Consider the following 51,672-nt stretch of genomic DNA (forward strand, 5'->3'; position numbering starts at 1 on the left):
TTGCGGTGCTGGATCTGTTCGAGATCGGCCGACTCGATTTCGAGCAGCCCGACGAAGAGCGCTTTCCCTGTCTGCGCCTGGCGCGAGAAGCGGCCCAGGCGGGTGGTTGCATGCCGGCGACGCTCAATGCGGCCAACGAGGTCGCCGTCGACGCCTTTCTCGAAGGCCGACTGGGCTTCACCGAGATTCCGCTGCTGATCGAGTCGGTACTCAAGGCTGTCGAGCCCTGTGCGGCCACCGATCTCGATGCGGTCTTCGCGGCCGACAGTACCGCTCGGCAGCTGGCTCGGGAGTGGCTGTCGAGACGCTGATCCCGCGCCTCGACACCCGGCCTGCGAGTCCGCAGAATCTGCACACTGAGGTAGCGGAGGCAGCCAATGTCCATCCTTTATACGATTATGGGAACCCTGATCGCCCTGGGCGTCCTGGTGACCATCCACGAGTATGGCCATTTCTGGACGGCGCGCCGTTGCGGCGTCAAGGTCCTGCGTTTTTCCGTAGGCTTCGGCAAGCCGCTGCTGCGCTGGCACGATCGCCAGGGCACCGAATTCGTGGTGGCCGCGATCCCGCTGGGCGGCTATGTGAAGATGCTGGACGAGCGCGAAGCGCCAGTGGCGCCCGCAGAGCAGCAGGCAGCCTTCAATCGCAAGACGGTCCGCCAGCGTATCGCCATCGTCGCTGCCGGACCGATCGCCAATTTCCTGCTCGCCATCCTGTTCTTCTGGCTGCTGGCCATGCTTGGTTCCCAACAGCCGCGCCCGGTCGTGGGAGCGATCACGCCCGATACTCCGGCCGCCACTGCGGGCATTCCCATCGGCGCAGAGCTGACCGCGGTCGATGATGCGGCGGTAGACAGCTGGTCGGCGGTCAATCTGCGGCTGGTCGATCGCCTGGGTGAAAGTGGTTCGCTGCGCCTGGGTTACCGGGTGCCGGGTACCACCGCCGAGCAGAGCAGCGTCATCCAGCTCGATGCCTGGCTGCGCGGTGCGGAAGATCCGGATCCGATCCAGGCCCTGGGCCTGAAACCCTGGCGACCGCAGATCCCGGCGGTCTTCGCCGAGCTTGATCCGGCCGGCCCGGCGAAAGCGGCCGGCCTGCAGGCGGGAGACCGCCTGATCGCTCTGAACAATACGCCCATCGGCGACTGGCAGCAGGCCGTGGACTGGGTGCGGGCGCACCCTGGTCAACAGGTCAGGCTGACCTATGAGCGCGAGGGCCAGCAGCGGGATCTGACCCTGCGGCTGGGCGCGCGGCGCATCGATTCCAGCGAGACCGGTTACCTCGGTGCAGGTGTGGCCCCGGTCAAGTGGCCAGCGGAAATGGTTCGCGAAATCAGCTATGGACCCGTGGCTGCCGTAGGCGAAGGTATCAGCCGAACCTGGCAGATGAGCGTGCTGACGCTGGTTTCCCTGAAGAAGATGCTCTTGGGAGAGCTGTCGGTAAAAAACTTGAGCGGGCCGATAACCATTGCTAAAGTGGCGGGCGCTTCAGCTCAGTCAGGCCTGGGGGATTTCCTCAATTTTCTGGCGTACCTGAGCATAAGCCTGGGGGTTCTGAATCTGTTGCCTATCCCTGTGCTCGACGGTGGTCATCTGGTCTTCTACTTCGTCGAGTGGATTCGCGGGCGGCCCTTGTCCGAGCGTGTACAGACATGGGGCATGCAGATCGGTATTAGCCTCGTCGTGGGTGTGATGCTGCTGGCCTTGGTCAATGACCTCGGTCGCCTCTGACACTCTGCTGATTGCCGAATCTGCCGCCCAGTGCGGCAGATTCTTTATTTGCCAGTTGGAATAAAAGGGACTCATGAAACGCCTGCTGCTACCTGCGGTAATAGCCGCGCTGATGATCGGCGAGGTACACGCCGAGTCCTTCACCATCTCCGATATTCGCGTCAACGGACTGCAACGAGTATCGTCCGGCAGCGTCTTCGGTGCCCTGCCGCTCAACGTCGGCGAGTCCGTTGACGACAACAAGTTGGCCGAGGCCTCGCGCTCGCTCTTCCGTACCGGATTCTTCCAGGACATCCAGCTGGGTCGTGACGGTAACGTCCTGGTCGTGAACCTGGTCGAGCGTCCCTCCATTTCCAGCATCACCCTGGAAGGCAACAAGGCGATCTCCAGCGACGACCTGATGAAGGGTCTCAAGCAGGCCGGTCTTGCCGAAGGCGAGATCTTCCAGCGTGCGACGCTGGAAGGCGTGCGCAACGAATTGCTGCGCCAGTACGTCGCCCAGGGCCGCTATTCCGCCAGCATCGATGCCGAGGTGGTGCCCCAGCCCCGTAACCGGGTGCAGCTGAAGATCAACATCAACGAGGGCGAGGTCGCGACCATCTCCCACGTCAACGTGGTGGGCAACACGGTCTTCGCCGAGGACGACCTGACCTCGCTGTTCGAGCTCAAGCCGAGCAACTGGTTGTCGTTCTTCCGTAACGATGACAAGTACTCCCGGGAAAAGTTGTCAGGTGACCTCGAGCGCCTGCGCTCCTATTACCTGGACCGTGGTTACATCAACATGGACATCACCTCGACCCAGGTGTCCATCACGCCCGACAAGAAGCACGTCTACATCACGGTCAACGTCAACGAAGGGCAGAAGTACACCGTTCGTGAAGTGAAGCTGTCCGGCGACCTCAAGGTGCCGGAGGAAGAGCTGCGCAAACTGATGCTGGTCCAGCCGGGCCAGGTCTTCTCGCGCAAGGTGATGACCAGCACCTCGGATCTGATCACCCGCCGACTGGGCAACGAAGGCTATACCTTCGCCAACGTCAACGGTCTGCCCGAGCCCCATGACGACGACCACAGCGTGTCCCTGACCTATGTGGTCGATCCGGGCAAGCGTGCCTACGTCAATCGCATCAACTTCCGCGGCAACACCAAGACCGAGGACGAGGTGCTGCGTCGCGAGATGCGTCAGATGGAAGGCGGTTGGGCGTCCACCTATCTCATCGACCAGTCCAAGACCCGCCTCGAGCGGCTGGGCTACTTCAAGGAAGTCAAGGTCGAGACGCCCCAGGTACCGGGTACCGACGACATGGTCGACGTCAACTACAACGTCGAAGAGCAGCCGTCGGGCTCCATCACCGCCAGCATCGGCTTCGCCCAGAGCGCCGGTCTGATCCTGGGTGGTTCCATCAGCCAGAACAACTTCCTGGGCACCGGCAACCAGGTCAGCATCGGTCTGACCCGTTCCCAATACCAGAGCCGCTACAACTTCAGCTTCACCGATCCCTACTTCACGCCGGACGGCGTGAGCCTGGGCTACAACATCTTCTATCGCAGCACCGACTACAGCAAGCTGTACGACAGTGACGTCTCCTACTATTCGATCAACAGCCTGGGGACCGGTGTCACCCTGGGCTATCCGATCAGCGAGACCTCGCGCCTGACCTATGGTCTGAGCGTGCAGAACGACGAGATCAATCCCGGTACCTACAGTGCCGACGAGATCTACGATTTCGTAGATCGCGAAGGTAAGGATTTCACTAACTTCAAGGCCAGCATCGGCTGGTCGAGTTCGACGCTGAACCGTGGCGTCCTGCCGACCCGGGGTGCCTCCCAGAGCATGACTGGCCAGATCACCATTCCGGGCAGCGACCTGAGCTTCTACAAGCTCGACTACCGCGGCCAGCTGTTCACCCCGCTGACCGACACCACCGCGCTGCGCTTCCACACCGAGCTGGGCTATGGCGACAGCTATGGCAGCACCGACGGCCTGCCGTTCTATGAGAACTACTACGCCGGTGGCTTCAACTCGGTGCGGGGCTTCGAGGACAGCAGCCTGGGTCCGAGAACTACGCCACCGCAGATAAACCAGGCCACTGGTCAGACCAACTACGCGTCTAAAGGCCAGGGCTACCGCGATCGCGACAAGTCTGAGGCCTTCGGTGGCAATGTGCTCATCACAGGCGGTGTGGAGTACCTCTTCCCGCTGCCCTTCGTGAAGGATCAGAAATCCCTGCGTACCGTGTTGTTCTGGGACGTGGGTAACGTGTTCTCGACGGGTAATTGCTACAAGACGCCTGATGGTCAAGATGGAACCAAGAATTGCGGAGACATCAGCTTCTCCAACATGGCCAGTTCCGTCGGCGTCGGCGTGACCTGGGTCACCGCCCTGGGTCCGCTGAGCTTCAGCCTGGGCGTCCCGGTCAAGAAGCCGACCAACTCCGATCCGCAGGTCTTCCAGTTCTCGCTGGGTCAGACGTTCTGACCCAGGCAACACCTTTGCGCTTTACGCAGGAGTCAACTGTGCACAAGTACACTCGCTACGCTCTGTTCGCTGCCGTTCTCGTTGCCGCTCCGGTTTTCGCCGATACCAAGATTGCTGTCCTGAACTACCAGATGGCCCTGCTGGAATCCGATGCCGCCAAGAAGTACGCCGTGGATTCCGAGAAGAAGTTCGGTCCCCAGCTGAACAAGCTCAAGGGTCTGGAAGGCTCCGCCAAGGACATCCAGGACAAGCTCAACAAGGGTGGTGACAAGATGGCCCAGGCCGAGCGCACCCGCCTGGAGAACGACTTCCGCCAGAAGGCCCGTGACTTCCAGTTCCAGTCCAAGGAACTCAACGACGCCAAGGCCGCCTCGGATCGCGACATGCTCAAGCTGCTCAAGCCGCGCCTGGACAAGGCCGTGGAAGAGGTGCTGAAGAAGGGTGATTACGATCTGGTGCTCGAGCGTGGCGCCGTGGTTGACGTGAAGCCGCAATACGACATCACGCGCCAGGTCATCGAGCGCATGAACGCGGGTCGTTGATGAGTCATAGCACCTTTACGCTGGGCGAACTGGCGCAGTGGCTGGAAAGCCGCCAGTTGACCGTGGAATTACGCGGTTCGTCCGAGCGCCGGGTCACCGGTCTGGCTACCCTGCCCGAGGCCGGCCCCGACCAGTTGAGTTTTCTCGCCAATCCGCAATACCGCCGTTACCTGGCCGATACCCAGGCCGGGGCCGTGCTGCTGACGGAAAAGGACGCCGACGGCTATGCCGGCGATGCCCTGATCCTGGCGAATCCCTACCTGGCCTATGCGCGGCTTTCCCACCTGTTTGATCGCAAGCCGCGCAGCGCCGCTGGTATCCATCCGACCGCGCTGGTCGCGGCGGATGCTGAGGTCGATCCGACCGCGGCCATCGGCCCCTATGTGGTGATCGAGGCGCAGGCTTGCATCGGCGCTGGTGTCAGTCTCGGCGCTCACTGCGTGGTGGGTGCACGCAGCGTCATCGGCGTCGATAGCTGGCTGGCACCGCGGGTCACGCTCTACCACGACGTGACCATCGGCGCGCGCGCCGTCGTGCAATCCGGAGCCGTGATCGGCGCCGAGGGCTTCGGCTTCGCCAACGAGCGTGGCCAGTGGCAGAAGATCGCCCAGCTGGGTGGCGTGCTGATCGGCGACGACGTCGAGATCGGTGCCAATACCACCATCGACCGCGGCGCTTTGGCGAACACGGTCATCAGCAATGGCGTCAAGCTCGACAACCAGATCATGATCGCGCACAACGTCCAGGTCGGTGAGCACACCGCCATGGCCGCCTGCGTCGGCATCTCTGGCAGTACCAAGATCGGCAAACACTGCACCATCGCCGGCGGCGTGGGCATGGTCGGTCATATCGAGGTGTGCGACCACGTGTTCGTCACCGGTATGACCATGGTGACCCGCTCGATTACCGAGCCCGGCGCCTATTCCTCCGGTACGGCCATGCAGCCGGCCGGTGAGTGGAAGAAGAGCGCCGCGCGGATTCGTCACCTCGACGACATGGCCCGCCGTCTGCAACATCTGGAAAAAATCGTTGCTACCGTGACCTCGCGGGATGACGCTGCTTCTGATGCTTGATTCTGCATTGGATGTTCCCCCTTTCTTAACAGGCCTTCCCCGACCATGATGGACATCAACGAGATCCGTGAATATCTCCCGCATCGCTATCCCTTTCTGTTGGTGGATCGCGTGCTGGAGCTGGATATCGAAGCCAAGCGCATTCGTGCCTACAAGAACGTCAGCATCAACGAACCGTTCTTCACCGGCCATTTTCCCCAGCACCCGATCATGCCGGGCGTGCTGATCGTCGAGGCCATGGCGCAGGCCGCCGGTGTACTCGGCTTCAAGATGATGAATTCATCGCCGGCCGATGGCACCCTGTACTACTTCGTCGGATCGGATAAGCTGCGTTTTCGCCAACCGGTGACGCCGGGTGACCAACTGATGCTCGACGCTCGCTTCATCAGCACCAAGCGCGGCATCTGGAAATTCGAATGCCACGCCAGTGTGGACGACAAGCCGGTCTGCTCGGCTGAAATCATCTGTGCGGAACGCAAGCTATGACGTTGATTGACCCCAGGGCTATCGTCGACCCCCAGGCACGGCTCGCTGCCGATGTCCAGGTCGGCCCCTGGTCGATCATCGGGCCCGATGTCGAGCTTGGCGAGGGGACCGTCGTCGGTCCTCACGTCATCCTCAAGGGGCCGACCGTGATCGGGCGTCACAATCGTATCTTCCAGTTCTCGTCCATCGGCGAGGACACCCCTGATCTCAAGTATCAGGGCGAACCGACCCGGCTGCGGATCGGCGATCACAACACCATCCGCGAAGGGGTCACCATCCACCGCGGTACCGTGCAGGATCGGGAAGAGACGACCATTGGCGATCACAATCTGCTGATGGCCTATGTGCACATCGGGCATGACAGCGTGATCGGCAATCACTGCATCCTGGTCAACAACACGGCCCTTGCCGGGCACGTGCATGTCGATGACTGGGCGATCCTGTCCGGCTATACCCTGGTGCATCAGTTCTGCCGCATCGGCGCCCACAGCTTTTCCGGCATGGGCACGGCCATCGGCAAGGATGTACCGGCCTATGTCACGGTGTTCGGCAATCCGGCCGAAGCCCGTAGCATGAACTTCGAAGGCATGCGGCGGCGGGGCTTCTCGGCCGAAGCCATCAAGGAATTGCGCCGCGCCTACAAGGTGGTCTACCGCCAGGGGCTGACCGTCGATGACGCCCTGCGCGAGCTGGAACCTGTGGCTCAGCAATTTCCCGAGGTGGCGGTGTTCCGCGATTCCATCCTGAGTGCGACGCGTGGCATCACCCGCTGAGTTCGCCCAGCGCCCGCTGCGCGTGGCGCTGGTGGCAGGGGAGGCGTCGGGTGATCTGCTGGGCGCCGGCCTGATGCAGGCGCTGCGTGAGCAACACCCGAATATTTCCTTCATGGGGGTGGGTGGTCCGCGGATGGAAGCCGAGGACCTGGTGTCCGCGTTTCCCATGGAACGCCTGGCGGTCATGGGGCTGGTCGAGGTACTCGGCCGCCTGCGGGAACTCCTTGGGCGGCGCAAGGCGCTGATCGCTCAGCTGCTCGACGCCCGTCCCGATGTCTTCATCGGTATCGACGCCCCGGATTTCGTCCTCGAGATCGAAGCCCAGCTGCATCGCGCGGGCATTCCCGCCGTGCATTACGTCAGCCCCTCGGTCTGGGCCTGGCGGCAGAAGCGCGTATTGAAGATCCGCGATGGCTGCGACCTGATGCTGACCCTGTTCCCCTTCGAGGCGCGCTTCTACGAAGAGCAGCAGGTGCCGGTGCGCTTCGTCGGCCATCCGCTGGCCGACACCATCGCGCTGGACAACGACCGCCTGGCGGCCCGCCAGGCCCTGGGTCTGCCGCAAGACGGCCAGGTCGTCGCCCTGCTGCCCGGCAGTCGCGGTGGCGAAGTAGGGCGTCTGGGGGCGCTGTTCCTTGACGCTGCCGCTCAGTTGCTGGCCGTGCGTCCCGACATGCGCTTCGTGTTGCCCTGTGCCAATGCCGCGCGGCGGGCGCAGGTGGAGCAGCTGCTGGAAGGGCGGCCGCCCTTGCCGCTGCTGCTGACCGATGGCCGTTCCCATGAGGTGCTGGCCGCCTGTGATGGCGTGCTGATCGCCTCGGGCACCGCCACCCTGGAGACGCTGCTGTTCAAGCGACCCATGGTGGTGGCCTATCGGGTGGCGCCCCTGACCTATCTGATTCTCAAGCAGCTGGTGAAGAGTCCCTACATTTCGCTGCCGAACCTGCTGGCCGGGCGCAAGCTGGTGCCCGAGCTGATCCAGCACGAGGCGACACCGGAGCGGCTGGTGGCCGAACTGCTGCCGTTGCTGGAGCGGCCTGAGCAGCAGACCGACAGCTTCGCGGCCATCCATCACAGCCTGAGGCGCGATGCCTCGGTGCAGGCGGCGGCTGCCGTGCTGGATCTCCTGCGGTCGCGCAGCTGATGCAACTGGGCCTGGATTTCAACCTGGTCGAGGCACTGGTCGCCGGGGTGGATGAAGTCGGCCGCGGTCCGCTGTGCGGCGCCGTGGTCACGGCCGCGGTGATCCTCGATCCGGGCAAACCCATCCTCGGGCTGAACGATTCGAAGAAGCTGTCGCTGGCGCGCCGCGAAGCCCTGTTCGACGAGATCCAGGAAAAGGCCCTGGCCTGGTGCGTGGCCCGTGCCGAAGTCGCCGAGATCGACAAGCTGAACATCCTGCACGCCACCATGCTGGCCATGCAGCGGGCGGTGGAAGGCCTGCAGGTGCAGCCGCGGCTGGCCCTGATCGATGGCAATCGTTGTCCCAAGCTGGCGGTGCCCAGTTCACCGGTGGTGAAGGGCGACAGCCAGGTCCCGGCGATCGCCGCGGCCTCCATCCTGGCCAAGGTGACCCGCGATCGCGAGATGCAGGTGCTGGATGCCCTCTATCCGGGCTATGGCCTGGCCGGGCACAAGGGCTATCCCACCGCCGAGCACCTGGACGCGCTCAGGCGCCTGGGGCCCACACCGATCCACCGACGCTCCTTCGCGCCGGTGCGTGACGCCTGGCACGCCCTCGAGACCCAGGCGTCCACCCAGATCATCGCGACCTACTGACGGCCGTCGCGGCGGTCTGACCCCGGGTCGACAATCCAGTACAATCTCGCGCCTCATGCATCAAGGGGTCTCTGCCATGTCCGCATCCTTCGTCCACCTGCGTCTACACACGGAATACTCCCTGGTCGACGGGATCGTGCGGGTGAAGGGGCTGGTCAAGGCCGCCGAAGCGGCCGGGATGCCGGCGGTGGCGGTGACCGACCAGGGTAACCTCTGTTCCCTGGTCAAGTTCTACAAGGCCGCCATGGGCGCCGGGATCAAGCCCATCGCCGGCGCCGATATCTGGCTGGCCGGTCGCGACGGGGACGCTCCCTTGAGCCGCATGACGCTGCTGGTCATGAATGCCAAGGGCTATCGCAACCTTACGGAGCTCCTGTCGCGGGGTTTCCAGGAAGGTCAGCAGGATGGCCAGATCGTCATCCAGCGCGACTGGGTCAAGGAAGCCAGCGAAGGCCTGATCGCCCTGTCCGGTTCCAAGGAGGGTGAGATCGGCCTGGCGCTGCTCGAAGGCGACCTGGCCCTGGCCGATCAACTGTTCGCGGAATGGCAGCAGGTCTTCCAGGAGCGCTTCTATCTGGAGGTGCAACGCACCGAAAGGGTCGGCGACGAAGAACACCTGCATGCCGCCGTGGCCCTGGCCGATCGCTGTGGTGGCGCCCTGGTGGCGACCAACGACGTGCGCTTTCTCAAGGCGGAGGACTTCGAGGCCCACGAGACCCGCGTCTGCATCGGCGAGGGCCGCCCGCTGGACGATCCCCGTCGCGAGCGCAAGTACAGCGACCAGCAGTACCTGAAGTCGGCGGCCGAGATGGCCGAGCTGTTCAGCGACCTGCCGGAGGCGCTGGAAAACACCGTCGAGATCGCCAAGCGCTGCAACATCGAGATCCAGCTGGGCAAGTACTTCCTGCCCAACTTCCCGATTCCCAACGGGATGACCATCAACGACTACCTGCGCCATGTGTCCTTCGAGGGCCTTGAAGAGCGCCTGGCCGTGCTCTGGCCGCGCGAGACCACGCCGAACTACGAAGAGAAGCGCCAGGAGTATGTCGACCGACTCAACTTCGAGCTCGACATCATCATCCAGATGGGCTTCCCCGGTTACTTCCTCATCGTGATGGACTTCATCAAGTGGGCGAAGAACAACGGCGTGCCGGTCGGCCCCGGCCGGGGCTCGGGTGCCGGCTCCCTGGTGGCCTATGTGCTGAAGATCACCGACCTCGATCCGCTGGCCTACGACCTGCTGTTCGAGCGCTTCCTCAACCCCGAACGGATCTCCATGCCCGACTTCGACGTCGACTTCTGCATGGACGGTCGCGACCGGGTGATCGAGTACGTGGCCGACCTGTACGGCCGCGAGGCGGTGAGCCAGATCATCACCTTCGGCACCATGGCGGCCAAGGCGGTGGTGCGCGACGTGGCGCGGGTGCAGGGCAAGTCCTATGGCCTGGCCGATCGCCTGTCGAAGATGATCCCCTTCGAAGTGGGCATGACCCTGCAGAAGGCCTTCGAGCAGGAAGAGGTGCTGCGCGACTTCCTGGCGACCGACGAGGACGCCAAGGAAATCTGGGACATGGCCCTCAAGCTCGAGGGCATCACCCGCGGCACCGGCAAGCACGCCGGGGGCGTGGTGATCGCGCCGACCAAGCTGACCGACTTCTCGCCCATCGCCTGCGACGAGGACGGCAACGGCCTGGTGACCCAGTTCGACAAGGACGACGTCGAGCAGGCCGGCCTGGTCAAGTTCGACTTCCTCGGTCTGCGTACCCTGACCATCATCAAGTGGGCGCTGGAGACCATCAACCGCACGGAAGTAGAGGAGGGGCGCGAGCCGCTCAATATCGACTTCATCCCGCTGGACGACAAGCCGACCTACGCCCTGCTGCAGAAGGCCGAGACCACCGCCGTCTTCCAGCTGGAATCCCGCGGCATGAAGGAGCTGATCAAGAAGCTCAAGCCGGACTGCCTGGAAGACCTCATCGCCCTGGTGGCGCTGTTCCGCCCCGGTCCGCTGCAGTCGGGCATGGTGGACGACTTCATCAACCGCAAGCACGGCCGCGCCGAGCTGGCCTATCCGCATCCGGACTACCAGTACGACGGCCTGCAGCCGGTGCTGGCGCCCACCTACGGCATCATCCTCTACCAGGAACAGGTGATGCAGATCGCCCAGGTCATGGGTGGCTACACCCTGGGCCAGGCGGACATGCTGCGCCGGGCCATGGGCAAGAAGAAGCCCGAGGAGATGGCCAAGCAGCGCGGCGGCTTCATCGAGGGCTGCGCCAATAACGGCATCGATGGCGAGCTGGCGGGCAACATCTTCGACCTGGTGGAGAAGTTCGCTGGTTACGGCTTCAACAAGTCGCACTCGGCCGCCTACGGCCTGGTTTCCTACCAGACCGCCTGGTTGAAGACCCACTATCCGGCGCCCTTCATGGCCGCGGTGCTGTCGGCGGACATGCACAACACCGACAAGGTGGTGATCCTCATCGAGGAATGCCGCCACATGAAGCTGCGCATCGACACGCCGGACGTGAACATTTCCGAGTTCAAGTTCACCGTGAACGAAGGCGGGCGCATCGTCTACGGCCTGGGCGCCATCAAGGGCGTGGGCGAGGGCCCGGTGGAGGCCATCGTCGAGGCGCGTGCCGAGGGGCCCTTCAAGGATCTCTTCGACTTCTGCGCGCGGGTGGATCTCAAGCGCATCAACAAGCGCACCCTGGAAGCCCTGATCCGCTCCGGTGCCCTGGACCGCCTGGGGCCGCATTACCACGATGAACTCAAGGCCTATCAGGCGACCATCGACCAGAATCGCGCCGTGCTGCTGGCCGCCATGGAAGAGGCCATCGCCTCGGCCGAGCAGACCGCCCGCAGTCACAACAGCGGTCACGTGGATCTCTTCGGTGGCGTCTTCGCCGAACCCGAGGCCGACGTCTATGCCAACCACCGCCGCGCCCGCGAGCTCAATCTCAAGGAGCGCCTGCGCGGGGAAAAGGAAACCCTGGGGCTGTACCTGACCGGTCACCCCATCGAGGAGTACGAAGGCGAGGTCCGGCGGCTGGCGCGTCAGCGCATCGTCGACCTCAAGCCCTCGCGCGAAACCCAGACCGTGGCCGGGCTGATCGTCAACCTGCGGGTGATGAAGAACAAGCGCGGCGACAAGATGGGCTTCGTCACCCTGGACGATCGCTCCGGGCGCATCGAAGCCTCGCTGTTCGCCGAAGCCTTCAATGCCGCCCAGGCGCTGTTGCAGACCGATGCCCTGGTGATCGTCGAGGGCGAGGTCAGCCAGGACGACTTCTCCGGTGGCCTGCGCCTGCGCGCCAAGCGGGTGCTGGGGCTGGAGGAAGCCCGCACCGCCCTGGCGGAAAGCCTCAGGATCGCCGTGCGCAGCGAGGCGCTGGCCGGCGATCGGCTGCGCTGGCTGGGCGAGTTGTGCGGTCGCCATCGGGGCGCCTGTCCGGTCACCATCGACTACCAGGGCCCCACCGCGCGGGCGCTGCTGCAGTTCGGCGAGAACTACCGGATCGACCCGGCCGATGGCCTGATTCAAACCCTGCGTGACCAGTTCGGCAGGGAGAACGTCTTTCTGAACTATCGTTAAGTCCGAGCGCCTCGTGCGCTCCGTCCCAACCCTCGCCAGCGGCGGGTGCCGGTGACGTGGCAGGAGTCTCGACCTGTCCCGTCCGATCCCTTAAGGTAGGCGCCCCGGCCCCTGGCTCTAGATTGTAATAACGGATGCCCATGAACCCGAACTATCTCGATTTCGAACAGCCCATCGCCGATCTCCAGGCCAAGATCGAGGAACTTCGACTGGTCGGTAACGACAATGCGCTGAACATCAGTGACGAGATCGCCCGGTTGCAGGAGAAGAGTCAGGCGCTCACCAAGAGCATCTTCAGCGACCTGTCCAGCTGGCAGGTGGCCCGTCTGGCCCGGCATCCGCTGCGTCCCTACACCCTCGACTACATCAGCTACCTGTTCAGCGATTTCGAAGAGCTGCACGGTGACCGCCACTTCGCCGACGATCCGGCCATCGTCGGTGGCATCGCCCGCCTGGAAGGTCGTCCGGTAATGATCATCGGTCACCAGAAGGGCCGCGAAGTGCGCGAGAAGGTCCGCCGCAACTTCGGCATGCCGCGTCCGGAAGGCTATCGCAAGGCCTGCCGCCTGATGGAAATGGCCGAGCGCTTCAAGATGCCGATCCTGACCTTCATCGACACCCCCGGCGCCTACCCGGGCATCGATGCCGAAGAGCGCGGTCAGAGCGAGGCCATCGCCTGGAACCTGCGGGTCATGGCGCGCCTGAAGACCCCCATCATCGCCACGGTGATCGGCGAGGGTGGTTCCGGTGGCGCCCTGGCCATCGGCGTCTGCGACCAGCTCAACATGCTGCAGCACTCCACCTACTCGGTGATCTCGCCGGAAGGTTGCGCCTCCATTCTGTGGAAGACCGCCGAGAAGGCCCCCGATGCCGCCGAGGCCATGGGCATCACCGCCGAGCGGTTGAAGAGCCTGAACATCGTCGACCAGGTGATCGACGAGCCCCTGGGCGGTGCCCACCGCGATCCCCAGGCCATGGCCAACAGCCTGCGCAGCGCACTGCTGGAGCAGCTGGATGAACTCAAGGGCTACGACCTGCCGGCGCTGCTGGACCGTCGTTACAAGCGCCTGATGAGCTACGGCATTTCCTGATAGCGCGGCCATGAGTCTGCTGGGCCGGCTGCACGCCCGCCTGGAGCGGCAGCCGCCTACCCGTCACTGGCGGGTGGGCTTCTCCGGCGGACTCGACTCCACCGTTCTCCTGCACCTCTGCGCGCGACTGCGCGCGCGCGGTCTGCTGGTCGACCTGCAGGCGGTGCATGTGCACCACGGCCTGCAGGCCGCGGCGGATGCCTGGGTCGCGCATTGCAACCGGGTCTGCCAAGGGCTGGCCATTCCGCTCGCTGTCCTGCGCGTCCGCACCGATGGCGCCGCCAGTCTCGAGCGAGCCGCCCGCGAAGCGCGCTATGCCGCCTTCGCCCGGGTGCTGCCGGAGGATGGCTGCCTAATGCTGGGCCAGCATCGCGACGATCAGCTGGAGACCCTGTTGCAGCGGCTGGTACGCGGCGCGGGTGCGAAGGGCCTGGCCGGCATGCCGGAGACCCGATCGCTAGCGTCCGGTCGCCTCTGGCGCCCGCTGCTGGACGAACCCCGCGCCGCCCTGCTGGCCTATGCCGAAGCCGAAGGGCTGGACTGGATCGAAGATCCCAGCAATGCCGATACCGGACTGGATCGCAATTACCTGAGGCACGAGGTGCTGCCACGGCTGCGCCAGCGCTGGCCAGGGGTCGATCAGGTCATGGCGCGCAGTGCCCGTCACCTGGCCGAAGCCGACGAACTGCTCGGCGAACTGGCCAGCCTGGATCTGCAGCAAGCGCGGCTCGGCGCACAGCCTTTCCCCTGGATTCCCTTGCCCAGTCTGGCCCTGGCGCCCTTGCAGAGCCTGAGCGAGGCCCGCCAGCGCAATGCCCTGCGCGCCTGGCTGGATGCGCTGACGCGCCAGCCCGACAGCGTCCATTGGGCCGGCTGGCAGGCGGTGCGCGAGGCGGGCGCGGCCAGCGATCCCGTCTGGCGCCTCGAAGGCGGCAGTCTGCGCCGTGGGGCGGGACGGATCTGGTGGGTGCCGGACGCCTGGCAGGTCATGCCGTTTCCCCAGGCGGTCGCCGCTCAGGCCAGCACCCTGGAGCTGAGGGGCAATGGCCGCCTGATCTTTACTGGGCAGGGCGCCGAAGCCGGCTGGCGGATCGGCTATCGCCAGGGTGGCGAGCGGCTGGTCGTGGCCGGTCGCGGTAGTCGCGATCTCAAGCGCCTGCTCAACGAGCGGGAGGTCCCGCCTTTTCTGCGCGGCCGTTTGCCGCTGCTCTGGCGAGGCGACGAACTGCTGGCCGTGGCCAATCTGCCCGGCCTGAGTGCTCTGCCAGGGGGAGGGCGGCTTGAGTGGCAGCCCGCAGACGGCATGGGTGGGTTTGAGCTGGGATGACCTTTAGGCTAGACTACGCTCCCGTCTTATACCGCATTTTCCGCTCGCCCCGAGTGGACGGTGTGCATTGGTCCGGCGCCAGGCCGACCGCTCTCGCTTTCATCGGCGGCTCTCCGCCTCAACGCAGATTCTAGGAATTTTCATGACGCGCTTTATTTTCGTCACGGGCGGTGTTGTTTCTTCTTTGGGGAAAGGCATCGCCTCGGCCTCCCTGGGCGCCATTCTGGAAGCGAGAGGGCTGAAGGTCACCATGCTCAAGCTGGATCCCTACATCAACGTGGATCCCGGCACCATGAGTCCCTTCCAGCACGGCGAGGTGTTCGTCACCCATGACGGCGCCGAGACCGACCTGGACCTGGGTCACTACGAGCGGTTCATCCGCACCACCGTGACCCAGAACAACAACTTCACCACCGGTCGCATCTACATGGACGTGCTGCGCAAGGAGCGCCGCGGCGACTACCTGGGCGCCACCGTGCAGGTGATCCCGCACATCACCGACGAGATCAAGCGACGCATCATCAAGGGCGCCGGCGATGCCGACGTGGCCCTGGTGGAGATCGGCGGTACCGTCGGCGACATCGAGTCGCAGCCCTTCCTCGAGGCCATCCGCCAGCTGCGGGTGGAGATCGGGGCGCGCCGCGCCATGCTGATGCACCTGACCCTGGTGCCCTACATCGCCACCGCCGGTGAGACCAAGACCAAGCCGACCCAGCATTCGGTCAAGGAACTGCGCTCCATCGGCCTGCAGCCCGATGTGCTGATCTGCCGTTCCGACCACACCGTCGACAGCTCCTCCCGCCGCAAGATCGCGCTCTTCACCAACGTCGAAGAGCGCGCGGTCATCTCCCTGGAAGACGTCGACACCATCTACCGCATTCCCTCCGTGCTGCATGCCCAGGGCCTGGACGAGTTCGTCGTCGAGCGCTTTGGCCTGGAATGCAAGCCGGCTGATCTGTCCGAGTGGGATCGCGTGGTGGACGCCAAGCTCAACCCCGCGCAGGAAGTCACCATCGCCATGGTCGGCAAGTACATGGAACTGCTCGACGCCTACAAGTCGCTGATCGAGGCCATGACCCACGCCGGCATCCAGAGCCGCACCAAGGTCAACCTGCGCTATATCGACTCCGAGCACATCGAGCAGCAGGGAACCCACCTGCTCAAGGGCGTGGACGCCATCCTGGTGCCCGGCGGCTTCGGCCTGCGCGGCGTGGAAGGCAAGATCGCCACCGTGCAGTACGCCCGCGAGAACAAGATTCCCTACCTGGGCATCTGCCTGGGCATGCAGGTGGCGGTGATCGAATTCGCCCGTAACGTGCTGGGCTGGAAAGACGCCAACTCCACCGAATTCGACAAGGCCAGCGGGCACCCGGTGGTTGGCCTGATCACCGAGTGGCAGGATTCCACCGGCGCCACCGAGATCCGCACCGAAGGCTCCGACCTGGGTGGCACCATGCGCCTGGGCGCCCAGGAGTGCCAGCTGAGCGAAGGCACCCTGGTGCACGACTGCTACGGCCAGGACGTCATCGTCGAGCGCCATCGTCACCGCTACGAGGTCAACAACAACCTGCTGCCGCAGATCCAGGCCGCCGGCCTGAAGATCTCCGGTCGCTCGGGCGACGGCGCCCTGGTGGAAGTGGTGGAAGCCCCGGACCATCCCTGGTTCGTCGCCTGCCAGTTCCACCCGGAGTTCACCTCCACCCCGCGTGACGGCCATCCGCTGTTCAGCGGCTTCGTCAACGCCGCCCTGCGTTACGCCAAGAAGGATTGAGCATGACCGTGCAGAAGATCGTCCGCGTCGGCAACATCGAGATCGCCAACGACAAGCCCTTCGTGCTGTTCGGCGGCATGAACGTGCTGGAATCCCGTGACCTGGCCATGCAGGTGTGCGAGCAATACGTCAAGGTGACCGAGAAGCTGGGCATCCCCTATGTCTTCAAGGCCAGCTTCGACAAGGCCAACCGCTCCTCGGTGACCAGCTATCGCGGTCCGGGCATGGAAGCCGGGCTGCGCATCTTCGAAGAGCTCAAGGCCACCTTCGGCATGCCGGTGATCACCGACGTCCACGAGCCCTACCAGGCGGCTCCGGTGGCGGCGGTGTGCGACATCATCCAGCTGCCGGCCTTTCTCTCGCGGCAGACCGACCTGGTGGTGGCCATGGCCAAGACCGACGCCGTGATCAACATCAAGAAGGCGCAGTTCCTCGCGCCCCAGGAGATGAAGCACATCCTCGCCAAGTGCGAAGAAGCCGGCAACGACCAGCTGATCCTCTGCGAGCGGGGCTCCTCCTTCGGCTACAACAACCTGGTGGTCGACATGCTCGGCTTCGGCATCATGAAGAGCTTCGGCTATCCGGTGTTCTTCGACGTGACCCACGCCCTGCAGATGCCGGGCGGTCGCGCCGATTCCGCCGGCGGCCGCCGCGCCCAGGTCACCGACCTGGCCAAGGCCGGCATGAGCCAGGGCCTGGCCGGTCTGTTCCTCGAAGCCCATCCGGATCCCGAACATGCCAAGTGCGACGGCCCTTGTGCCCTGCGCCTGGAGAAGCTGGAGCCCTTCCTGGCCCAGCTCAAGGCGCTGGACGAGCTGGTGAAGTCGTTCACGCCGATCGAAACTGCCTAAGCGGCGGCTGAACCAAAAGGCCCAGGCGCAGCCGAAGGCTGATCCGTCAATGACCGGTAACATGGAGATCGATACAAAAATGGCTAACATCGTCGACATCAAGGGACGTGAAGTCCTGGATTCCCGCGGCAACCCCACCGTTGAAGCGGACGTGATCCTGGACAATGGTATCGTCGGTCGCGCCACCGCGCCGTCCGGCGCGTCCACCGGTTCGCGCGAGGCACTGGAGCTGCGCGACGGCGACAAGAGCCGCTACCTGGGCAAGGGTGTACTGAAGGCCGTGGGCAACATCAACGGCCCGATCCGCGACCTGCTGCTGGGCAAGGATCCGAGCGACCAGAAGGCCCTGGACCACGCCATGATCGAGCTGGACGGTACCGACAACAAGGCCAAGCTGGGCGCCAACGCCATCCTGGCCGTGTCCCTGGCGGCCGCCAAGGCCGCTGCCGAAGACCAGGACCTGCCGCTCTACGCCCACATCGCCAACCTGAACGGCACCCCCGGTCAGTACTCCATGCCGGTGCCGATGATGAACATCATCAACGGCGGCGAGCATGCCGATAACAACGTCGACATCCAGGAATTCATGGTCCAGCCGGTCGGCGCCAAGAGCTTTGCCGACGCTCTGCGCGTGGGTGCCGAGATCTTCCATCACCTCAAGGCCGTGCTCAAGGCCCGTGGTCTGAGCACTTCCGTGGGTGACGAAGGCGGCTTCGCGCCGAACCTGGCTTCCAACGCCGACGCCCTGGCCGCCATCGCCGAAGCGGTGAAGAACGCCGGCTACGCGCTGGGCACCGACGTGACCCTGGCCCTGGACTGCGCCTCCAGCGAATTCTACAAGGACGGCCAGTACGACCTGTCCGGCGAAGGCAAGGCCTTCGACGCCAACGGTTTCGCCGACTACCTGGCCGGGCTGACCGAGCAATTCCCGATCATCTCCATCGAAGACGGCATGGACGAGTCCGACTGGGCGGGCTGGAAGGCCCTGACCGACAAGATCGGCAGCAAGGTGCAGCTGGTGGGCGACGACCTGTTCGTCACCAACACCAAGATCCTCAAGGAAGGCATCGAGAAGGGCATCGGTAACTCGATCCTGATCAAGTTCAACCAGATCGGCTCCCTGACCGAGACCCTGGAAGCCATCCAGATGGCCAAGGCCGCCGGCTACACCGCGGTGATCTCCCACCGCAGCGGCGAGACCGAAGACTCCACCATCGCCGACCTGGCCGTGGGCACCGCCGCTGGTCAGATCAAGACCGGTTCGCTGTGCCGCTCCGATCGCGTCTCCAAGTACAACCAGCTGCTGCGCATCGAAGAGCAGCTGGGTGCCAAGGCGCCTTACCGCGGCCGTGCCGAGTTCCGCAGCTAAGGGCTGTGCGACCGGGGAGGCGCTGACTCGCGTCAGCGCCTCCCGCCACGTCCGACGGACCACAGGATAGATGCCCAGTTTACAAGCGTAGAGCTGGGCTTCTATCCTGTTTTCGTCTTTGCCGCCGCCTTTGCGGCATCCGCCGTCCGCGAATCCGTTATCTCCCATGCGAAGTCCCTACTGGCTGTTCCCCTTCCTGCTCCTGCTGCTCGGCGGTCTTCAGTATCGCCTGTGGGTCGGTGACGGCAGCTTCGCCCAGGTGCGCGAACTCAAGCAGCAGATCGCCGACCAGAATGGTGAGAACAAGCGCCTGCTGGAGCGCAACGAGATCCTCGAAGCCGAGGTCGTCGAGCTCAAGAAAGGCATGGAGACCGTCGAGGAGCGTGCCCGCCACGAACTCGGCATGGTCAAACAAGGCGAAACCCTCTTCCTGCAATCCAAATAATGTCCCTCCTGCCTTCCTTCTGGGCGGTCATCCCCGCCGCGGGCGTGGGTACGCGGATGCGTGCCGACCGACCCAAGCAATACCTCGATCTGTGCGGCCGCAGCCTGCTGGAGCGCACCCTCGACTGTTTTCTCGACCACCCGCGCCTGCGTGGCCTGGCGGTGAGCCTGGCGCCGGAAGATCCCTGGTGGCCCACGCTGGCCTGCGCCCGCGATGCTCGCATCCTGCGCGCACCGGGCGGTCGCGAGCGCGCCGACTCGGTGCTCGGTGGCCTGCTGGTGCTGAGCGAGCAGGGCGCCACCGACGGCGACTGGGTGCTGGTGCACGATGCCGCGCGACCCAATCTCCGTCGCGAGGATCTGGACCGGCTGCTGGCCGAACTGGCCCAGGACCCGGTAGGTGGCCTCCTGGGCGTGCCGGCACGGGATACCCTCAAGCGCGTCGGCCGCGATGGCCGGGTGAGCGAAACCGTGGATCGCAGCCAGGTCTGGCTGGCCTATACGCCACAGATGTTTCGCCTCGGTGCCCTGCGTGACGCCCTGAGCGCCGGCCTGGCCGCGGGCGCCGCCATCACCGACGAGGCCTCGGCCATGGAGTGGGCCGGCCATGCGCCGCGTCTGGTCGAGGGCCGGGCGGACAACATCAAGGTCACCACCCCCGAAGACCTGCAGCGGCTGCAGGTCGTCTTCGCCGAGGCCTAGGATCCAGGCCCGCAGCGGCCCATCGCTGAAAGGACGCGCTCGCTGCGCTCAACCTGCCGGGTGGCGAGCCCCTGGGCGCGGGGTGCCCAGGCCCTGCTTGAGGTGCTCCACCAGCAGGCGAATCTTCGGCGAGAGAAAGCGCCGCTGCGGATAGAGCGCCCAGACCGCGCTATTGGGCGGCTGACGATTGTCCAGCAGGGCGCGCAGCTCGCCGCGGGCCAGATGCGGCTGCACGTAGTAATCCGGCAGCTGGCACAGGCCGAAGCCGCGCAGGGCGGCGTCGAGCACCGCCTGGCCGCTGTTGCAGCGCCAGGAACCCTGGACCCGGTGCAGCACCTCGCGCTCGTTTTCGCGAAAGCTCCAGATATCGCTGGTACCCACCAGGCAACGATGGCGACTCAGCTCGGACAGGGTATGGGGCGCGCCGAAGCGTTCCAGATAGCTCGGCGCGGCGCACAGATAGAGCTCCCGCGGCGCCAGGCGCGTCGCCACCAGGCGCGAGTCGGCCAGGCGGCCCAGGCGGATGGCCAGGTCGTAGCCCTCGTGCAGCAGGTCGACGGTGCGGTTGGTCAGGTCCAGCTCCAGACTCACCTCGGCATGGCGGGCGAGGAAATCGTTGACCAGGGGTACGACGAAGCGCTCGCCATAGGTCACGGCGCAGGTCATGCGGATCAGCCCCTTGGGCTGGCTGGAGAGATCGCTGACCTCGCGCAGGGCTTCGTCGCGCGCCTCCTGCAGACGGCGGCAGTGCTGCAGAAAGGTGTGGCCGGCTTCGGTGAGGGCGACGCTGCGGGTGCTGCGATAGAGCAGGCGCGCCTGCAGGCGCTCCTCCAGCCGTGCCACCTGACGGCTGACGTGAGACGTGGAGGTGCCCAGGCGATCGGCGGCCTGGCCGAAGTGCAGGGTGTTCGCCACCGCGACGAACTCGTCGATGCCCTCCCAACCCATGATTGTTTCCCTGTGGCAAAAATGAATTCCAGTATGCCCGATTGTTCCAGGATTTCTGGCGTCTAAACTGATCACCTCGTTTTTTCGTCCTACTGGAGTCGAGCATGATCAAGTCCCGCGCCGCCGTAGCCTTCGCGCCCAATGAGCCCCTGAAGATCGTGGAAGTGGACGTCGAGCCGCCCAAGGCCGGCGAGGTGCTGATCCGCATCGTCGCCACCGGCGTCTGCCACACCGACGCCTACACCCTGTCCGGCCAGGACTCCGAGGGGGTCTTTCCCTGCATCCTCGGGCACGAAGGCGGCGGCATCGTCGAAGCGGTGGGTGAGGGCGTGACCTCGGTCGCCGTGGGCGATCACGTCATCCCGCTGTACACCGCCGAATGCGGCCAGTGCAAATTCTGCAAATCCGGCAAGACCAACCTCTGCAGCTCGGTGCGCGCGACCCAGGGCAAGGGCCTGATGCCCGACGGTACCACCCGCTTCTCCTACAACGGCGAGCCGATCTACCACTACATGGGCTGCTCGACCTTCTCCGAGTACACGGTGCTGCCGGAGGTTTCGGTTGCGAAGATCCCCGCCGAGGCCCCCCTGGAAAAGGTCTGCCTGCTGGGTTGTGGCGTCACCACCGGCATCGGCGCCGTGCTCAACACCGCCAAGGTGGAAGAGGGCGCCACCGTTGCGGTCTTCGGCCTGGGTGGCATCGGTCTGGCGGCCATCATCGGCGCCAAGATGGCCAAGGCCAGCCGCATCATCGCCATCGACATCAACCCCTCCAAGTTCGACATCGCCCGCGAACTGGGCGCCACCGACTTCGTCAATCCCAAGGATCACCAGAAGCCGATTCAGGAGGTCATCGTCGAGCTGACCGACGGCGGCGTCGACTACAGCTTCGAGTGCGTCGGCAACGTCAACCTGATGCGTGCGGCCCTGGAGTGCTGCCACAAGGGCTGGGGCGAGTCGGTGATCATCGGCGTGGCCGGTGCCGGCCAGGAGATCAGCACCCGGCCCTTCCAGCTGGTGACCGGTCGCGTCTGGCGCGGCAGCGCCTTCGGCGGCGTCAAGGGCCGCAGCGAGCTGCCCGGCTATGTGCGCAAGGCGCAGAGCGGCGAGATCCCACTGGACACCTTCATCACCCACACCATGGGCCTGGAGCAGATCAACGAGGCCTTCGAGCTGATGCACGAAGGCAAGAGCATCCGCACCGTCGTCCATTACTGATCACCAGGAGGGCGCCCCTGGGCGCCCTCCTGTCCGGGAGATGACCATGAGTCTCGAACTGCTCTCCAGCAACAAGAGTTTCGGCGGCTGGCACAAGCGCTATCGCCATCGCGCGCGCAGTCTCGACTGCGACATGACCTTCGCCGTCTACCTGCCACCCCAGGCGGAGGCCCGCAGCGATCTGCCGGTGCTCTACTGGCTGTCGGGGCTGACCTGTACCGACGAGAACTTCATGCAGAAGGCCGGCGCCCAGCGCCTGGCGGCCGAACTGGGCCTGGTGCTGGTGGCACCGGACACCAGCCCGCGCGGCGAAGGCGTACCGGACGATCCCGAGAAGGCCTGGGACTTCGGCCTGGGCGCCGGCTTCTACATCAATGCCACCCAGCAGCCTTGGGCCAAGCACTACCGCATGCACGACTACGTGGTGGAGGAGCTGCCGGGGCTGATCGAGGCCAACTTCCCGGTCTCGGATCGCCGCGGCGTCAGCGGTCATTCCATGGGGGGCCATGGGGCCCTGATCTGCGCCCTGCGCCATCCGGGGCGCTACCGTTCCGTGTCGGCCTTTTCGCCCATCGTCAATCCGCTGGATTGTCCCTGGGGGCACAAGGCGTTCTCCAACTACCTGGGTGACGACCGCAGCAGCTGGGCGGAGTGGGATGCCTGCGCGCTGCTGGCCAAGGCCGAGGAGCGCCTGCCGCTGCTGGTCGACCAGGGCGAGCAGGACAGCTTCCTCGCCGAACAGCTCAAGCCCCAGGCCCTGCAGCGGGCGGCGGAAGCCGCGGGTCATCCGCTGGAACTGCGTCTGCAGCCAGGCTATGACCACAGCTATTTCTTCGTCGCCAGCTTCATCGACGACCACCTGCGGCATCACGCGGCGGCCCTGTCGAGCCCGTAAGGGCGACGGCGCCTGTCCACAGCCGGTAGAATCGACGCCCTGTCATTTTCCAGGGCGTCTCTCTTCATGCGCATAGGTCACGGTTTCGACGTTCACGCCTTTGGCGAGGGCGATTTCATTACCCTCGGTGGCATTCGTATTCCCCACCACCTTGGCCTGGTCGCCCACTCCGACGGCGACGTGCTGTTGCACGCCCTGGCCGATGCCCTGCTGGGTGCGGCCGCCCTGGGCGACATCGGCAAGCATTTCCCCGATACCGATCCGCGCTTCAAGGGCGCCGACAGCCGGGTGCTCCTGCGCCATGTGGTTGGGCTGGTCCGTGAACAGGGCTGGAAGGTCGGCAACGTCGACGGCACCATCGCCGCCCAGGCGCCCAAGATGGCACCGCACATCGAGGCCATGCGCCAGGCCATCGCCGAGGACCTGCAGGTCGAGCTGGGCCAGGTCAACGTCAAGGCCACCACCACCGAGCGCCTGGGTTTCGTCGGGCGCGAAGAGGGCATCGCCGTGCACGCCGTGGCCCTGCTGCTGCCACTATGACCGAAGACCAGCTGCTCGGGCCGCGTGCCCATGGCGAGCCCTGCGGCCAGGCGATCCTCAAGGCCAGTGCCGAGGACTTTCAGGTGGACGAGGTGCTGGACATCCCGCTCAGCGGTGATGGCGAGCACCTCTGGCTATGGGTCGAGAAGCGCGGCCTCAACACCGAGGAGGCCGTACGCCGCCTGGCGCGTGCCGCCGGGGTGCCGCAGCGGGCGATCAGCTACGCCGGTCTCAAGGATCGCCAGGCCTTGACCCGCCAGTGGTTCAGCCTGCACCTGCCCGGCAAGGCCGATCCGGACCTGGCAGCCGCCTGCGACGAGACGCTGGTGATCCTCCAGCAGGGTCGGCACCGGCGCAAGCTGCAGCGGGGCGCCCATGCCGCCAATGGCTTCCGCCTGCGCCTGACCGGGCTCCAGGCCGATGCCGCGGTGCTGGAGGCGCGGCTGCAGGCCATCGCCATCGGTGGCGTACCCAACTATTTCGGCCCGCAGCGCTTCGGCTACCAGGGCGGCAATCTGGCTGACGCCCAGGCGTGTGCCCGCGAGCAACGGCTGCCCGAACAGCGCAACCGGCGTTCGCGGAGCCTGTCCGCCGCGCGCAGCTGGCTGTTCAATCAGGTGCTGGCCGGTCGCATCGCCGACGGCTCCTGGAATCAAGCGCAGGAGGGCGATCTGCTGGCCTTTACCGACAGCCGCAGCCACTTTCCGGCGACCGCCGCCGATCTGGCGGATCCGCGCCTGGCGGCGCTCGATCTGCACCCCACCGGGCCGCTGTGGGGCGCCGGTGAATCCCCGGTGCAGGGTCCGGCCGCGGCCCTGGAACAGGAGGTGGCCAAGGCCGCCGGAGAGCTGCCCGCCTGGCTGGCCGGTGCCGGCCTCTCGCATGAACGGCGCATCCTGCGCCTCCCCATCGGCGGCCTGACGTGGCATTATCCCGCTCCTGACATTCTGCAACTCGAATTCGTCCTGCCGGCCGGCTGTTTTGCCACCGCAGTGGTTCGCGAGCTGGTAACGCTTGGCGAGGCAGGGCAGACGGAACATCCATGCGACTTCTGATCGCCAACGACGATGGGGTGCTGGCCCCCGGTATCGCCGCGCTGCATGCCGCGCTCTCCGCCCGTGCGGACTACGAGTGCCAGGTAGTCGCGCCGCTCTATGACATGAGCGGCGTGAGCAGTGCCCTGACGCTGGACCGCCCCCTGCATCCGCAGCGCCTGCCCAATGGCTTCCTGGGCGTCAACGGCACGCCTACCGATTGCGTTCACCTTGGCCTCAATGGCCTGCTGGAAGAGACGCCGGACATGGTGGTGGCCGGGATCAACCTGGGCGCCAATCTCGGCGACGACGTCCTCTATTCCGGTACCGTGGCCGCGGCCATGGAAGGGCGTTTCCTCAACCGCCCGGCGCTGGCCTTCTCGCTGGTGTCGCGCAGTGCCGACAACATGGCGGTCGCGGCCGAGATCGCCGCCCGCATCGTGGCCCTGCACGAGCGCTTCGATCTGCCGCCGCGCACCGTCCTCAACGTCAACATCCCGGATCTACCGCTTGCGCAGATCAAGGGGCTGCAGCTGACCCGCCTGGGTCACCGCGCCCAGGCCAAGCCGCCGGTACGCGAGGTCAATCCGCGTGGCAAGGCGGGCTACTGGATCTCGGTTTCCGGCGATGCGGTGGATGGCGGACCGGGCACCGACTTCCATGCCGTGCTGGAAGGCTATGTCTCGGTCACGCCGCTGCAGTTCGATCGCACCTTCCGCGAGGGCTTCGCCGGCCTGCAGGCACTGACGGAGCTGCTGGCATGACTCAGGGGCAAGAGCATATGCAAAGACACGGCATCGGCATGACCTCCCAGCGCACCCGGGAGCGCCTCATCCAGCGCCTCTACGAAGAGGGGCTGTCCAACGCCCAGGTGCTGGAGGTGATCCGCCGTACGCCGCGTCACCTGTTCGTCGACGAGGCCCTGGCCCATCGCGCCTACGAAGACACGGCGCTGCCCATCGGCCACAACCAGACCATCTCCCAGCCGTTCATGGTGGCGCGCATGACCGAGCTGCTGCTCGCCGGCGGTCCGCTGGACAAGGTCATGGAGATCGGCACCGGCTCCGGCTACCAGACCGCCATCCTCGCGCAGACCGTGGAGCGGGTGTTTTCCGTGGAGCGCATCCAGTCGCTGCAGGACCGAGCCAAGGAGCGCCTGCTCGAACTCAATCTGCGCAACGTGGTGTTTCGCTGGGGCGATGGCTGGGAAGGCTGGCCGGCGCTGGCGCCCTACAACGGCATCATCGTCACTGCCGCGGCGCGGGAAGTGCCCCAGGCGCTGCTCGACCAGCTGGCACCAGGCGGTCGCCTGGTGATCCCGGTAGGCGTCGACGAGGAGCAGAAGCTCCTGCTGATCGTGCGCGAAGACGAAGGCTTCGTCCGCCACGAACTCAATGCCGTCCGTTTCGTGCCGCTGCTCAATGGACCCCTGGCCCAGTGAGCGACAGGGAACGTTACCCCGGTACCGCGCTCCAAGGCTGCCTGGCGGCTGCGGCCGCTTGAGGCCGGCGGGATGGCCGGACGGTAGATGATCAGACTCTGCGGGAGGAACGGGTGAAGGCCCGAGCGCAAGGATTTCCAGGACGAGGGCGTTCAGGCTGGCTGGCGGGGGTGCTCGTGGCCCTGCTGCTGGCGGGCTGTTCGAGCAACGGTTCGCGAGCGCCGGTGGTCGACCGCGGCGATGGCCGCAGCAGCGTACCCCAGGTCACTTCCGGGCAGTATCGCGTCAAGCGCGGTGACACCCTGTTCTCCATCGCCTCGCGCAACGGCTGGGAATGGCGTGCCCTGGCGGCCCAGAACGGCCTCGGGGCGCCCTATGTCATCCATGTCGGCCAGGTCATCCGTTTCGGCAGCGGTTCCAGCGCCAGTGGTTCCAGTCGCATCATCCGCCGACCGGCCACGGTAGCTTCCGGTCCGGCGCCCGGCACTCCGGTGGCGACACCGGTGCCCATCCCGCCACCCGTCACCTCCAGTCCCACTGCCGCCACCCCGGTGGTAACCCCCAATCTGCCCGCCGCGCCCCCGCCGACGCCGGTGACGCCCGCGCAGACGCCGACCCGTGACGTCCCCCAATCCGCATCCGGTTGGGCCTGGCCGACGAAAGGTACGCTGATCAGCCGCTTCTCGGCCAGCAGCAGCCTAAACAAGGGAATAGACATCGCCGGGCAGGAAGGTCAGCCCGTGATGGCCGCTGCCGACGGCACTGTGGTCTATGCGGGAAATGGTCTACGCGGTTATGGTGAACTGGTTATCGTCAAACACAGCGAAACCTACGTCAGTGCCTACGGTCACAATCGTAGGTTGCTGGTTCGGGAAGGTGAGCGTGTCAAGATAGGGCAGACGATTGCCGAGATGGGTTCGACCGGGACTGATCGGGTCAAGCTCCATTTCGAGATTCGCCGTCAGGGCAAGCCGGTGGATCCCTTGCAGTTTTTGCCCAATCGCTGATTCGCTAGGCGCCGACTCGATCCCGCAGCTTTTTGGGGGCGAGTCATGGCGCATCGGCAACGTATCGATACGCCCTGGCTCGAAGCGCAGACGAGCAAGGGTTACTCAAGATGATCCAGAACAAACAAGAAACCGGGTACGACCTCGGCGATGATGTCCTGCTTCTAGATTCCAATCCCTTCGGTGAGGAATCCGCCGATTCAGCCATGACTAAGGCGCTCTCCGGGCGCGGCAACCAGGTCTTGCGGGGGGCGAAGCTGGCCGACTACGGCCGAGCGCTCGACGCCACTCAGCTCTATCTCAACGAAATCGGCTTTTCGCCGCTGCTGTCACCGGCGGAGGAAGTGCATTTCGCCCGTCTTGCCCAGCGCGGCGATCCCGCCGGTCGCAAGCGCATGATCGAAAGCAACCTGCGCCTGGTGGTGAAGATCGCCCGGCGCTATATCAACCGCGGGCTGTCGCTGCTCGATCTGATCGAGGAGGGCAATCTCGGCCTGATTCGCGCCGTGGAGAAATTCGATCCCGAGCGAGGTTTCAGATTCTCCACCTATGCCACCTGGTGGATCCGGCAGACCATCGAGCGGGCGATCATGAATCAGACCCGCACCATTCGCCTGCCGATCCATGTGGTCAAGGAACTCAACCTGCACCTGCGCGCTGCGCGCGAACTGACCCAGAAGCTCGACCACGAGCCTTCACCCGAGGAAATCGCGGCCCTGCTGGAAAAGCCGGTGGCAGACGTCAAGCGGGTGATGGGCCTCAACGAGCGGATCAGCTCGGTGGACATGGTCCTCGGCCCCGATTCCGACAAGACCCTGCTCGATACCCTGACCGACGACCGCCCCACCGATCCCTGCGAATTGCTGCAGGATTCGGATCTCAACCAGAGCATCGACCAGTGGCTGCTGGAGCTGCCGGAAAAGCAGCGCGAGGTGGTCGTGCGTCGCTTCGGCCTGCGTGGTCATGAAGCCTGCACCCTGGAAGAGGTCGGGCAGGAGATAGGGCTCACCCGCGAGCGGGTCCGGCAGATCCAGGTCGAGGCGCTGAAGCGGTTGCGCGAGATCTTCGAGCGCAATGGCCTGTCCAGTGACTCGCTGTTCTGAACATGCCTAGCTGAATGTCAGCCAAACGGAGCCCGGATTTATCCGGGCTTTTTTCTGCGTGTTGTTGTAAGCCACGGCTTACAGTCGGCGTAAGCATGCATCGCTTCAGGCTGCCGGAAAGCACCGCTTGAGCAACCCGACTAAGAGCCAAGTGCTTGATGTGTAACGTTTTCTTGTTTCGAAGGGGGTGTTGAGCGAGTTCGCCGTGACGGATTGTGGCAGATTGCCAGCCTTCGGGAGAAGCGTACTATCGGCGCTGTGTCTGGGACGACACGGATCGGCAGGAAGCGGATCGGGAACACCTCAGGACGAGGTTCACCAGGACGGTGACAGGATTACAGGGACAGGGACGAAGGGGGCGGAGCGATCCGCCCCCTTTTTTTATGGCCTGGATTTTCCAGGCGCGGCCTAGCGTTCGAGCTGGGCGAGCTTGCCGGTCTTGCCATCCCATTCGGCCGCGTCGGGCAGGGCTTCCTTCTTCTCGGTGATGTTCGGCCAGATGTTGGCCAGCTCACTGTTGAGTTCGATGAAGGCTTCCTGGCCGGCCGGTACCTCGTCTTCCGAGAAGATCGCCTGGGCCGGGCACTCGGGTTCGCACAGGGCGCAATCGATGCACTCGTCCGGGTGAATCACCAGGAAGTTGGGACCCTCGTAGAAGCAGTCCACCGGGCAGACTTCCACGCAGTCGGTATATTTGCATTTGATGCAGTTGTCAGTGACGACGAAGGTCATCTGCTCGTTCTCCTCAGGCTAAGGCGGCGGATTCTAGCAGCATTGCCGGAACCCTCGTATCCGTTAACTCAGATACGCTTTTTCCATTCGTAGATAAGCTCCAGGGCCCGTCTGGGTGTGATGTCGTCCGGCTGCAGGCGTTCCAGTTCCTCGATAAGAGGATGGCTAGCGCTGGCGAACAGATCGGCCTGCAAGGGGCGGCCCTTGGCCGGCGCGCTCACCGGCAGTGGTACACCCACCTCACCGTTGAAACTGGCCGCCTCCAGGCGGGCGAGGTGTTCGCGTGCGCGCAGGATGACATCCTCCGGCACCCCAGCCAGTTGGGCCACGGCCAGGCCGTAGCTCTGGCTGGCCGGGCCGGGCAGCACATGGTGCAGGAAGACGATGCGGTCGTTGTGCTCGGTGGCGTTGAGGTGGACGTTGGCCACGCTTGGCTGGCCTTCCGGTAGCACGGTCAGCTCGAAGTAGTGGGTGGCGAACAGCGTCCAGGCGCGCAGGCGCGCCAGTTGCTCGGCGGCGGCCCAGGCCAGGGACAGGCCGTCGAAGGTACTGGTGCCGCGGCCGACCTCGTCCATCAGCACCAGGCTGTGTTCGCTGGCGTTGTGCAGGATATTGGCGGTCTCGCTCATCTCCACCATGAAGGTGGAGCGGCCACCGGCCAGGTCGTCGCTGGAGCCGATGCGGGTGAAGATGCGATCCACCAGCGACAATTCGCAACTCGCCGCCGGGACGAAGCTGCCGACATGGGCCAGCAGCACGATCAGCGCGGTCTGGCGCATGTAGGTGGACTTGCCGCCCATGTTCGGACCGGTGATCACCAGCATGCGGGTGTCGTTGTCGAGGGTAACGTCGTTGGCGACGAAGGGCGTTTCCAGCACCTGCTCCACCACCGGATGACGTCCCTGGCCGATCTTCAGGCAGGGCTCCGCGACGAAGCGCGGCTTGTTCAGGTCCAGGTTGAGGGCGCGCTCGGCGAAATTGGCCAGGACGTCCAGCTCGGCCAGGGCCGCGGCGCTGTCCTGCAGCGACGCCAGGTGACCGATCAGTTCTTCCAGCAGCGCTTCGTAGAGGGCCTTTTCCCGCGCCAGGGCGCGACTCTGGGCCGACAGCGCCTTGTCTTCGAAGGCCTTGAGCTCCGGGGTGATGAAGCGCTCGGCGCCCTTGAGGGTCTGGCGGCGGATATAGTCGGCCGGTGCCGACTCGGCCTGGCGGCTGGGGATCTCGATGAAATAGCCGTGGACGCGGTTGTAGCCGACCTTGAGCCCTTGCAGGCCGGTGCGGGCCTTTTCCCGGGCCTCCAGGTCCATGAGGAACTGGCCGGCGTTCTCGCTCAGGGTCTGCAGCTCGTCCAGCTCGCTGTCGTAGCCGCGCTTGATGACGCCGCCGTCGCGGATCACCGCCGGCGGATTGTCGATGATGGCGCGGGCCAGGGTGGTGGCCAGTTCCGGATAGGTCTGGATGCTCCTGGCCAGGTCGAGCAGGTGCGGGGCGATCATCTGCGTCAGCCCGTCCTGCAGCGCCGGCAGCGCGGCCAGGGCGTCTCTCAGGCGCGCGAGGTCGCGCGGGCGGGCGTTGCGCAGGCCGATACGGGCGAGGATGCGTTCCAGGTCGCCGATATCCTTGAGCTGCGGCTGCAGCGTCTCGAAGCGATAGCCCTCCAGCAGGCAGGTGATGGCGTCCTGGCGGGCCTCGATGATGGCGCGATTGCGCAGCGGGCGATTCAGCCAGCGGGTCAGCAGACGACTGCCCATGGCGGTCTGGCAGCGGTCCACCACCGACTGCAGGGTGTTGTCGCGGCCGCCGGCCAGGTTGACGTCCAGCTCCAGGTTGCGGCGGCTGGCCCCGTCGAGGATGACGGTGTCGTCCAGGCGCTCGTGCCTGAGGCTGCGCAGGTGCGGCAGGGCGGTGCGCTGGGTCTCCTTGGCATAGGTAAGCAGGCAGCCGGCGGCGCCGATGGCCAGGCCCAGCTTGTCGCAGCCGAAGCCCTTGAGGTCGCCGGTACCGAATTGCTGGCAGAGACTCTTGAGCGCCGAGTCGCAGTCGAAGTCCCAGGGCGCCCGGCGGCGTACGCCGCGACGCTTCTCGGCGGGCAGGCCGGCGGGCCAGTCGTCGGGGATCAGCAGTTCCGCGGGGTTGAGACGATCCAGCTCGGCCAGCAAGGTCTCCCAGCCGGCCAGTTCCTGCACGGTGAAGCGGCCGCTGGCGATGTCCAGCACGGCCAGGCCGAACAGGCGCTCGTCGCCCAGCACGGCGGTCAGCAGGTTGTCGCGGCGCTCGTCCAGCAGCGCTTCGTCACTGACGGTGCCGGGGGTGATGATGCGCACCACCTGGCGTTCCACCGGGCCCTTGCTGGTGGCGGGGTCGCCGATCTGCTCGCAGATCACCACGGATTCGCCGAGCTTGACCAGCTTGGCCAGGTAGCCTTCGGCGGAATGGAAGGGAATGCCGGCCATGGGGATGGACTTGCCGGCCGAGGCGCCGCGGGCGGTCAGGGTGATGTCGAGCAACTTGGCGGCACGCCGGGCGTCGTCATAGAACAGCTCGTAGAAATCGCCCATGCGATAGAACAGCAGCTGTTCGGGGTGCTGATGCTTGATCCTGAGGTACTGCTGCATCATCGGGGTGTGTGCGGAAAGATCGGTCATTGCTAGCTTTCTGGAAGGGGCGTCTATTTGACAATGCCCCATTGTCTAATACTTAGGCGCCCTTTGTCGGCATCCGAGGCGGTTCAGCGACGTCGATTTCACGGTTGCGGATGTACCGAGCGGTCATCTTGGCGTCGGTGTGGCCACCCAGCTTCTGGGCGTCGTTGCCCTGGCGCTTGGTGTCGGTCAGCGCCTTGGCGCGGAGGTCGTGAAGGGTGGCATCAGCCACGCCGGCGCGATCGCAGGCGATCTGGTACATCTGCTTGACGGTCTGGTAGTTCACCGGCCGTCCACCCCGGGCCGTGCAGAAGAGAGTCAGCCCGCGCACCGGCCGCGGCAGCGCCTTGGCACGATCGATCACCGCCTGCAGGTCGGGCGTCATCCGCACCACCAGGCGCGCGCCGGTCTTCTGCTGCTTGAAGGCGATCCCCTCCGGCGAGATGTCGGCCAGGCGGATGGCCAGGACGTCGCTGATGCGCTGGCCGGTCAGGTAGCACATCTCGTAGATCACACGCATGTTCGGCCCGGCTGCGGCCAGGATGCGGTGGAACTCCTCGTCGCTGACATAGCGCTCGCGCTTCTTCTCGGCGTGGCGCTTGATCCCTACGCACGGGTTCGAGTCCACTAGCTGCCACTCCAGGGCGTGCTGGAAGACCACGCGCAGGAACGAGAGGATCCGGTTGCACATGTTCGGCGTGTCGGCCATGTGCATCTTCAGCAGGGCGACGTGCTTCGGCAGCACCTGGCGAGGTTCGAACTCGGCGAAGGTCTCCTTCAGCTTCGCCGCGGCGATCTGGTACTGCTTGATCGTGTTCAGTGCCAGGCGCGGGGTCATGTGCTCCAGCACCTTGTCGATGAGCGCGGGCATCCCGCCCTGGCTCTTCGGGTCCATCGCCTTGGCGTAGGCGATCAGGGCCTCCTGGTAGTCCACGCCGAGCCGCGTCCATACGTTCTTGCGCACCAGGTAGTAGGCCCCGTGCTTCTGGTACATGCACGCCGGCAGGTGCCGGTCCTTCATGCGTCGGCGCATTCGCCTATCCCCTCATGCCAGCCGCAACTGCGGCTCCTTCCGTTTCGACGACACAGACCCAAGGCGCGCCAGGACAACCTCGCGCAGCACCTTGGGCCGGCCGTTCCCGTCTATCACAAAGCCGAAGCGCTCGCGCTCCAGCCAGCGCACCTGATCCCGAGCTCGCTTGTAGCCGGTGAGCTCGGCCACCTCTTCTTCAGTCAGGAACATGGCTACCTCCGGTGCTTTCGATTGCGTGCCTTCTCGCCCTTGCTGCGATTGGCCGGCTGATAGTGGTCGCCGTCCTGGCGATGGATCACGACCTGCTGGCGCGCGAGTGCGGCCGCCCAGTGGTGGCAGGTGCCGTCGATGACCAGGCGCATGGTCACGCTGCCGTTGTGCAGAAATGGCTCATCAGGTGAGCCGATTGTGTGTTCGATTCGGCTCATGGCATGGACCTGCCGATCTCGGCGGCGGCGCGGACGATTGCGCGGCGACAAGCTGCGAACTTATCGCCTCCATTTTCCTCCGTGCTTTCCTGGCATGCGTAGCGGCGAGATTCCGCCTCTACCTGGAGATCATCTCCACATGCGTCGTACCGATACATGACGACTTCTATCTCAAGCGCCACCGCCAGCCGCAGCGCATCACCGTCGTCGGTAAGCGGGTTCCACTCGTACTCAGCGCTATCAAGGATCGGATCGAAGAATGACAAGCGGTCACCTATCCACCCCTTCACCTGGAAGCCGTTGGCCTTCGCCGCCAGCTCCAGCAGTTCGCGGTCTGTGCTCATGGGGTCACCTCCAGTAGGGCGGTCGGCACGCTTACGGTATCGCCGAGCCTGTGAGCTACGATGGTCCGGCAGGCAGCGATCAGCGGGGTGGGCCCGTCTAGCATTGGCGTGCCTTCTTCCCAGCTCTCGGCCACCCAGTATTCCGGCGGCCCGCCAAGCTCGGTCGAGTAGGACTGCAGGCCGATTGCGAACTTCTCAATGAGGGGCCCGCCACAGATCCAGCTAGTAGACGGCGAGTACGAAAATCGCTTAGTGCTATCGGGCTTGTGTGTCCCGACCAGGATGACAAGGCCATTGCTCTTCAGCTGGCCATCCTGCGCCCGATCCGGCTGCCAGCCCTCGACGATTGCTACCGCCCAGTCAAGCGCCCGACCTTCGAGGCTGGCCGTCTCCACGTTTACGAACTCGGTCATGGCTGCTGCTCCTTGGCCAATGCCAGATCAATGGCTGCGCTCAGCATCTCGCCGCCGTTTGCGAAGTCGCCCGGGATGGCATCCATGTCCTCGATCACGATCAGCTCGCGTCGTGACAAGGCCACAGTGCAGGCGCCGTCTCGGAGGTAGCGGTACCGCTCGGCGTCGCGCCGCAGCTCCGCGTTCTCCGCCTTGAGCTGGCGATACTCGGCCACCGCTGCCTTGTCGCGCCGTAGCAGCTCGGATGTCTCGACCGCGCCGATGAGTTCCTTCACCATGCTCAGCCATCTGGCAGAGGCTTCGCCACCTGTGGGCGTCGAGTAGCCTAGGTAACTCAGGACATGACAGAGCCGCTCGACATCCGCGTAGTCGGGACAGTCGCAAAGGAGCGCATCGACGTCGACCTTGAGCCGGTCCCGCTCGACGCAGACGCTCTGCATGTGAGCGACGGCGTTCTCGTGATTGGCGTTCGCTGCGTCCACCTCATCCAGCAGGGCCAGGATGGCGGCGGGGTTTGCCAGTTCAGTGAAGCGCTCTACGGTAGCCGGCCAGCAGTTCTCGCCCTCGGCGATCAGGCGTTCGGTGGCTTCGCGTAGTTGCTGCTGTACGAGGATGGTCATGCCGCACCGCCTTCGACCTTGCGGTAGCCGGCGTCGTAGATGGCTGCTGGGCCGCCCTCGGCGTAGAGAGCTTCAATCTCGGAAAGAACCAGATCTACCCCGCGCTCTTGATCCGTGCGCACCGGCCTGAAGCAGGAGCCCTGGACGCTGCCAGTCCCCACATGCTCTTCGTACTGGAACACGGCATGGTCTTCGCCATTGATCTTGGTGTGCGCGAGGATCTGCACCTCGATCCATTCTGATTCCTCCTCGCCGTGGCTCAACATCTCGCAGACCGTACCAACCGGCGGCAGACTATTGCCGGCCCAGGCAGGGCGCCGCACAAGATGCGGGTCATCTTGCTCTGTCGCCGCCACGGCCCAGCCGCTTCCGACCAAATAGAGCAGCCCCTCAGCACCGTCTGCCTTGTAGAAGTCGACGCCGTTCGGCCCTCCTTCATCGCCCCAGGGCCGCGCGAACTCTGCATCTTTAGGAGCCTTGCTCCAGTCGATATTTTTCGTAGACATGACAGTCCTCATCCCGCGCCAGGGCGCAGGTTCAATGGGGTAGGGGTAGGGGGATCAGGCGGACTTGCGAGGCCGGGAACCCGGCACCCAGTCGTCCAGGTCGCGCTCGATGCTCTTGCAGATGCGGCGCCGGGTCGGCTTACGGAGCTTGTCGCCGCGCCATCCGCGGTGGTAGCGGGTGCTCAGGACGTTTCGCGGAATTCCGGTCTCGCGAGATATCTGGTCCAGCAGCTGAAGCTCCTCCGTGCTCAGCCGTGAACGTGGTGGCGCGTACAGGTCACTGCCCGCCGCTCGCCGCTTTTGCACGCCGTTGTAGGACAAGCCGGTGGCCTTGCAGGCGTCGATTATTTCCGTGGTCGCCTTGCGCAGCGGCTTGATGAGATCTTCACCTTCCAGGCACTGAGCGTAGTAGCGGTCATGGATGGCGCGATAGGGGATGCCGTAGCGTTCGGCGATCTCGCGCAGGGTCAGAAGCTCGCCGCGGACTTCAAGCCGGCGGCGGGGCGGGGCTCCTCGGGGCATAGGTCACCTCAGCGGTGATTGTGAGCGTGCATCTGCTGGCGGATCTTCGAGCAGCGGTCATGCCGCTCGGGCCGCAGAGTCCGTGTAGTTTTCGTAGCGCGCTACCAGGGCGGCAGCGACGCGTGGGTCGGTCTGCTGAGCGGCTAGAATGCGAGCCTGGGAAAGCTTGTATTCGAGCCAGGCCGCATGGGCTGCCTCCGGTGTCTTGAACAGGCCAAGAGTCACCTTGCGATGACTGGTCACGTTGAAGCAGCTGGCAATGAAACCCTTAGACGATCTGCTGTAGCAGACGCCAATAGGCCACTGGCCTCGAGCCGACGTCTTCTCTGTCATGAAGTAATTCACGCTTGGTTCGAGAAAGACGCACGTATCAGGCCCGTAGACTTTATTGCCCGGAAAGAGCACATCCTTATCTAGCTGCTTGCCCTGCCAGTCCTGCTCGCTCATCCATTTGCGGAACTGCATGAAGCACAGCCACTCAGGAACGACAGTGCAGCCTTTGTACGTGGGATTCCTAGCCTGATATCCATCGCAATAGCACCGCTTCAGCATGTCCTTCCAGCGCGAGTAGAAGGGGCAGGAGCTGACCAGCCTGGGTTTCGCACCTAAGTAGTCGTACACCTTGAGCTGATAGTCGGCATCGTTCACGCCAGCGCCATACACAAGCCGCTTTCCGATAGTCCGGTTTCTCATGCTAGTCACCTTCGCCCTGGGCTCGCATGGCGGCGTCAATGACGCTATCTAGGGAAGGCTTCCCATCCGCGACATACACTTCGCCGCCGAGGATTCGTTCAAGGGCACAAGGCAGCTTCGTCACGCCGAATTGCTCGCACAGCCACTGATACCGCTCCGCATCCTTCCGCACTGCCTCATCCCCATGCGCGGCGGCAGGCGGGGCGGCAAACAACCAACGAATCTCCATGCCCGATGCAACAAGCTCTGCTCTGTCGTCCTTGTGATAGTTTTCCCAGCGGCAGCCCGGCATACGAGCTTGCATAGCCACCGGCTCCCCAGCAGCCACAGGAGCGGCGGCAGACGGGGCGGACCATGCCACCTGGATAGTCTCGCCACCCTGCGCCGGCTCAGTACCGGGACGTGGCGCTCCATCGATCCAATCCGTCAGCGGAGTCCCGTCATCGGCCAGCTCACGCCACGCCACCGGCTCACCAGCGGCGGGCCGCACGTCACGCCCGCGATTCCGATCTAGGTCGCGCCAGATCGGTGTCCAGCGTTCCAGGTTCTGCTTGGCGTGATGGCGATCGACCACGCTTTCGGACGATTCCAGGAGCTGGCAGCTGACCACCAGGGACTCAGATCCGTCGCGCAGCAGATCCAGGAGCGCCTTGACGTCGGTGCTGTAGTCGCCGGTCAGGGTGACGTTACTCATGATCAGCACCTCGCACGGCAGCAGTTCTGGAGTTGCTCTCTTGCTCTTTATCAGCCAGGTACTTCCACATCTCAGCCAAGTATTTCCAATGCTCAGCAGCAGGCCAGGGCGACTCAATGACCACTGCCGATACGCTGATACCAGGCGGACAAGGCAGGGCGTTCAATCCAGCTGCATGAGCTTCGGCATCTTCCCGCGAGAAGGCGGCGAAGAGATCATCTGGTCCCTGTGCATGGACTGCCCAGAGCTGCTCGGCGGGCTGGGTGCCGAGGGCGGCGCGGGCGGACCATCCAGTCCAGTAGCGATTGACGTGCTGGTTGACGTAGCTGCCATCGTGGTACTTCTCGTGCGGCGGATCGCCTGCGACAACGCTACGGTGCCACGCCTCGAAGCTCTCATGTTCATCCACGGCCTGCGCGCCCTGGGCTCCCTGCTGCTCGGCCTGGGCGTCATCGTCTTTGCAGTCATCGTTGAGGTCGAAGTAGTACTCGCGCTCTTTGAATACCAGGGTGCAGGTCGACATCTGCTCAGACCAGCTGACTAGCCGAGGGGAGGAGTAGGTGGAACGCAAAAGCTCGGCGGCCGTTTTGCTGTCGAGGAACTTGTAGATCCGGTCTCGGACCTGACTGGTAACCCAGTGGTCCTCAACCTCCATCTCATTTTCGGTTTGGTAGTCTTCCCAGAGTCGCGCCTGATAGTCGGCCTCTCCAAGAAGAACGCATGCGTGGGCCAGGCTGGACTCAAGACTTTTGATGGCCTCGCGCTGGGCGTTATCGCGGGCGCGCAACTGATTGGCCATCAGCTGGCTGACCTCGACTTCAACTATCTGCATACGGCCTTCGAACTGTTCGTCGTTCATGGGTCAATACTCTGTCGGCACGCCAGATGGCGTGAGGGGAGGGGTTAGGCGGCGTCAGTCGCCTGAAAGGAGGGAGAATGCTGTTGCTGCCACTCGCGGAACTTGGCCATTTCCAAGGGCTTTAAGTCGGTCCAGCCGATGGGCCATCCCATCAACCACTCGACCCAGTCCGGGTTCAGCTGGCCACTCTTGATCGACGGCGATACCTGAGCTGATAGCTTCGGCTCGCCTCTGCTGTTGAACTTGCCTTTGGGCCTGCTCACCGCGTCGTCGGCCACAGGCGTCTGCCATTCCTTCACTGCACTGCTGAGGCCCCATCCAGCTGTCTTGCTGGCGCCGGGCCGGTTGTGGTTCCCGTGAACTGTTGGGGTTGGCCAGAAGCCATAGCCGGTCTCGCTGATGGGGCGCTCCGCAGTCAGCCGCTGAAAGACGAAACCACGTCGCGTCATACCCCATATCGGCAAGGTCACCGATGACGGTGACAAGTCCTCTTCCCACAAGCAGAGGTGAGTTCTCCACGAAGACGAACCGGGGACATACCTCACTGATGATTCGAGCCATTTCCACCCATAGGCCTGACCGCCTGCCCGTAATACCGGCTCCAGACCCGGCAGCTGATATGTCCTGACACGGGAATCCGCCCGAAACCACGTCAACAAGTCCTCGCCACGGTCCTCCGTCAAAGCTGCACACGTCAGACCAAATCGGGAAAGCTGGGAGGGCTCCATCGTTTTGTCGTTGCGCCAGAACTTGTGCTGCGTAGGCATCACGCTCAACGGCGCAGACGGTGCGCCATCCCAGCAGGTGGCCGCCGAGTATTCCGCCACCAGCGCCTGCGAAAAGAGCCAGCTCATTCATGATTTCCTCACGCAGCTTGCGATCGCTCAACGTGCTGCCAAGCGCCCGTGACGTCGTAGATATGCGCCGCCTGCTCCTCGCTGAGGGAAACGCCGCAGGGGTTGGCTATCCAGGCGCTGCCGATCAGGTGTCGCCGGTTGCAGGTGTCCATCAGGCCGCGGTAGTGGTGCGCGATGACGTCGGTCAGCTGCCCGGCCATGTGGATGCCCGGCGTCGCGATCTCGACGGACTTGATGTACCGCTCGCCCCGCTGATCAAGGCAGAAGGCGCTGAGGTAGATCGTCCACTGATGCGGGATGTCGTTGATCGCCGTTACCAGGGCGCTGCCACAGACGATCTTCTTCGCGCTCTGCATGTGGATCAGGCCCTTTCCGCCGTGCGGGTCGATGTTGATCACGCCGACGTGGTTGGTGCGCAGCAGGGCGCGGCTGGCGCGCTCAAGCCTGGCGCGCGTGTTGTTCGGCTTGCGCTTGCTCATGGGGAGCCTCCAGCGTCTGCAGCAGGTTGGCGAAGGTGGCAGCGTGCTGATCGGCTGCCCGCTTCTTGGATCGGGACTCAGCAGCGATACCCCGCACCCGGGGCGCGCTGCTGTTGAACTCAGCCGCCCGGGTCAGCTCCCGCGGTGCCAGGTAGGGAAGGGTGGCGATGCTGCCGCCGGCGGCCAGGTACTGCTCGACGGCCTGGCCCAGGCTGGCGCGCTGCGGTTCGCGCGCCCGGATGTCGTGCACGAAGTCGGGGATCATGCGGTGAGCTCCCCTTCAGTGCGCAGCAGGTTGTCAGCGGTGCGGCGCGGCGGCACCTTCTGCTTGGCTTTGTCGTACCAGTGGATCCACTTGCCACGTCCACGACGCTCGGAGTGCTCTGGCCAGCAATCGAAGCCCAGCATGCGGGCACGCGAAATCACTGCCGCCGGGCTACGCCCGATGATAGGTAGGGTGATCATGATGATGGTCTCGGGATGGCGCCGAGCGGCGCGGGGGAATGGGTGCCGGCTTCAGGGTTTAACCGTGGCCGGCGGTGATGCAGTGCCAGTGCCTGTTGTGTGCTAACTGGCGCGACTCCGTCTTCTGCATCGGAAAGGGGTGGCCGGTGCTGTGGTCTCCGGCTTCCGAGGTGTAGCGTTCTACAACGGTCACGCTGTCAGCCAGTCAGCCCTGGCATCACCCCTTTCCGATACAGTCCCCGTGACGTGGGGAATACGGCCTGGCCCTCGGCGAGATGCAGTAGGGACCGATACCAGGCTGCCGGTGATGCGCTCCGCCGGCTGACGTCCGAGGTATCCGCCTAGGCGGCCCGCTCGGTCGGGTTCCTATGGATCAGGGGGTGCGGGGGATGGAGACCAATTCGTTAAAACGTGACATGTCACGTTCTGCAATTCGGTCGGCGGCATGGATCAGCAGGGTCAGCACCTCGGCCCGCTGCTCGAAGCCGCCGGCGGCGCAGATCCGGTCCAGCGCCTCGGCGGTCCGTTGGTACATCTCGAACGGCATCACCTGGTGGCCCAGGGCGGCCAGACGCTCGGCCTCGCGCTTTCGCTGGTCGGCCTTCCGTTCGGCGGCGGTCTTGGGTGTGGTCATGCGTAGATCTCCGGGGCTTCAGCGCGGCGCATCATCCGAACCTGGGCGGTGCGGCGCTCCGGCGCGCGACGGTCGCGGCGCATCGGGTCTTCATCGAGGGCGGCATGGGCAACCACCAGGGCGGCCAGCACCATGCAAAGCGGGCTGATGATCTGGCGCTTCATCGCCTCGGCCACCAGCTGCGGGGCGCGCTGCACGCCCAGCTTGAACATCGCGCTGCTGACGCGCTTGGTGACGGTCATGGGGGCGATCGCCATATCGCGGGCGATCTGCTTGTGGGTCAGGCCGCTGGCCAGGCCCATCACGCATTCCAGTTCTCGGGGAGCCAGGCCCATGCCCAGGCGTCCTTGCCATTGCCCTACTACGATCACGATGTGGATCCTTACGCCGCTGCGGCGTGGTACTGGTGTTGGTTGAGGAGTTCTTCGAAGCCCGCCAGCGTGCGCTGGAAGTAGAGCTTCAGGCCGGGGGTGGAGGCCTGCTGCATCTCGCGCCGGTACATGGCGGCGAGGTCTTCAACGTGCGGCAGGATGTTCAGGTGCAGGGTGGCTAGCGAGGCCGTTTCTATCTGGCCGCGTAGCCACTCGACGTAGTGCTGGTTCATGACGAGCTCCTCAGCAGCCTGATCCCTCGGGCTGTGTTGGGGGTGAGCTTCAGAAATCCCTTTTCTTCCAGCGCTTCCAGGTGCTCCTGGGCGCCGTTGGGCGATGCCATGCCCATCAGCTCGGCCAGCTCGGCGCGGGTGGGCGGGTAGTTGTGGGCCGACAGGAAGGCTTCCACTTCCTGCAGGGTCTGCAGCTGGCGCGGTGTCAGTGCGTTGGCCATGTGGCCTCCTGTTCGTGTGGCTTACGCGGTACCCAGGTCCTTGTTGCAGTCGGCGCAATGCACTCGGCGAGTTGAGCTGTTCGCCAGCTTCGTCGGGTGCTTGCACATCAGCCGGTGGGCTGCCTCGGCCTCTTCCTTCCACATGAAGATGTTGGCGGCCTCTAGCATCTGCTGACTGCCCAGCGCCACCTGGGTGACCTTGTTCGTCTCTCTGCTGATGATCCAAACCATCGCGGTGTCCTCGGTTGTCTTCCCGGCTGCCCCTGTCTCCAAGGCCAGCGAGGAAAACTGCTTTGCCGGTGTTACGCGCCACCGCCGGCTGGGCGACTACTTGTTCGGGGGATCTGAGATCCCAACAGCCACCCGCGCTGGTATGCCGGTGGCTCTCCATTTCGGTGCTTTACGCTGCACACCTTGGGGGAGGCGTCCCATCTCAGGAGGTCGGCTTCAAGCCCTGGGTCTCCTGATCGCTACCCGGGGCGGCTTGCGCTGCCGATGGACAAACTATGCACTGGTGCAATTAGTGAGTCAATGCACTAGTGCATTATTTTTTTGGGATTTTCCCTTGAGATGTGCTGCCGCTTCGCCTACTGTTTATCCATACAGTATCTATGTGAAGGAGGTCACACGATGTCGAAGTCCGCGAACCAGACGATGTCTGCCCAAGAGCGCCTGGCGATCCGTATCTCGAACATGATCGGCTCGCCCAAGGCACAGCTGCACCGGCAGGCCAGGATCCACAAGTTGGATACCGACCCTGAAGAGGTGTGGGATCTGCTCGTCGGCGCGTTGGCGGAATCGGCAGAGCTGGAGGTGACCTTCGAGGACGACGGGGACGTGACCATCCGCTGGGAGGAGGACAAGGAAGCAGCGAAATGCGAGGAGGTGCAGGAGGAGTTCATCACCGTCGAGGTGATCGAGTAGGCACGAAAAAGAAGGCCCGCACTCCTGTGCGAGCCTTGGCCCATAGCATGCCTGTGCAGTAGAAGCCGAAGTAGCGAGCTTAGCCCATAGGCACAAAAAAGCCCGCGGGGTGGCGGGCCTTGCGGAGAGGGCGAAAACGTCATGTCTTAGGGCGGACGGCGCGCTCGACGATGAGGTCAGCCAGCGCATCAGCGATCACGTGCGAGTTCTCCTCAAGCGTCAGCAGGTGCTGCTCGACGGCCTGACCGACGTTCTCCGATCCGCGATCAACGACCCATGCCGTTAACTCTTCAATGGCCATGCCTAGGGCCAGCTGGTTCTCATTGAGGCGGTGGAGCAGGACGAGCAAAGGATCTTGCATGGCGACCTCCAGGGCAAAAGCTCAGTCTAGCCCTAGATCGCTGCAGAGGGGGTAGGTGGGAATTCCCATAGACCAGAAACAGAAAGTCCGGCGCGGGGGCCGGGCTGAGGCTATCTCGATGTCGCGAGCTCGTAGAAGCGCTTCTTGTTGACTCCGGCCTGGGCCGCCATCCATTTGATCAGGTCCTGCCCATAAGGCTGCTTCGGCTTATCGACTGTGACCTTCCTGAACGGCGCATTGTCATCAATGGGTACCCACTGCTCGTGGGATGTCCCATCATGATCCCTCTTGTGAAATCCTAGCTTCTTGAGTGCTGTGACCACTTGCTCATAGCTGAGCGGATGATGTCTCCCGCCCATTATGCAACTGCCGGGCGCTCCACAAGAATTGGGACGGGCTCAAGGAACGTCCGCACGCAATGCTTATAGCCTGCGCCGAAGCTCTCTTTCAGGCGGGCAAGGGTGTATCTCCAGCGCAAGCTGACGGGCGCCTTGCGATTGAGGAGGGCGCCAGCATGCTTGCGGTCTACGGTCACGGCTTCGTAAACGTAACTGCGGATCTGCTCCTCGAGATGGGACTTAGCCTCTTCGAAATCATCGCCCTGGGCGGCCAGGGTGAACTGCGGGCATACGGCAATCCAGAATCCATCCTTCTGCTCAGCGTAGCAACGGATGGTGATATCGAACTTGGACATAGTAGTTCTCCGAAAAGCTGGTCTTACCTGACCTGAGGCGCTCAATTGGAATCGGCCAACGAGCGTATCGGCTGAATATCTGGGATCTTCAGCCCGACCTTTCAAGCCAATCCTGGCCTATCTAGGTCAAAACGGTAGCAGATGCTAAACAAGAGATCGTGACATGTCACGTTAAGTTCGATGAAGTGAACGACCGGTTCGATCCGCTCTACGACGTGATTTTGACAGGCTCACTGCTGCATCACAGATTCCTTGTCACAAAGCCGTTTCGGGTTAGAAAGTGCCGCAGTCCTAAGCATAGCTGCAGCGAGCAGACCCGCCAGCCCCATCGTCATCCCTATCGCAACAGCCCCAAGCACCTATGCTTCCTTTCTGGACATCTAGTCCATCAGCCTTCACTAGCTCAGGTAGGTCACCACCAAGGCGACCATCCCTCCCAGCCCGACTGTCATCAGAATCACAGTGAGTGCGAAAGCTATGAGAATCTTGAGATCAGGGTCATTCATAGGCAGGAAATGGGATTCGCGTGGCTGGGGTTACTGCACTGGCTCCTGCACCGACCAAGACCATCCTAGGTCGGGATCCCAGTGCAGATGATAGGTCGTGATGATAGGCAGCGAGCCAAGTGTTCCCGGAGATGAGCCCATCTGGAACGAGCTGTGTGGCCAGGCGTACGACTGCCCTTTAACCGGGCCATCAATGATCGGCAGAGCGATAAAGGGGTCACGCCCCAGGTTTTCCGATGCCATCTCAGCCTCCTTGGCTCTCCGATCAAACGCGGTTCGCGTTCCAGACCAGCAAAATCCGACCCTTGATGTAGATCTCCTCGCTGGTGACGTAGCGGGGATCGTGATTGCGGTTGTCCGAGATCACCTTCAGGCGCTCCTCGTCTTCGAGCTGCAGGCGCTTGATGAAGAGCATCTCACCCTGGGTGAACAGGTAAATTCCGTCACCGGTGAACTCGTCGATGCTGACGTCGATCAGCAGAGGATCCTTGTCCTGGATCGTGGGCGCCATCGACTGGCCCCATCCGGTGATCATCTTCAGGTGGAACGGGCTCTCGTAATCCACGCCCAGGCGCCGCAGATGCTCCTGGCTTACCGTCACATCGCGCAGCAGCTCGATGTAGTCGGCCGGGATCTGGCCGCCGCCCATCGCAGCGCGCACGTCGTAGTGGGGGATCTTGATCTCATCGCCCACCAGCCCTGGGCGAGAGAAGTCGGCAGTGATCACGTTGCCGCGACCAGACTCTATCTCCGCCTGATCATCGGCCATGTCCTGTAGACGCTGGCGCGCTTCGTCGGTGAGGCCTTTACCGTGCTTCTGCAGCATCTCTTTCAGCAGGTCGCCCGTTGAGCGGGGTGCTTCTTCAGGCTCGCTGGCCACCTGGCCATCTATCGGCGAGTAGCCGCGCAGCTGATCTGTCGTCAGACCAAAGAAGTCGGCCAGCGGCTTGACCTGCTTGTCCGTCGGATCCTTGATCCCCTTGGCCACGTCCTTCGGGCCAAGGATGCGCGAAAGCGTCGACTGGGTTATGCCAGTCCTGCGCGATAGCTCCAGCTGATTGATCCCTTTTTCGGCCATAAGCTGCCGCAGGATCTTGTCGATAGTTTTATGCATGGGTGCAATGCTGTCCCTAGCGGGTGCATAACTCAATAGCGTGGTGCATTGACGTTTATGCACTAGTGCATGATCATGTGCATACCGATCTAGGAGTAAGCCATGAGCGCTACTGACCTCTCCCAAAAATTGGATGCGTTGTTCGACGCCGGCCTGACCTACAAGGCCATTGCAAAGCGCGCTGGCTGCGACATCTCGACGATCTTCCGCATTCGCTCGAAGCAGATCACCAACCCTAGCTACTCGGTTGGCGTGGCTATCGACTCGCTCTATGCGGAGTCCGTGAAGCGCGCTCGAAAAGCAGCGCGTCTGGCGTCCTGACCATGGAGCCCATTATCCACGGGATGGCATTGCGCCAGCAGTCACCCGTAGTAGCTGTGATTCCGTCCAGTACGCGAATCGCAGGCAAGAAAAAGCCCGGCGGCAACCGGGCTTCGATACAGCAGCAACAACATCAATAGGTGATTCGAGTATGAACGACCTGACCCTTACCGGCAACACCCTGACCATGAGCAGCCGCGAGATCGCGGAGCTTACCGGCCGTCGCCATGACAACGTCATGCGTGTCTGCCGCGACCTGAAGGCCTCAGGGGTAACCCCTCAGATTGAGGAGTATCCCTTCGACCATCTGGGCAACACCTATTTCGAGTTCCGTCTGGGCAAGCGCGACAGCCTGGTGCTGGTGGCGCGCCTCTCTCCTGAGTTCACCGCCAAGGTGGTCGACCGCTGGCTGGCCCTTGAGCAGCAGGCGCAGACCGGTCTGCCGCAGACCTTCGCCGAGGCCCTGCGCCTGGCAGCTGACCAAGCCGAGCGCATTGAGCAGCAGCAGGCCCAGATCGCAGCCGCGGCCCCAAAGGTCGCATTCGTTGAGCAGTACGTGGAAGGCACTGGCCTGAAGGGCTTCCGCCAGGTCTGCAAGCTCCTCGGCGCCAACGAGAACGAATTCCGCCTGTTCCTGGCCGATGCCCACGTCTGGTACCGCCTGGGCGGTGAGTGGGTCCCCTACGCCGAGCACATCACCGCTGGCCGCTTCCACGTGAAGACCGGTCAGGCCGGCAACGGCCACAACTTCAACGCCGCCAAGTTCACCCCCAAAGGCATCGAGTGGATCGCCGGGAAGTGGGCTGCCTACAAGCTTCAAGGTGCCGCATGAGCGTTCAAGCCATGTCCTGGGCCATGCAGATGCCCAAGTCCACCCTGGGTGATGCCTCCGCCCGCCACGTGCTGCTGTGCCTGGCCAACTACGCCGGCCAGGACGGTCGTGGTGCTTTCCCCTCTGCCGAGCAGCTGGCTGAAGACACCGGCCTGTCCGAGCGGACCGTTCGCTACAAGCTGGACCTGCTGGAAGAGATGGGCCTGATCACTCGCGGCAACCAGGCAATCGCAGCTGCCTACATCGGCCGTAAAGACCGCATCACCAACGTGTACGACCTCCAGCTTAAACGGGGTGCAGTGGCTGCACCCGGTGAAGGAACGGGGTGCAGTTCACAACAGCACGGGGTGCAAACCACGACAGAACGGGGTGCAGCCGTTGCACCCAATACGTCACTGAACCAAGAACAGAACCAAGAGCAAGGCCGCGAGGGCGCGGCGAGCGCATCCGGCGAGGCTGGTTCGAACGATCCCGAGACCGCCCCTGATCAACCCCGGAGCCGCGCCAAGGGCTTCAGCCTGGCCGACATGCAGGCCCTGACCGACACCGCCGGCATCGCCATCGCCGCTGACGTCGCCCAGGACTACCTGGCCCACCGCCGGGGCATCAAGGCCCCGCTGAACGCCACGATCTGGAAAACCACCCTGATCGAGCTGGCCAAGCTCGCGCCGCACGGCATCACCGCCGACCAGGCGCTGGCCGAAGCCATGGCCGCCGGCTGGCGTGGCCTGAAATCCGAATGGCTGGTGAACCGCCTGAAGCGGCAGCAGGGCCCCGGCGCTGGCCCGAACGACGACGACACCAGCTGGGCCAACAACCTGAACGAGGATCTGTGATGCGCAACGCCACCGAGATCGTGAAGCACGTGGACTTCAGCCAGGCTCGCCCGGCAGTCCAGCAGCAGCCGGCTAGTATCGACGAGGGCACCGCCCAGGTCGTAAACGCGCTGTTCAACGAGCTGAAGTCCATCTTCCCCGCCTGGAAGCAGGCCTGGCCGGACGACGAAGCCCTGAAGCGCGCCAAGCGCTCGTGGATCAAGGGCCTGATGGCCGCCGGCATCCACTCGCTGGAGCAGATCCGCTTCGGCCTGATGACCTGCCGGGCCAGCGGCCAGGACTTCGCGCCCAGCGTCGGCAAGTTCGTGGAGTGGTGCCAGCCCACCGCCGAGCAACTGGGCCTGCCGCCGACTGAGAAGGCCTTCCAGGAGGCCGCCCGCAATTCCCACCCGGCCGTAGGGCAGGGCGCCCGCTGGAGCCATCCGGCCGTGCACCACGCCGCCACAGAGTCCGGGCTCAGCAACCTGTTCCGGCTGAACGAAGACGCGGGCCGCAAGCTGTTCGAGCGCAACTACTCAATCGCCTGCCGCATGGTCGCCGCCGGCCAGCCGCTGCGCGAGATCCCCAAGGCGCTGCCAGCCGAGGTGTCCACACCGGCCAAGCCGGAAACAGTCCAGTCCGAGCTGGCCAAGATGCGCGCCGCGCTGGGTCGCCGCTGATGGACGCAAAAGCCTGCTGGTTCGTTCTGCTCCCAGGCCGCGCGCCGTTCGCAATGGTCGGCGCCCAAATCAACCGCGACGAGGCCCTGACCTGCGCTCGCATCATCTGGCCGGAGGCCGACGTAGCATGAAAACCGCCAACATCGTTTCCACTGCAATGGGCGTCAGCCTTTCCTGCCTCCTCCTGCTGGGTGAGCCCTGGCACGACTTCGCCTATTACACGCTGCTTGCGTTCACCGTTCTCGCCTGGGTCGGCCTGCTGATCGGCGCGGTCAAGGAAGAGGCAGCGGCCAAGATCCGGGAAGGGCTATGGCTCAGCTGCGCAAGTACCGCCTTCCAGCTCTACGCGCTGATTATGACCGGGCACCAGCTGCTGGTTGCGTCGTCCTTCATCGTCTCAGCCTTCATCGTTAGCGCTGCATTCTAGAAGGTGGATATCCCGACCCTGTGCGCGAAGAGGTCGGCCTATCGCCGAGGCCAGGCTGCCTATCGGAGCGGCCTGCACACCAATCCCTATGACCTTGATGACTCACGTCATCAGGACTGGTGGGACGGCTACCAAGCCAGCCAGGCCGCTTTCGAAAAGGAGCAAGACCATGTCGCATAACTTCAAGGTAGGGGATCTCGCCCTGACCCTGGTGGCTCTGTCCGACGTGGAAGCGGGTAGCGTCGTGGAGCTGGTTGACCGTATCGAGAAGGGTGACCTGGTGATCTCCGAAGGGATCACGCGCAGAACAATCGAGACCGGCTGGGTGTGCAAGCCCGCGGCAAAGAGTGGCTTGCTGGGTTACCCGGAGCGTTACCTCATGCCGCTTCGCGGCGACTTCTCCCCTGAGCGCCAGAAGTCCCAGGAGGTGCCGGCATGATGTTCAACGAAGCCGAAATGCTGGAAGCCCGCCGTCTGGCCTATGACCAGGGCTTCAACCGCGGCTCTGGCATGGACCCCAAGGTCCAGCACACTGAGGCCTATATCCACTTCCGCGAGCAGGAGCTGGCCCAGCCGGTAAATCGCGAGCGCAAGGCGCCTGCCGCGCGCCGCCCGATCGGCGACTTCCTGGGCGATGGCGAGGGCCGCGGACTATGAGCGCCTTCGTCACGTTCGCCCTGCTGCTGACCGTGGCCGGCGGCGGCCAGATCGCCATCAGCCACCGCCGCAGCGCCCATCGCCGCACCACCGCCCAGGCCTATCGGTCGGGAGCTGCCCAATGAGCCGCGCCCAGTCCAAGAAGCTCCGCGACAGCGCCCGCGGCCAGGAATGCACCCTGCGGATCCCGGGCGTCTGCAACTTCAACCCCGAGACCACGGTGCTGGCCCATATCGCCTGCGGCCAGAAGGGTATGGGCCTGAAGAGCCCGGACAACATGGCCGTGTTCGCCTGTAGCGCGTGCCATGACCGTCTCGATATGCGCTCTACAGTTGGAGAGCTGGACGCCCGCGACGTGCTACGCGCCCTTGGCGAAACTCAGGCGATCTGGATCAGCCAGGGCCTGATTACCATCAAGGGGGCCGCATGACTGCCGTCCTGAAGAAGTACCAGCCCCGCGAAGTTCGCGCCCGCGCCCCGCGTATCGACTGGGAAGGCAACGAGCAGACCATCCTCTTCACCTGGATCGACCTGCAGTACCCGCGCGAGTCTAAGCTGATCTACCACGTGCCCAACGGTGGCCACCGCCACAAGGCCACGGCCGGCAAGCTGAAGGGGCAAGGCGTGCGCGCCGGTATGCCGGACATCAATGTCGACATCGCCCGGGGCGGCTACTTCGGCCTGCGGATCGAGTTCAAGGCCACCCCTCCGAACGATGCTGATGTCTCGCCCAAGCAGCGCGATGCCCTGAAGCTGCTCAATGACCGCGGCTACCTGGCCATCGTCTGCAAGGGTGTCCACGACGCCCAGGAGCAGATCCGCGCCTATCTTCGCCTTCCTGCTACCGAGGCCCGCCCATGAACCACCCAGCACAAGACCTGGCCGGCCTGGCCCGGCAGATCCTCGGCCACTCGATGGTCGTGTTGCTCAGCCACCACGACAAGGCCCACCAGGCCGCGCCGGACAATGCCCGCGAGCTGATCGCCGAGATGACCACCCTGTCTGCTCAGCGTCTGGCCGCTGCCACAGATGAAGAGCTGCGCCGCCGCTGGCAGGTACTGGAAGAGCAGCGGAGCCAGTGCTTCGGCCGGATCTCTGCCGCCCAAGGGCTGCGCTCGGGTCGCGGCCGGGGTGACCGCTTCAAGTCCTGGCGCGACACCAGCACCATCGACCGCGCCGCAGAAGAGAAAGCCCAGCGTGACATGTCACGTTTTCAGACCGAGAAAGACCTGATCACCGAGGAGATCGACCGGAGGGCCAATGCGCAAGCAGCACGGCCCTGACCTCACCCGGAAGGTGAAGCCGATTTCGCGTTGCGTGACATGTCACGGCCGCGGCGTCACCAAGGGTGTCTTCTACGAGATGGATTGCGCAGCCTGCAATGGCGAGGGTTGGACCGATAAGGCCACCGGCCTGCCGCTGAAGCCCGAAGACGCCCGATTCCAGCTCAATGCCTACACGCTTCGCCTTGAACAACAGATTGCCCACCTGCAGCGGACGCAGACCCACCACCAAGAAAACAACCGCCGCGGCCCTGGCGGCTCGCATCGCACCGGAGACTGATCTATGCGCATTATTTCTGCTCGCCAAGCCTGGCACGACTCCCTGCACCACAACCGCGACTCGGTCCTGGCCGTTGCCGCGCAGAAGGCCGAGCTGGGCCGCAAGCACGGAACGGGGGAGGGCAAGGTCATCGTGATGCTCGAGGACCACGACGGTCAGCAGGTGGCCCGGACCTACAAGTCCCGACAGAAGGGTGACAACGTGCACGAGACGCGCCCGGGCCGTCGCCTCAGCACCGACCAGTGCGCCCACATGCTGGCGGCCGGCCTGATCATGCAGGCTATCGACACCCTGCCCAAGCCGGTGCAGCACTTCGGCCACTACCTCTACTCGCCGACCGCCACTTTCAACGACCTGTCCATCGCCCACGGCCTGGTTTGGCTGAACTCCGGCCTGGACAAGCTGACCGACAAGCAGCGCGCCCGGGCTTACTGGATGGCTCTGGCCGCTATCCAATCCCACAAGCGGATCGTGAGCGGCGGCGAAGAGCTCGCGCCTGGCGAGGTGTGCATGATCATGGAAGAGCGCACCGGATGCCGTATCAACCCCAGCAACTGGGCCCGCGACTATGCCGAGGTCTGGACGCACCTGGCCAAGAAGGTGGATGGCCTGGATCGAACCGCGCTGCGCCCGGTCGCCGAGGTCGTGGAGAGCCTGCTGGGCGCCGAAGAACTGAGCTCGAACGACTATGACCGGTGGATCCGCCAGCCCGGCGAAAAAGCCGCTTGACGATTTGAAGAGCAAAATGGCATAGTTTTGCCACTGTGACACATTTCGCCTAAAGCCCTGCCAGAGCCATCTGACGGGGCTTTTTTCGTTTCAGGGCGGCCGGTAGCACGATGGTCTTGAAAGGGGAGCGCACCCCGAAGCCAGCCGGTGGGCACACCTAGCCGACCCCCTGAGCCAAGCATGGTGGCAGCTCCCATGCGTCCCACGAAGTCGCGAATGACCGGGACGACAACATCTGCCCGCCGGGGAAGCGCCGGCATCATCCATAGGCTCGCATCTGCGGGCCTTTTTTATGCCTGGAAGAGGGCGCACCGCGAGGGCTAGCCAGTGAATTTCAGTCTGGAAGCCATCCTGCTCTGGTGCCTGCCAGGCTTTCTGGGTGGTTTCGGCGGCGTGATCGCCTACATCTCGAAGCTGACCACCAAGAACCGGTTCTCCGCTGGCATGTTCATCACGAAGTTCCTGACCGCCTTCTTCGTAGGGCGCGCGTTTGGCTACTTCTTCCCTGTCACCAGTGAAGTCCACTACGGCTACATCATGGTCCTTGGCTTCGCAGCCTCCCCGGTCATAGCGATCCTGGAGGACAAGGCCAAGGCGTGGGCGAGTCGACTCAGCCCGCCAGGAGCAAGCTGATGCTGCTGATCACCATCTTCGCCATGCTGACCTACAGCCTGGTAGTCGCACGATGCGGCTGGTTCGTTTGGCAGGGAGGCGATTACCGGCAGGACGACCGGGCCGAGGTTGCGCACATCGTGTGTGCCTCGCTGCTCTACCTGATCACGCTGGTGTCTCTCTGGGTATTTGAGCCCTGGAAGCTGGTCAATAACAGCATCGTCGGCGCCATGGTGCTGGCACACACGATCTTCTGCGGCAGCTACTTCTACCGTCGCATCGGGGCCCTGATGGACGGGCGCGACCGGCGCAAGCTGCCTCATCGCCGCGCATCGAGGGCGAACCCATGAAACAGATCAAGAGCGGCGCCCGCTGGCTGATGACCTGCATCGCCCTGCTGGTGTTCGGCACTGGCATCGGCTACTTCGGGCGCACCTGGGAATGCCGGTCCGGCTCCCAGACGGTGTATGTCGCAGCGCCCGGCTTCGAGTCCG

At 64.2% G+C, this 51,672-nt stretch carries 68 protein-coding genes (2 of these 68 only partly in view); 42 read left to right on the forward strand and 26 right to left on the reverse strand.

Features of this window, described 5'->3' with window-relative positions:
- The 17 genes from ispC to ispD all read left to right on the forward strand — a co-directional run.
- Nucleotides 1–311, forward strand: partial view of a 1-deoxy-D-xylulose-5-phosphate reductoisomerase gene (gene ispC / locus PVZ77_RS25140; protein ID WP_273808735.1) — the 3' portion only. Its footprint begins 871 nt before the window's first position; the window shows 311 of its 1,182 coding nt (coding positions 872–1,182); its start codon lies beyond the left edge, outside the window; it ends in the stop codon at nt 309–311.
- A 66-nt stretch (nt 312–377) separates the two neighbouring features.
- Nucleotides 378–1,730, forward strand: coding sequence for a sigma E protease regulator RseP (gene rseP / locus PVZ77_RS25145; RefSeq protein WP_273808736.1), 1,353 nt, complete (start codon nt 378–380; stop codon nt 1,728–1,730).
- A gap of 73 nt (nt 1,731–1,803) precedes the next feature.
- Nucleotides 1,804–4,206: an outer membrane protein assembly factor BamA gene (gene bamA, locus PVZ77_RS25150; RefSeq protein WP_273808737.1), complete on the forward strand. Its 2,403-nt coding sequence runs from the start codon at nt 1,804–1,806 to the stop codon at nt 4,204–4,206.
- Nucleotides 4,207–4,244: 38 nt separating this feature from the next.
- A complete protein-coding gene (locus tag PVZ77_RS25155; protein ID WP_273808738.1) occupies nt 4,245–4,748 on the forward strand; it encodes an OmpH family outer membrane protein in 504 nt (167 codons plus the stop codon).
- Nucleotides 4,748–5,821: a UDP-3-O-(3-hydroxymyristoyl)glucosamine N-acyltransferase gene (lpxD, locus tag PVZ77_RS25160; RefSeq protein WP_443218069.1), complete on the forward strand. Its 1,074-nt coding sequence runs from the start codon at nt 4,748–4,750 to the stop codon at nt 5,819–5,821. The genes PVZ77_RS25155 and lpxD overlap by 1 nt, the downstream gene beginning before the upstream one ends.
- Before the next feature lie 45 nt (nt 5,822–5,866).
- Nucleotides 5,867–6,307, forward strand: coding sequence for a 3-hydroxyacyl-ACP dehydratase FabZ (gene fabZ, locus PVZ77_RS25165; protein WP_007159483.1), 441 nt, complete (start codon nt 5,867–5,869; stop codon nt 6,305–6,307).
- Nucleotides 6,304–7,080, forward strand: coding sequence for an acyl-ACP--UDP-N-acetylglucosamine O-acyltransferase (gene lpxA / locus PVZ77_RS25170; RefSeq protein WP_273808740.1), 777 nt, complete (start codon nt 6,304–6,306; stop codon nt 7,078–7,080). The genes fabZ and lpxA overlap by 4 nt, the downstream gene beginning before the upstream one ends.
- A 16-nt stretch (nt 7,081–7,096) precedes the next feature.
- Complete coding sequence (lpxB, locus tag PVZ77_RS25175) at nt 7,097–8,224, forward strand: lipid-A-disaccharide synthase (RefSeq protein ID WP_273808872.1); 1,128 nt, start codon at nt 7,097–7,099, stop codon at nt 8,222–8,224.
- The gene (rnhB, locus tag PVZ77_RS25180) at nt 8,224–8,859 is read left to right on the forward strand and encodes a ribonuclease HII (RefSeq protein ID WP_273808741.1); all 636 of its coding nucleotides are present in this window, start codon (nt 8,224–8,226) and stop codon (nt 8,857–8,859) included. The genes lpxB and rnhB overlap by 1 nt, the downstream gene beginning before the upstream one ends.
- 76 nt (nt 8,860–8,935) lie before the next feature.
- Nucleotides 8,936–12,457, forward strand: coding sequence for a DNA polymerase III subunit alpha (gene dnaE / locus PVZ77_RS25185; RefSeq protein ID WP_273808742.1), 3,522 nt, complete (start codon nt 8,936–8,938; stop codon nt 12,455–12,457).
- 140 nt (nt 12,458–12,597) lie between these two features.
- Nucleotides 12,598–13,548, forward strand: a complete 951-nt coding sequence (locus PVZ77_RS25190) for an acetyl-CoA carboxylase carboxyltransferase subunit alpha (RefSeq protein ID WP_273808743.1) — start codon at nt 12,598–12,600, stop codon at nt 13,546–13,548.
- Nucleotides 13,549–13,558: 10 nt separating this feature from the next.
- Nucleotides 13,559–14,875, forward strand: coding sequence for a tRNA lysidine(34) synthetase TilS (gene tilS / locus PVZ77_RS25195; protein ID WP_273808744.1), 1,317 nt, complete (start codon nt 13,559–13,561; stop codon nt 14,873–14,875).
- A 142-nt stretch (nt 14,876–15,017) separates the two neighbouring features.
- Nucleotides 15,018–16,646, forward strand: coding sequence for a CTP synthase (locus PVZ77_RS25200; protein WP_273808745.1), 1,629 nt, complete (start codon nt 15,018–15,020; stop codon nt 16,644–16,646).
- Nucleotides 16,647–16,648: 2 nt separating this feature from the next.
- Nucleotides 16,649–17,497 (forward strand): 3-deoxy-8-phosphooctulonate synthase, encoded by an 849-nt coding sequence (gene kdsA, locus PVZ77_RS25205; protein WP_183631039.1) that lies wholly within the window; start codon nt 16,649–16,651, stop codon nt 17,495–17,497.
- A 79-nt stretch (nt 17,498–17,576) separates the two neighbouring features.
- Nucleotides 17,577–18,866 carry a phosphopyruvate hydratase gene (eno, locus tag PVZ77_RS25210; RefSeq protein ID WP_273808746.1) on the forward strand — a complete coding sequence of 430 codons (1,290 nt, stop codon included), beginning with the start codon at nt 17,577–17,579 and terminating at the stop codon, nt 18,864–18,866.
- Nucleotides 18,867–19,032: 166 nt separating this feature from the next.
- Complete coding sequence (locus tag PVZ77_RS25215) at nt 19,033–19,311, forward strand: septum formation initiator family protein (protein WP_007159473.1); 279 nt, start codon at nt 19,033–19,035, stop codon at nt 19,309–19,311.
- Entirely contained in the window at nt 19,311–20,012 is a 702-nt protein-coding gene (gene ispD, locus PVZ77_RS25220) for a 2-C-methyl-D-erythritol 4-phosphate cytidylyltransferase (RefSeq protein WP_273808747.1), read from the forward strand. Before PVZ77_RS25215 ends, ispD begins: the two co-directional genes overlap by 1 nt.
- Nucleotides 20,013–20,060: 48 nt before the next feature.
- Here the strand turns inward: ispD and PVZ77_RS25225 are convergent, their stop codons facing one another.
- Entirely contained in the window at nt 20,061–20,960 is a 900-nt protein-coding gene (locus PVZ77_RS25225; protein WP_405046227.1) for a LysR family transcriptional regulator, read from the reverse strand.
- A 104-nt stretch (nt 20,961–21,064) separates the two neighbouring features.
- Between PVZ77_RS25225 and PVZ77_RS25230 the strand changes: the two genes are divergently transcribed.
- From PVZ77_RS25230 to rpoS, 8 genes are all read left to right on the forward strand, one after another.
- Complete coding sequence (locus tag PVZ77_RS25230; RefSeq protein WP_017639036.1) at nt 21,065–22,177, forward strand: S-(hydroxymethyl)glutathione dehydrogenase/class III alcohol dehydrogenase; 1,113 nt, start codon at nt 21,065–21,067, stop codon at nt 22,175–22,177.
- 40 nt (nt 22,178–22,217) lie between these two features.
- The gene (fghA, locus tag PVZ77_RS25235; RefSeq protein ID WP_273808748.1) at nt 22,218–23,072 is read left to right on the forward strand and encodes an S-formylglutathione hydrolase; all 855 of its coding nucleotides are present in this window, start codon (nt 22,218–22,220) and stop codon (nt 23,070–23,072) included.
- Between the two features lie 66 nt (nt 23,073–23,138).
- Nucleotides 23,139–23,612 (forward strand): 2-C-methyl-D-erythritol 2,4-cyclodiphosphate synthase, encoded by a 474-nt coding sequence (gene ispF / locus PVZ77_RS25240; protein ID WP_273808749.1) that lies wholly within the window; start codon nt 23,139–23,141, stop codon nt 23,610–23,612.
- Entirely contained in the window at nt 23,609–24,667 is a 1,059-nt protein-coding gene (gene truD / locus PVZ77_RS25245; protein ID WP_273808750.1) for a tRNA pseudouridine(13) synthase TruD, read from the forward strand. The genes ispF and truD overlap by 4 nt, the downstream gene beginning before the upstream one ends.
- Complete coding sequence (surE, locus tag PVZ77_RS25250) at nt 24,655–25,410, forward strand: 5'/3'-nucleotidase SurE (protein WP_133859800.1); 756 nt, start codon at nt 24,655–24,657, stop codon at nt 25,408–25,410. Before truD ends, surE begins: the two co-directional genes overlap by 13 nt.
- Nucleotides 25,411–25,448: 38 nt before the next feature.
- A complete protein-coding gene (locus PVZ77_RS25255; protein WP_273808874.1) occupies nt 25,449–26,087 on the forward strand; it encodes a protein-L-isoaspartate(D-aspartate) O-methyltransferase in 639 nt (212 codons plus the stop codon).
- 170 nt (nt 26,088–26,257) lie between these two features.
- The gene (locus PVZ77_RS25260) at nt 26,258–27,094 is read left to right on the forward strand and encodes a peptidoglycan DD-metalloendopeptidase family protein (RefSeq protein WP_261793975.1); all 837 of its coding nucleotides are present in this window, start codon (nt 26,258–26,260) and stop codon (nt 27,092–27,094) included.
- 110 nt (nt 27,095–27,204) lie between these two features.
- On the forward strand, nt 27,205–28,197 hold the full coding sequence (gene rpoS / locus PVZ77_RS25265; protein ID WP_273808751.1) for an RNA polymerase sigma factor RpoS: 993 nt from the start codon (nt 27,205–27,207) through the stop codon (nt 28,195–28,197).
- Nucleotides 28,198–28,605: 408 nt separating this feature from the next.
- On the opposite strand, the gene fdxA is transcribed toward rpoS, so the two are convergent.
- From fdxA to PVZ77_RS25375, 22 genes are all read right to left on the reverse strand, one after another.
- Entirely contained in the window at nt 28,606–28,929 is a 324-nt protein-coding gene (fdxA, locus tag PVZ77_RS25270) for a ferredoxin FdxA (RefSeq protein WP_059314069.1), read from the reverse strand.
- A gap of 68 nt (nt 28,930–28,997) precedes the next feature.
- Entirely contained in the window at nt 28,998–31,574 is a 2,577-nt protein-coding gene (gene mutS / locus PVZ77_RS25275; protein WP_273808752.1) for a DNA mismatch repair protein MutS, read from the reverse strand.
- 52 nt (nt 31,575–31,626) lie between these two features.
- Nucleotides 31,627–32,604, reverse strand: coding sequence for a tyrosine-type recombinase/integrase (locus PVZ77_RS25280; RefSeq protein WP_093250229.1), 978 nt, complete (start codon nt 32,602–32,604; stop codon nt 31,627–31,629).
- 12 nt (nt 32,605–32,616) lie between these two features.
- A complete protein-coding gene (locus PVZ77_RS25285) occupies nt 32,617–32,814 on the reverse strand; it encodes a DUF4224 domain-containing protein (protein ID WP_093250225.1) in 198 nt (65 codons plus the stop codon).
- Nucleotides 32,815–32,816: 2 nt separating this feature from the next.
- Complete coding sequence (locus tag PVZ77_RS25290) at nt 32,817–33,032, reverse strand: hypothetical protein (RefSeq protein ID WP_273808753.1); 216 nt, start codon at nt 33,030–33,032, stop codon at nt 32,817–32,819.
- Entirely contained in the window at nt 33,029–33,376 is a 348-nt protein-coding gene (locus tag PVZ77_RS25295) for a hypothetical protein (RefSeq protein WP_273808754.1), read from the reverse strand. Before PVZ77_RS25295 ends, PVZ77_RS25290 begins: the two co-directional genes overlap by 4 nt.
- Entirely contained in the window at nt 33,373–33,789 is a 417-nt protein-coding gene (locus PVZ77_RS25300; protein ID WP_273808755.1) for a phage protein NinX family protein, read from the reverse strand. Before PVZ77_RS25300 ends, PVZ77_RS25295 begins: the two co-directional genes overlap by 4 nt.
- Nucleotides 33,786–34,409 (reverse strand): hypothetical protein, encoded by a 624-nt coding sequence (locus PVZ77_RS25305; protein WP_273808756.1) that lies wholly within the window; start codon nt 34,407–34,409, stop codon nt 33,786–33,788. The genes PVZ77_RS25300 and PVZ77_RS25305 overlap by 4 nt, the downstream gene beginning before the upstream one ends.
- Nucleotides 34,406–34,915: a hypothetical protein gene (locus PVZ77_RS25310; protein WP_273808757.1), complete on the reverse strand. Its 510-nt coding sequence runs from the start codon at nt 34,913–34,915 to the stop codon at nt 34,406–34,408. Before PVZ77_RS25310 ends, PVZ77_RS25305 begins: the two co-directional genes overlap by 4 nt.
- Nucleotides 34,916–34,969: 54 nt before the next feature.
- Nucleotides 34,970–35,437, reverse strand: a complete 468-nt coding sequence (locus PVZ77_RS25315) for a hypothetical protein (protein ID WP_273808758.1) — start codon at nt 35,435–35,437, stop codon at nt 34,970–34,972.
- A 57-nt stretch (nt 35,438–35,494) separates the two neighbouring features.
- Nucleotides 35,495–36,085 (reverse strand): hypothetical protein, encoded by a 591-nt coding sequence (locus tag PVZ77_RS25320; RefSeq protein WP_273808759.1) that lies wholly within the window; start codon nt 36,083–36,085, stop codon nt 35,495–35,497.
- Between the two features lie 46 nt (nt 36,086–36,131).
- Nucleotides 36,132–36,824: a hypothetical protein gene (locus PVZ77_RS25325; protein ID WP_273808760.1), complete on the reverse strand. Its 693-nt coding sequence runs from the start codon at nt 36,822–36,824 to the stop codon at nt 36,132–36,134.
- A complete protein-coding gene (locus PVZ77_RS25330) occupies nt 36,817–37,683 on the reverse strand; it encodes a hypothetical protein (protein WP_273808761.1) in 867 nt (288 codons plus the stop codon). The genes PVZ77_RS25325 and PVZ77_RS25330 overlap by 8 nt, the downstream gene beginning before the upstream one ends.
- A 54-nt stretch (nt 37,684–37,737) precedes the next feature.
- Nucleotides 37,738–38,541, reverse strand: a complete 804-nt coding sequence (locus tag PVZ77_RS25335; RefSeq protein ID WP_273808875.1) for a DNA cytosine methyltransferase — start codon at nt 38,539–38,541, stop codon at nt 37,738–37,740.
- Between the two features lie 7 nt (nt 38,542–38,548).
- A complete protein-coding gene (locus PVZ77_RS25340) occupies nt 38,549–39,019 on the reverse strand; it encodes a hypothetical protein (RefSeq protein ID WP_273808762.1) in 471 nt (156 codons plus the stop codon).
- Nucleotides 38,979–39,284 carry a hypothetical protein gene (locus PVZ77_RS25345; protein WP_273808763.1) on the reverse strand — a complete coding sequence of 102 codons (306 nt, stop codon included), beginning with the start codon at nt 39,282–39,284 and terminating at the stop codon, nt 38,979–38,981. The genes PVZ77_RS25340 and PVZ77_RS25345 overlap by 41 nt, the downstream gene beginning before the upstream one ends.
- Nucleotides 39,281–39,484 (reverse strand): hypothetical protein, encoded by a 204-nt coding sequence (locus PVZ77_RS25350; RefSeq protein ID WP_273808764.1) that lies wholly within the window; start codon nt 39,482–39,484, stop codon nt 39,281–39,283. The genes PVZ77_RS25345 and PVZ77_RS25350 overlap by 4 nt, the downstream gene beginning before the upstream one ends.
- A 373-nt stretch (nt 39,485–39,857) precedes the next feature.
- Complete coding sequence (locus PVZ77_RS25355) at nt 39,858–40,118, reverse strand: hypothetical protein (protein ID WP_273808765.1); 261 nt, start codon at nt 40,116–40,118, stop codon at nt 39,858–39,860.
- A complete protein-coding gene (locus PVZ77_RS25360) occupies nt 40,115–40,453 on the reverse strand; it encodes a response regulator transcription factor (protein WP_443218070.1) in 339 nt (112 codons plus the stop codon). The genes PVZ77_RS25355 and PVZ77_RS25360 overlap by 4 nt, the downstream gene beginning before the upstream one ends.
- A 47-nt stretch (nt 40,454–40,500) precedes the next feature.
- Nucleotides 40,501–40,722, reverse strand: coding sequence for a hypothetical protein (locus tag PVZ77_RS25365; protein WP_273808766.1), 222 nt, complete (start codon nt 40,720–40,722; stop codon nt 40,501–40,503).
- Complete coding sequence (locus PVZ77_RS25370) at nt 40,719–40,943, reverse strand: hypothetical protein (RefSeq protein WP_273808767.1); 225 nt, start codon at nt 40,941–40,943, stop codon at nt 40,719–40,721. Before PVZ77_RS25370 ends, PVZ77_RS25365 begins: the two co-directional genes overlap by 4 nt.
- Nucleotides 40,944–40,964: 21 nt before the next feature.
- Nucleotides 40,965–41,174: a hypothetical protein gene (locus tag PVZ77_RS25375; protein WP_273808768.1), complete on the reverse strand. Its 210-nt coding sequence runs from the start codon at nt 41,172–41,174 to the stop codon at nt 40,965–40,967.
- Nucleotides 41,175–41,573: 399 nt separating this feature from the next.
- Between PVZ77_RS25375 and PVZ77_RS25380 the strand changes: the two genes are divergently transcribed.
- Nucleotides 41,574–41,867, forward strand: coding sequence for a DUF1654 domain-containing protein (locus tag PVZ77_RS25380; protein ID WP_273808769.1), 294 nt, complete (start codon nt 41,574–41,576; stop codon nt 41,865–41,867).
- A 139-nt stretch (nt 41,868–42,006) separates the two neighbouring features.
- Here the strand turns inward: PVZ77_RS25380 and PVZ77_RS25385 are convergent, their stop codons facing one another.
- The 3 genes from PVZ77_RS25385 to PVZ77_RS25395 all read right to left on the reverse strand — a co-directional run bounded on the left by PVZ77_RS25385 (nt 42,007) and on the right by PVZ77_RS25395 (nt 44,542).
- Nucleotides 42,007–42,228 (reverse strand): hypothetical protein, encoded by a 222-nt coding sequence (locus tag PVZ77_RS25385; RefSeq protein ID WP_273808770.1) that lies wholly within the window; start codon nt 42,226–42,228, stop codon nt 42,007–42,009.
- 358 nt (nt 42,229–42,586) lie between these two features.
- Nucleotides 42,587–42,922, reverse strand: a complete 336-nt coding sequence (locus PVZ77_RS25390) for a type II toxin-antitoxin system HicB family antitoxin (RefSeq protein WP_273808771.1) — start codon at nt 42,920–42,922, stop codon at nt 42,587–42,589.
- 771 nt (nt 42,923–43,693) lie between these two features.
- On the reverse strand, nt 43,694–44,542 hold the full coding sequence (locus PVZ77_RS25395) for a LexA family transcriptional regulator (protein WP_273808772.1): 849 nt from the start codon (nt 44,540–44,542) through the stop codon (nt 43,694–43,696).
- A 102-nt stretch (nt 44,543–44,644) separates the two neighbouring features.
- Here PVZ77_RS25395 and PVZ77_RS25400 point away from each other — a divergent pair, with 102 nt between their 5' ends.
- The 16 genes from PVZ77_RS25400 to PVZ77_RS25475 all read left to right on the forward strand — a co-directional run.
- Nucleotides 44,645–44,863, forward strand: a complete 219-nt coding sequence (locus PVZ77_RS25400) for a hypothetical protein (protein WP_007159434.1) — start codon at nt 44,645–44,647, stop codon at nt 44,861–44,863.
- Between the two features lie 151 nt (nt 44,864–45,014).
- Nucleotides 45,015–45,695 carry a phage antirepressor KilAC domain-containing protein gene (locus PVZ77_RS25405; protein WP_273808773.1) on the forward strand — a complete coding sequence of 227 codons (681 nt, stop codon included), beginning with the start codon at nt 45,015–45,017 and terminating at the stop codon, nt 45,693–45,695.
- The gene (locus tag PVZ77_RS25410; RefSeq protein ID WP_273808775.1) at nt 45,692–46,531 is read left to right on the forward strand and encodes a helix-turn-helix domain-containing protein; all 840 of its coding nucleotides are present in this window, start codon (nt 45,692–45,694) and stop codon (nt 46,529–46,531) included. The genes PVZ77_RS25405 and PVZ77_RS25410 overlap by 4 nt, the downstream gene beginning before the upstream one ends.
- Nucleotides 46,531–47,190 carry a replication protein P gene (locus PVZ77_RS25415; RefSeq protein ID WP_273808776.1) on the forward strand — a complete coding sequence of 220 codons (660 nt, stop codon included), beginning with the start codon at nt 46,531–46,533 and terminating at the stop codon, nt 47,188–47,190. Before PVZ77_RS25410 ends, PVZ77_RS25415 begins: the two co-directional genes overlap by 1 nt.
- 127 nt (nt 47,191–47,317) lie before the next feature.
- A complete protein-coding gene (locus PVZ77_RS25420) occupies nt 47,318–47,617 on the forward strand; it encodes a hypothetical protein (protein WP_273808777.1) in 300 nt (99 codons plus the stop codon).
- Nucleotides 47,618–47,786: 169 nt separating this feature from the next.
- Nucleotides 47,787–48,056, forward strand: coding sequence for a hypothetical protein (locus PVZ77_RS25425; protein ID WP_273808778.1), 270 nt, complete (start codon nt 47,787–47,789; stop codon nt 48,054–48,056).
- Nucleotides 48,053–48,274 (forward strand): hypothetical protein, encoded by a 222-nt coding sequence (locus PVZ77_RS25430; RefSeq protein WP_273808779.1) that lies wholly within the window; start codon nt 48,053–48,055, stop codon nt 48,272–48,274. The genes PVZ77_RS25425 and PVZ77_RS25430 overlap by 4 nt, the downstream gene beginning before the upstream one ends.
- On the forward strand, nt 48,271–48,399 hold the full coding sequence (locus PVZ77_RS25435) for a hypothetical protein (RefSeq protein ID WP_273808780.1): 129 nt from the start codon (nt 48,271–48,273) through the stop codon (nt 48,397–48,399). The genes PVZ77_RS25430 and PVZ77_RS25435 overlap by 4 nt, the downstream gene beginning before the upstream one ends.
- A complete protein-coding gene (locus tag PVZ77_RS25440) occupies nt 48,396–48,704 on the forward strand; it encodes a nuclease domain-containing protein (protein WP_273808781.1) in 309 nt (102 codons plus the stop codon). The genes PVZ77_RS25435 and PVZ77_RS25440 overlap by 4 nt, the downstream gene beginning before the upstream one ends.
- The gene (locus PVZ77_RS25445) at nt 48,701–49,135 is read left to right on the forward strand and encodes a VRR-NUC domain-containing protein (protein ID WP_273808782.1); all 435 of its coding nucleotides are present in this window, start codon (nt 48,701–48,703) and stop codon (nt 49,133–49,135) included. The genes PVZ77_RS25440 and PVZ77_RS25445 overlap by 4 nt, the downstream gene beginning before the upstream one ends.
- Nucleotides 49,132–49,557, forward strand: a complete 426-nt coding sequence (locus tag PVZ77_RS25450; RefSeq protein WP_273808783.1) for a hypothetical protein — start codon at nt 49,132–49,134, stop codon at nt 49,555–49,557. The genes PVZ77_RS25445 and PVZ77_RS25450 overlap by 4 nt, the downstream gene beginning before the upstream one ends.
- Complete coding sequence (locus PVZ77_RS25455) at nt 49,535–49,837, forward strand: hypothetical protein (protein WP_273808784.1); 303 nt, start codon at nt 49,535–49,537, stop codon at nt 49,835–49,837. The genes PVZ77_RS25450 and PVZ77_RS25455 overlap by 23 nt, the downstream gene beginning before the upstream one ends.
- Nucleotides 49,838–49,840: 3 nt before the next feature.
- Nucleotides 49,841–50,566 carry a hypothetical protein gene (locus PVZ77_RS25460; protein WP_273808785.1) on the forward strand — a complete coding sequence of 242 codons (726 nt, stop codon included), beginning with the start codon at nt 49,841–49,843 and terminating at the stop codon, nt 50,564–50,566.
- Nucleotides 50,567–50,893: 327 nt separating this feature from the next.
- Nucleotides 50,894–51,199, forward strand: a complete 306-nt coding sequence (locus PVZ77_RS25465; protein ID WP_093250098.1) for a hypothetical protein — start codon at nt 50,894–50,896, stop codon at nt 51,197–51,199.
- Nucleotides 51,199–51,528: a hypothetical protein gene (locus PVZ77_RS25470; RefSeq protein ID WP_273808786.1), complete on the forward strand. Its 330-nt coding sequence runs from the start codon at nt 51,199–51,201 to the stop codon at nt 51,526–51,528. The genes PVZ77_RS25465 and PVZ77_RS25470 overlap by 1 nt, the downstream gene beginning before the upstream one ends.
- Nucleotides 51,525–51,672, forward strand: partial view of a hypothetical protein gene (locus tag PVZ77_RS25475; protein WP_273808787.1) — the 5' portion only. It continues 104 nt past the right edge of the window; only the first 148 of its 252 coding nucleotides appear in the window; it begins with the start codon at nt 51,525–51,527; its stop codon lies beyond the right edge, outside the window. Before PVZ77_RS25470 ends, PVZ77_RS25475 begins: the two co-directional genes overlap by 4 nt.

It is taken from the genome of Pseudomonas sp. SHLD1 (assembly GCF_028640935.1).
GTDB lineage: Bacteria > Pseudomonadota > Gammaproteobacteria > Pseudomonadales > Pseudomonadaceae > Chryseomonas > Chryseomonas aestiva.

What these genes read in the sequence shown, in the direction of transcription:
- PVZ77_RS25255 (WP_273808874.1), top strand. Translation starts at nt 25,449, where the DNA reads ATGACCTCCCAGCGCACCCGGGAGCGCCTCATCCAGCGCCTCTACGAA.
- PVZ77_RS25190 (WP_273808743.1), top strand. Translation starts at nt 12,598, where the DNA reads ATGAACCCGAACTATCTCGATTTCGAACAGCCCATCGCCGATCTCCAG.
- PVZ77_RS25405 (WP_273808773.1), top strand. Translation starts at nt 45,015, where the DNA reads ATGAACGACCTGACCCTTACCGGCAACACCCTGACCATGAGCAGCCGC.
- PVZ77_RS25290 (WP_273808753.1), bottom strand. Translation starts at nt 33,032, where the DNA reads ATGAGCCGAATCGAACACACAATCGGCTCACCTGATGAGCCATTTCTG.
- fabZ (WP_007159483.1), top strand. Translation starts at nt 5,867, where the DNA reads ATGATGGACATCAACGAGATCCGTGAATATCTCCCGCATCGCTATCCC.
- eno (WP_273808746.1), top strand. Translation starts at nt 17,577, where the DNA reads ATGGCTAACATCGTCGACATCAAGGGACGTGAAGTCCTGGATTCCCGC.
- ispF (WP_273808749.1), top strand. Translation starts at nt 23,139, where the DNA reads ATGCGCATAGGTCACGGTTTCGACGTTCACGCCTTTGGCGAGGGCGAT.
- truD (WP_273808750.1), top strand. Translation starts at nt 23,609, where the DNA reads ATGACCGAAGACCAGCTGCTCGGGCCGCGTGCCCATGGCGAGCCCTGC.
- PVZ77_RS25440 (WP_273808781.1), top strand. Translation starts at nt 48,396, where the DNA reads ATGAGCCGCGCCCAGTCCAAGAAGCTCCGCGACAGCGCCCGCGGCCAG.
- PVZ77_RS25345 (WP_273808763.1), bottom strand. Translation starts at nt 39,284, where the DNA reads ATGATCCCCGACTTCGTGCACGACATCCGGGCGCGCGAACCGCAGCGC.
- PVZ77_RS25330 (WP_273808761.1), bottom strand. Translation starts at nt 37,683, where the DNA reads ATGAACGACGAACAGTTCGAAGGCCGTATGCAGATAGTTGAAGTCGAG.
- tilS (WP_273808744.1), top strand. Translation starts at nt 13,559, where the DNA reads ATGAGTCTGCTGGGCCGGCTGCACGCCCGCCTGGAGCGGCAGCCGCCT.
- bamA (WP_273808737.1), top strand. Translation starts at nt 1,804, where the DNA reads ATGAAACGCCTGCTGCTACCTGCGGTAATAGCCGCGCTGATGATCGGC.
- PVZ77_RS25415 (WP_273808776.1), top strand. Translation starts at nt 46,531, where the DNA reads ATGCGCAACGCCACCGAGATCGTGAAGCACGTGGACTTCAGCCAGGCT.
- fghA (WP_273808748.1), top strand. Translation starts at nt 22,218, where the DNA reads ATGACCATGAGTCTCGAACTGCTCTCCAGCAACAAGAGTTTCGGCGGC.
- PVZ77_RS25390 (WP_273808771.1), bottom strand. Translation starts at nt 42,922, where the DNA reads ATGTCCAAGTTCGATATCACCATCCGTTGCTACGCTGAGCAGAAGGAT.
- PVZ77_RS25370 (WP_273808767.1), bottom strand. Translation starts at nt 40,943, where the DNA reads ATGGCCAACGCACTGACACCGCGCCAGCTGCAGACCCTGCAGGAAGTG.
- PVZ77_RS25450 (WP_273808783.1), top strand. Translation starts at nt 49,132, where the DNA reads ATGAACCACCCAGCACAAGACCTGGCCGGCCTGGCCCGGCAGATCCTC.
- dnaE (WP_273808742.1), top strand. Translation starts at nt 8,936, where the DNA reads ATGTCCGCATCCTTCGTCCACCTGCGTCTACACACGGAATACTCCCTG.
- PVZ77_RS25280 (WP_093250229.1), bottom strand. Translation starts at nt 32,604, where the DNA reads ATGCGCCGACGCATGAAGGACCGGCACCTGCCGGCGTGCATGTACCAG.
- rpoS (WP_273808751.1), top strand. Translation starts at nt 27,205, where the DNA reads ATGATCCAGAACAAACAAGAAACCGGGTACGACCTCGGCGATGATGTC.
- PVZ77_RS25285 (WP_093250225.1), bottom strand. Translation starts at nt 32,814, where the DNA reads ATGTTCCTGACTGAAGAAGAGGTGGCCGAGCTCACCGGCTACAAGCGA.
- PVZ77_RS25435 (WP_273808780.1), top strand. Translation starts at nt 48,271, where the DNA reads ATGAGCGCCTTCGTCACGTTCGCCCTGCTGCTGACCGTGGCCGGCGGC.
- PVZ77_RS25305 (WP_273808756.1), bottom strand. Translation starts at nt 34,409, where the DNA reads ATGACCATCCTCGTACAGCAGCAACTACGCGAAGCCACCGAACGCCTG.
- PVZ77_RS25325 (WP_273808760.1), bottom strand. Translation starts at nt 36,824, where the DNA reads ATGAGTAACGTCACCCTGACCGGCGACTACAGCACCGACGTCAAGGCG.
- PVZ77_RS25215 (WP_007159473.1), top strand. Translation starts at nt 19,033, where the DNA reads ATGCGAAGTCCCTACTGGCTGTTCCCCTTCCTGCTCCTGCTGCTCGGC.
- PVZ77_RS25395 (WP_273808772.1), bottom strand. Translation starts at nt 44,542, where the DNA reads ATGCATAAAACTATCGACAAGATCCTGCGGCAGCTTATGGCCGAAAAA.
- fdxA (WP_059314069.1), bottom strand. Translation starts at nt 28,929, where the DNA reads ATGACCTTCGTCGTCACTGACAACTGCATCAAATGCAAATATACCGAC.
- PVZ77_RS25355 (WP_273808765.1), bottom strand. Translation starts at nt 40,118, where the DNA reads ATGACCACACCCAAGACCGCCGCCGAACGGAAGGCCGACCAGCGAAAG.
- PVZ77_RS25300 (WP_273808755.1), bottom strand. Translation starts at nt 33,789, where the DNA reads ATGACCGAGTTCGTAAACGTGGAGACGGCCAGCCTCGAAGGTCGGGCG.
- surE (WP_133859800.1), top strand. Translation starts at nt 24,655, where the DNA reads ATGCGACTTCTGATCGCCAACGACGATGGGGTGCTGGCCCCCGGTATC.
- lpxD (WP_443218069.1), top strand. Translation starts at nt 4,748, where the DNA reads ATGAGTCATAGCACCTTTACGCTGGGCGAACTGGCGCAGTGGCTGGAA.
- PVZ77_RS25385 (WP_273808770.1), bottom strand. Translation starts at nt 42,228, where the DNA reads ATGCAAGATCCTTTGCTCGTCCTGCTCCACCGCCTCAATGAGAACCAG.
- mutS (WP_273808752.1), bottom strand. Translation starts at nt 31,574, where the DNA reads ATGACCGATCTTTCCGCACACACCCCGATGATGCAGCAGTACCTCAGG.
- PVZ77_RS25350 (WP_273808764.1), bottom strand. Translation starts at nt 39,484, where the DNA reads ATGATCACCCTACCTATCATCGGGCGTAGCCCGGCGGCAGTGATTTCG.
- PVZ77_RS25295 (WP_273808754.1), bottom strand. Translation starts at nt 33,376, where the DNA reads ATGAGCACAGACCGCGAACTGCTGGAGCTGGCGGCGAAGGCCAACGGC.
- PVZ77_RS25380 (WP_273808769.1), top strand. Translation starts at nt 41,574, where the DNA reads ATGTCGAAGTCCGCGAACCAGACGATGTCTGCCCAAGAGCGCCTGGCG.
- PVZ77_RS25365 (WP_273808766.1), bottom strand. Translation starts at nt 40,722, where the DNA reads ATGAACCAGCACTACGTCGAGTGGCTACGCGGCCAGATAGAAACGGCC.
- PVZ77_RS25445 (WP_273808782.1), top strand. Translation starts at nt 48,701, where the DNA reads ATGACTGCCGTCCTGAAGAAGTACCAGCCCCGCGAAGTTCGCGCCCGC.
- PVZ77_RS25335 (WP_273808875.1), bottom strand. Translation starts at nt 38,541, where the DNA reads ATGAATGAGCTGGCTCTTTTCGCAGGCGCTGGTGGCGGAATACTCGGC.
- PVZ77_RS25400 (WP_007159434.1), top strand. Translation starts at nt 44,645, where the DNA reads ATGAGCGCTACTGACCTCTCCCAAAAATTGGATGCGTTGTTCGACGCC.
- PVZ77_RS25455 (WP_273808784.1), top strand. Translation starts at nt 49,535, where the DNA reads ATGCGCAAGCAGCACGGCCCTGACCTCACCCGGAAGGTGAAGCCGATT.
- rseP (WP_273808736.1), top strand. Translation starts at nt 378, where the DNA reads ATGTCCATCCTTTATACGATTATGGGAACCCTGATCGCCCTGGGCGTC.
- PVZ77_RS25420 (WP_273808777.1), top strand. Translation starts at nt 47,318, where the DNA reads ATGAAAACCGCCAACATCGTTTCCACTGCAATGGGCGTCAGCCTTTCC.
- PVZ77_RS25410 (WP_273808775.1), top strand. Translation starts at nt 45,692, where the DNA reads ATGAGCGTTCAAGCCATGTCCTGGGCCATGCAGATGCCCAAGTCCACC.
- PVZ77_RS25315 (WP_273808758.1), bottom strand. Translation starts at nt 35,437, where the DNA reads ATGCCCCGAGGAGCCCCGCCCCGCCGCCGGCTTGAAGTCCGCGGCGAG.
- kdsA (WP_183631039.1), top strand. Translation starts at nt 16,649, where the DNA reads ATGACCGTGCAGAAGATCGTCCGCGTCGGCAACATCGAGATCGCCAAC.
- PVZ77_RS25340 (WP_273808762.1), bottom strand. Translation starts at nt 39,019, where the DNA reads ATGAGCAAGCGCAAGCCGAACAACACGCGCGCCAGGCTTGAGCGCGCC.
- PVZ77_RS25430 (WP_273808779.1), top strand. Translation starts at nt 48,053, where the DNA reads ATGATGTTCAACGAAGCCGAAATGCTGGAAGCCCGCCGTCTGGCCTAT.
- PVZ77_RS25225 (WP_405046227.1), bottom strand. Translation starts at nt 20,960, where the DNA reads ATGGGTTGGGAGGGCATCGACGAGTTCGTCGCGGTGGCGAACACCCTG.
- PVZ77_RS25375 (WP_273808768.1), bottom strand. Translation starts at nt 41,174, where the DNA reads ATGGTTTGGATCATCAGCAGAGAGACGAACAAGGTCACCCAGGTGGCG.
- PVZ77_RS25200 (WP_273808745.1), top strand. Translation starts at nt 15,018, where the DNA reads ATGACGCGCTTTATTTTCGTCACGGGCGGTGTTGTTTCTTCTTTGGGG.
- ispD (WP_273808747.1), top strand. Translation starts at nt 19,311, where the DNA reads ATGTCCCTCCTGCCTTCCTTCTGGGCGGTCATCCCCGCCGCGGGCGTG.
- PVZ77_RS25360 (WP_443218070.1), bottom strand. Translation starts at nt 40,453, where the DNA reads ATGGGCCTGGCTCCCCGAGAACTGGAATGCGTGATGGGCCTGGCCAGC.
- PVZ77_RS25470 (WP_273808786.1), top strand. Translation starts at nt 51,199, where the DNA reads ATGCTGCTGATCACCATCTTCGCCATGCTGACCTACAGCCTGGTAGTC.
- lpxA (WP_273808740.1), top strand. Translation starts at nt 6,304, where the DNA reads ATGACGTTGATTGACCCCAGGGCTATCGTCGACCCCCAGGCACGGCTC.
- PVZ77_RS25230 (WP_017639036.1), top strand. Translation starts at nt 21,065, where the DNA reads ATGATCAAGTCCCGCGCCGCCGTAGCCTTCGCGCCCAATGAGCCCCTG.
- rnhB (WP_273808741.1), top strand. Translation starts at nt 8,224, where the DNA reads ATGCAACTGGGCCTGGATTTCAACCTGGTCGAGGCACTGGTCGCCGGG.
- PVZ77_RS25310 (WP_273808757.1), bottom strand. Translation starts at nt 34,915, where the DNA reads ATGTCTACGAAAAATATCGACTGGAGCAAGGCTCCTAAAGATGCAGAG.
- PVZ77_RS25460 (WP_273808785.1), top strand. Translation starts at nt 49,841, where the DNA reads ATGCGCATTATTTCTGCTCGCCAAGCCTGGCACGACTCCCTGCACCAC.
- PVZ77_RS25425 (WP_273808778.1), top strand. Translation starts at nt 47,787, where the DNA reads ATGTCGCATAACTTCAAGGTAGGGGATCTCGCCCTGACCCTGGTGGCT.